The sequence below is a fragment of the Pseudomonas ovata genome (assembly GCF_003131185.1).
In the GTDB taxonomy this organism is placed as follows: Bacteria; Pseudomonadota; Gammaproteobacteria; order Pseudomonadales; family Pseudomonadaceae; genus Aquipseudomonas; species Aquipseudomonas ovata.
On the sequence record NZ_QFFU01000020.1, the window covers coordinates 56230 to 113900 of the forward strand.

The following is a 57671-nucleotide window of genomic DNA, read 5'->3' on the forward strand; positions in this document are numbered from 1 at the left end:
GTCCGGGCCTGAAGCTGACCGATCAGTTCGACCTCACCGCCATTCCGACCGACACGGTAAAAGCCATCAAGGCCGCCGGCCTGGTGGAAAAGACCGAATACCGTCCTTCCCGCGAGCGCGAACTGCTCAGCCGCGCCGAGCCTCTTGATCCTGACGAGCAGCAATGGGTACTGGCCATCAGCGCCGACACGGCCCGGCTGCAGGACGCCGCCTACCAGTCGCTGCCGGCTGCACGCCGCGCCCTGATCCAGGACGCGGCGTATCGCCTGGAGCGCTACCGCGCCAACGGCCAGGCCCGTGACAGCCAGGCCGCGCAGCGCAGCTTTGCCTTGCTGCAATCGATCAACCGCAACCCGCCCCCGGCCTTGCAGATCGAGCAGCCCGGGCTGCCCGAAGAAGGCCACGAGTCGCGCACCTGGCAACTGGGCGTCGGCAGCCGGGACGACAAGGCCTTTGCCGAGTACGGCCTGCGCATGGCCTATCACGACCTGAACGACAACGCCTATGGCTTCCCGCTGGGTGCGCAGATCGAGATCCTGCAACTGAAACTGCGCCAGTACGAAGGCAACGAGTGGCACCTGCAACGCCTGGACCTGGCGACCATCCGCTCGATGACCCCACGCACCGAACTGCTCAAGCCCTGGTCCTGGCAAGTGGCCGGCGGCCTGGAACGGGTACCGGGCAAGCACGGCGACCAGACGCTGGTCAGCCATGTCAATGGTGGCGCCGGTGGCACCTGGCAACTGGACGACAACCTGCTGGGCTTTGCCCTGGGCACGGTGCGCGTCGAGCACAACAATGACTTTGCCGCCTTCGTCGCCCCGGCGGCCGGCTTCGACACCGGCCTGCTGTGGCGCAACCCGCTGGGCAACCTGAGCCTGGAGGCCAAGGGCGATTACTTCACCAACGGTGAAGTGCGCCGCAGCATCAGTCTCAACCAGCAGTGGGAAGTGTCGCGCAACCTGGGCCTGCGCCTGACGGCACAGCGCGACTTCAGCCATCTGGGCGGGCCACAGAATGAGGTCATGTTGCAGGCCCGCTGGTACCACTACTGAACAGCTTTTCGACAAGCCGTTGACAGCGGGTGGACACAGCCTGAACTAGACTTCCCTCATTCATCGAGGAAACCGGTCATGAACAGGCGTATCGCGTTGTTGGGCTTGATCGTCGTGCTCGCGGGGTGCCAGTCGACCCACGAGCAACTGGTCGCAGAAGGCTACCCACCGGCCTTTGCCGATGGTTTCCAGGACGGCTGCGGCAGTGGCCGACAGGCGGCAGGCGCCATCGGCGGGCAATACCGCAAGGACGTCCCCCGCGACCTGAAAGAGCCGCTGTACGCCAAGGGCTGGACCGACGGCTTTCGCCAGTGCCAGGCGATGCAACTCAACCATGACCGCGAAACCAACAGCTGGGGCAACGATCGCGATCGGGAATGGGAGCGGCAGAAAACCCGCGACAAGGCCCGCGCCTATCGTCCTGACTAGGAACGTCCTTGCCCTGCAGTTGCCTAACCTTCACACGCAGGGAGGACATCATGAGTCGCGCTTTCGTAAACGAAGACAATGCCGCATCCCAGGCCAGCCAGCCAGTCGAACGGCAGGTCAGCGAGCAACCCAATTACGTCACCGCCCACGGGCTGGTGCTGTTGCAGAATCAGGTCAGCGAACTGCAGGCCTTGCACCGGCAACAACTGGAGCTGGGCGACAGCGCCGATAAACAGCGCCTGGTTGATCTGGAACGTGACCTGCGCTACTTCACCCAGCGCCTGCAAAGCGCCATGGTCGTAACAGCCGCACTGTCCACCGACAAGGTGCAGATCGGCAGCAAGGTGACTTATGCCGATGAACACGACCAGCGTCAGCAAGTGCAACTGGTCGGCGAGGATCAGGCCGACGCCAGCCACGGTCTGATCAACTGGGGCTCACCCTTGGGCCGTGCCCTGCTGGGCGCGCATGCGGGCGACGAGGTGCTGTGGAAACGCCCGGCCGGGGACCAGATGATCGAAATACTGGAAATCGAAGCCGACCCCGGCAGCCCTTGACGCCACCCATTGCGCCCGGCACTGGCTACCGTACGCCTGATAACGCTGTAGGAGCGCGCTTGCCCGCGACCGAGTGCGTAGCAGTCGTAAAATTTCAGCGTTTCGCAGATTTTGAATGCGTTCACATTCAGAAATTTGTGGCGTTTCATCAAATTTACGACTGCTGCGCAGCCGGTCGCGGGCAAGCGCGCTCCTACCGGGCAGTGCGGATCAGACCACGCCTTGCGCCAGCATGGCGTCGGCGACTTTGACGAAGCCGGCGATGTTGGCGCCCTTGACGTAATTGACGCTGCCGTCCGCTTCGGTGCCGTAGTGCACGCAGGCATGATGGATCGACTGCATGATGCCGTGCAGCTTGCTGTCCACCTCCCCTGCCGTCCACAACAGGCGCATGGCGTTCTGCGACATTTCCAGACCGCTGACGGCCACGCCGCCAGCGTTCGACGCCTTGCCCGGCGCGAACAGGGTGCCGGCCTCGATAAACAGGTCCACCGCCTCCAGCGTGGTCGGCATGTTGGCGCCTTCGGCCACGCAGATGCAGCCGTTGCGCAGCAGGGTACGGGCGTCTTCAGTGTCGAGTTCGTTCTGCGTGGCACATGGCAGGGCGATGTCACAGGCCAGGCTCCACGGCGTCTGGCCCTGGCGGAATTCCAGGCCCAGGGGCCCGGCCAGCTCGCTGAGACGGCCGCGCTTGATGTTCTTCAATTGCAGCACCGCATCCCACTGCGCATCGTTGAGGCCCGCCTCGATGTACAGCGTGCCTTCGGAGTCGGACAGCGAAATCACCTTGCCACCCAGGTCCATGACCTTGCGGGCGGCGTACTGGGCCACGTTGCCGGAACCGGAAATCGCCACGCGACGGCCATCGATGGCCTTGCCCTGGCGCTTGAGCATCTCTTCGGCGAAGTACACGCAGCCGTAACCGGTGGCTTCCGGGCGGATCAGGCTGCCGCCGTAGGTGATGCCCTTGCCGGTCAGCACCGACGTGAACTGGTTGGCCAGGCGCTTGTACTGGCCGAACATGAAGCCGATCTCGCGACCGCCCACGCCGATATCACCGGCGGGCACATCAAGGTCGGCGCCGATGTGGCGGTACAGCTCGCTCATGAAGGCCTGGCAAAAGCGCATGACTTCCGCATCGCTCTTGCCCTTGGGATCGAAGTCCGAGCCGCCTTTGCCGCCGCCCATGGGCAGCGAGGTCAGCGAGTTCTTGAGCACCTGTTCGAAGGCCAGGAACTTGAGCACGCTCAGGTTCACCGATGGGTGGAAACGCAGACCGCCCTTGTACGGGCCGATGGCGCTGCTCATCTGGATACGGTAACCGCGGTTGACCTGCACCTTGCCCTGATCGTCGACCCACGACACACGAAACAGCACGGCCCGCTCCGGTTCGACCATGCGCTCCAGAATGCCGGCCTGCAAGTAATGCGGGTTGGCTTCCAGGAACGGCCAGAGGCTGCGCAATACTTCTTCCACGGCCTGGTGAAACTCAGGCTGCGCCGGGTCACGAAGCTTGAGGCGGGCGAGGAAATGGTCGACAGATTCGGTCATGGGGAACGTCTCGGAGAAGGATGACTTGTAGGAATTTTTCCGGGACTCTACCAAGGCATAACGCACTTAAAAAGAGCGAAATGTCGTTTTAATGAAATTTTATGGTGCAAATATATAAATTAATGAGCGCTATTCGCGGCTGAAGCCGCTCCTGCGGTCATTTTCAAGGCACAAAAATGGGGCCCTTTAGGCCCCATTCTTGTGCAACGAAAACCGGCGGGTTATGCCAGCTTCTTGTGCCTTACGCGGTGCGGCTGGGCAGCAGCGTCGCCCAGGCGTTTCTTGCGGTCGGCTTCATACTCGGTGTAGTTGCCTTCGAAGAACACCGCCTGCGAATCGTCTTCGTAGGCCAGGATGTGGGTGGCCACACGGTCCAGGAACCACCGATCGTGGGAAATCACGATCGCGGCGCCCGGGAAGTCCAGCAGGGCCTCTTCCAGCGAACGCAGGGTTTCGACGTCAAGGTCGTTGGACGGTTCGTCGAGCAGCAGGACGTTGCCACCCTCCTTGAGGGTCAGCGCCAGGTGCAGGCGACCACGCTCACCGCCAGACAGGTCCTTGACGAACTTCTGCTGGTCACCGCCCTTGAAGTTGAAACGGCCGACGTAGGTACGCGACGGAATCTCGTAGTTGCCGATACGGATCTGGTCGGAACCATCGGAGATTTGCTGGAACACGGTCTTGCTGCCGTCCAGGTCGTCACGGGCCTGGTCAACGCACGCCAGTTGCACGGTTTCACCGATTTCGATGCTGCCCGAATCAGGCTGCTCCTTGCCCATCAGCATGCGGAACAGGGTCGACTTACCGGCACCGTTACCGCCGATCACGCCGACAATGGCGCCCTTGGGCATGGCGAACGACAGGTTGTCGATCAGCACGCGATCGCCATAGCCTTTGCTGACATTCTTGAACTCGATGACCTTGTCGCCCAGGCGCGGACCGGCCGGGATGTAGATCTCGTTGGTCTCGCTGCGCTTCTGGAATTCCTGCGACTGCATTTCTTCAAAGCGTTGCAGACGGGCCTTGGACTTGGACTGGCGGGCCTTGGCGCCTTTGCGCACCCACTCCAGCTCTTCCTTCATGGCCTTTTCATGGGCCGACTGTTGCTTGGATTCCTGGGCCAGACGATCGGACTTGGCTTCCAGCCAGCCTGAATAGTTGCCTTCGTATGGAATACCGGCGCCGCGGTCGAGCTCCAGGATCCAGCCGGCGACGTTGTCGAGGAAGTAACGGTCGTGCGTGATCGCGACCACGGTGCCAGGGAAGCCGTGCAGGAACTGCTCCAGCCAGGCGACCGAATCGGCGTCCAGGTGGTTGGTCGGTTCGTCGAGCAGCAGCATGTCGGGGGCCGACAGCAGCAGGCGGCACAGGGCCACGCGGCGCTTCTCACCACCGGACAGCACCGCGACCTTGGCGTCCCAGGCCGGCAGGCGCAGGGCGTCGGCGGCCACTTCCAGCTGGCGCTCCAGGTTGTGACCATCGCTGGCCTGCAGAATGGCTTCGAGCTTGGCCTGTTCGGCGGCCAGCTTGTCGAAGTCGGCGTCCGGGTCGGCATAGGCGGCATAGACCTCGTCCAGGCGCGCCTGGGCGTCCTTGATGACGCTGACGGCTTCCTCGACCACTTCGCGAACGGTCTTTTCCGGGTCCAGCTGCGGCTCTTGCGGCAGGTAGCCGACGTTCAGCTCAGGCATCGGACGGGCTTCACCGTCGAACTCCTTGTCGACACCGGCCATGATCTTGAGCAGCGTGGACTTGCCCGAACCGTTCAGGCCCAGCACGCCGATCTTGGCGCCCGGGAAGAACGACAGGGAGATGTTCTTGAGAATTTCGCGCTTCGGCGGCACTACTTTGCTCAGCCGATGCATGGTGTAGACATATTGAGCCAAAACGTTGACCTCGCTTGAAGACACAAATGAAAAACCCTGCCACGCAGGCAAGGCTACAAGAATGGCCACTCGTCGGACGTTGAGCGCCGCGAGTGGGTGCAGGCCGTGCCCGGCAGGGGCCGGCCGCAGTGGAAGCGACAGCGGCGCGGGCCAGTATCGGGTAAAAACGGCCGCGCTCAGGGTCGGCAAGCTTAACCCAACTCGGCGGTGGCTGGCAGGGGGACAAACGGTCGCCGGCCATGAGGGCCGGCATGACGGGCGCGCTTGAACGGGTTAGAGCTTGCCCAGACGACTGGCAAGGTGCTGTCTGAACAGGTCATGCCCACTGACCACGACGATGCCCGCCATGACCAGCAGCGCCCCGGTCACGAAGGCCGGTTCCAGGGTTTCATCCAGTAGCCAGACGCCGAAAATCACACCGAACAACGGAGTCAGGAACGACAGCACGCCCAGGCGCGAAGCCAGGTAATGGCGCAACAGCCAGAACCACGCCAGGTAACTCATGAAGGCAATCAGCAGGGTCTGGAAAGCCAGGCTCAGCACCGTGGTGCGCGACAGCTGGAAGTCTGTCTGGCCACTGGCCCAGGCGACGATCAGCAACAGGCCGAACGCACCCAGCAGTTGATACAGCAGGGTCTGGCTGGCCGGGGCCGCTGCCAGCCGGGTGGCGCGCACGGTCACGGTGGTCGCCGCCCAGGCAATGGCGCCCAACAGGCCGAACGCATCGCCCAGGCGTTGATCGGCGCTGGCCGGCGCATTGCCGGCCGGGCCGTAGAACGCCACCACCACACCGACGAAGGCGGTCAGGATTCCGCCCCATTGCAACAGGCTCAAACGCTCACCCGGTACGCACAGGTGCAGGCCGATGGCGGTGAAGATTGGCGCACAATAAAGAAAGATCACCATCCGTGAAGCACTGGTGTAGCGCAGCCCCTCGCCCACGAACAGAAACTCCACGGCAAACAGCAAGCCGACCACGACGCCCGGCCCCAGCGTGGCACGATCAAAACCGCGTGCTTCGCCGCGCCAGAGGATCAAGCCCCAGACCAGGATCGCCGCCAGTCCCGAGCGGATCGACAACTGCAACAGCGGTGCCATGTCGGGCGCTGCCACCTTGATCGCCACTTGCTGCAGGCCCCACAAGGCGCACAGACCGCACATCAGCGCGGCGGCGCGGGCATCGACAGGTTGGCGTGTGTTCATGATCGGTACTCGGACGAAAAGTCCCCAAAGTGTGGACGCGACCGATCAGCCACATATAGCGCCAAACCGACAACCCATAGCGCATAATCGCCACTCGCCCACCCCCTGCGGGAAACCTGCCCATGACCCAGAGCGCCCGACACCTGCACTTGCCCCCCTTTACCGACGCCATTCCTGCGCCGATCTACTTTCGCAGTGCCTGGGTCCCGGCCTCGAGCACCTATCCGGTGCACAGCCATCCCTGGGGCGAGTTCGTCTATTCATACAGTGGCGTGATGGACATCAAGATGCGCGACCAGCATTTTCTGGCGCCGCCGCACTATGGCGTGTGGCTGCCGCCCGAGGCCGAACACGTGGGGCGCAATCGCTACGAAGCGTGCCACTGCTCGCTGTATATCGCCCGCTCATTGTGCACCGACCTGCCGCAACAGGCCTGCGCGTTGACCATCACCCCGTTGATCCGCGCCCTGCTCGACGACCTGCACGCAGCGCCCCCCGGCCTGCCGCAAAGCCCCGAGGAACAACGGCTGCTGCAGGTGCTGCTCGACAAGCTCAGGCAGACCTCACGGGCCGGCAGCTACCTGCCGGGCTCCGATGACCCGATTCTGGCGCCCGTCTTGCAGTGGCTTGAGCGCAACCCTGGCGAAACCCCCTCGTTGCAGGCGCTGGCGACAATGGCCAACACCACCGAACGCACCTTGCTGCGTCGTTGCCAGCGCGACCTGGGCATGTCGCTGGCGCAATGGAAGCAGCGGCTGACCGTGGTGCGCGCCCTGGAACGCCTGGAAACGCCGATGACTGTCGAAGCCATCGCCCTGGATATGGGCTATAGCAGCTCATCGGCGTTCATCGGCATGTTTCGCAAGCTGATGGGCGTGACCCCGGATGAATTTCGCAAGGCCAGGCCCCATGCCGGTGCGCAGGACGGACAGGCATGATCGGTTCTTTTAACGCCCGGTAATGCGCATTAGCCAGCTACGCTCATGACTGGAGTGGCCGGCAGCCCCAACAAACGCTAGCACTTGGCCATATCTCAAGGCATGCTAGCCGCCCTTTGGGCGTCCGGCTTATAGTGCACCGCGCATTCGCTGCTTCAGTCCAGTAGTCAGGAACAACGACTTGCCTTTACCGACCTTTTCTCCAGCGCCGCACAGGAGCGCCAAAAGCACCGGGCATGTGCCTTTGCGCAGCTCGTTGAAAGGTGTGTTGGCGGCATTGGTGCTGCTGATGCTCGCCTTGCTGTTGTGGCAGTCGTTCGAGCAATTCCGGCAGAACCAGGATCGCCAGCGCCAGCGCAGCCTCGACTACAGCACTCAGCTTGCCGACCGCCTGAGCCTGAACATGGCCCTCAGCGCACAGGTCAGCACCAGCCTGCTGGACGAAGCCAAGTCCACAGGCCTGTCCCTTGACCAACCCTCGACACTTGCGCCACTGCGCCAGGCACTGCCGGCCCTGCACAGCGTGGTCTGGCTCAATCCGGTCGGTGCGGTGATCAAGGACAGCGCCGGCAGCACCTTTGACGCCGCCTTTCTCAAGCAACAGCTGGCCCTGGCACAAGGCCGGCCTTTTTATTACACCCACGCCGAAGACGGCACCCGGATTTATCTGCTGCTGCGCCAGGCCGGTGCTTTCAGCGGCGACTACTGGGTATTGCGGCTGGGCACCGAGGTCCTGAACAACCTGACCCAGCAGTACAACCATGACTTCATCCACCTGTGGCGCCTGGAAAGCCGCGAAGGCCAGCGGACCCTGGCCCGCGACAACCACAGGCACACCGGCAGCGCCGAGACGGTGCTGTTGCAACCGATCAGCAACAGCGACTGGCAACTGCGCGGCCTGTTCGATGCCTACCGCGAGCGCCAGGCCTTGCTGGCACCGCTGATCGTCAAGTGCGCCTTTGCCTTGCTGTTCTCGATCCTGCCGTTGATTGCGCTGATCAGCCTGAGACGCCGTCAGGGGCAACTGCTGGAAAGCCGGCGCCGCTACCAGGGTATTTTCGAAGGCACCGGTGTGGCCCTCTGCGTACTGGACATGTCCGGCCTGCCGGCGCTGCTTGAGGCCCTGCAGGTCACAACCCGGGATGACCTGCACAAGCTGCTCGACAACCAGCCCGGCCAGCGCAGGCGCCTGCTGCAGCAGTTGCACGTCACCGAAGTCAATCAGGTCGCCCTTGACCTGCTGGCCATCGAGAGCAATGAGCAGGCCTGGCAGCAGTTGATTGCCGGCTCGCCGCACTCGCGTATCGGGATCGGCCTGCAGATCATCGAGGCGGTGCTCGACGGCCAGCAGCGCCTGGAGCTGGAAATCCGCCTGACCCAGGACGGCGGCCAGGATCAGCACCTGTGGCTGGTGATGCGCCTGCCACAGGCACAGGCCGACTTTGACGCCGTTATCCTCAGCATCGGTGATATCACCAGCCGCAAGCAGATCGAACTGTCGCTGCAGGATCGCGAGAGCTTCTGGTCGGATGTGGTGCGCACCGTGCCCGATCATCTCTATGTGCAGGACGTGCTCAGCCAGCGCATGATCTACAGCAACCATCACCTGGGCCAGACGCTGGGCTATAGCAAGGCCGAGCTGCATGCGATGGGCGAGTTTTTCTGGGAAATCCTCCTGCACCCGGACGATGCCCGTGCCTACCGCGACATGCGCCTGCGCCAGCGTCACCACGCGCACAACGAGTTGCTGCAATGCGTGCTGCGCTTTCGCGACCACCGGCAGAACTGGCGCTGCTTTGACATCCGCGAACAGGCCATGGCCTGGGACAAGGATGACCAGGTCACGCGCATCATCGGCATTGCCAAGGACATCACCGAGCAAATGGCAGCCAGCCAGTCGCTGCGCGACAGCGAACAGCGCTACCGCATGCTCGCCGAAAGCATCAGCGATGTGATTTTCTCCACCGACAACCGCCTGGCACTCAACTATGTCAGCCCCTCGGTGCAGAACGTACTGGGCTACAGCGCCGACTGGATTCTGCACAACGGCTGGAGCGCGGCCCTCGCCAACCCGCAGCAACTGGTGCCCATTCATGCCTTGATCGCGCGTATCCGCAAAGTGCTGAACAAACCCGCCGAACTGGACACGCTGCGCAATGAACTGCCCACCCACCTGTTCCTGTTCGACAGCCTGCGCGCCGACGGGCGCAAGATCCCCATCGAGTTGCGGCTGGTGCTGGTCTGGGACGAGCACGGCAGCTTCGAGGGCATTCTGGGCGTAGCCCGCGATGTCAGCCAGCAGCGCCGCGCCGAGAAAGACCTGCGCATGGCGGCCACGGTCTTCGAGCACTCGACCTCGGCCATCCTGATCACCGACCCGGCCGGCTACATCGTCCAGGCCAACGAGGCGTTTACCCGGGTCAGCGGTTACGAAGTGGCCCAGGTGCTTGATCAGTTGCCAAACATGCTCACCGTCGAACACGAGCAGGAAAAGCACCTGCACCCTATTCTCAGGCAGCTCCACCAACGCGGCAGTTGGGAAGGCGAAGTGCAGCTCAAGCGTCGCAATGGCGAGCAGTATCCGGCGTGGGCAGGCATCACGGCAGTGCTCGACGATGAGGGCGACCTGGCCAGCTATGTGTGCTTCTTCAGCGACATCAGCGAGCGCAAGGCCAGCGAACAGCATATTCATCGCCTGGCCTATTACGACGCCCTCACCCACTTGCCCAACCGCACGCTGTTCCAGGACCGCCTGCACTCGGCCTTGCAGCACGCCGAACGCCAGAGCGCCTGGGTGGTGCTGATGTTTCTCGACCTGGACCGCTTCAAGCCGATCAACGACTCGCTGGGCCACGCGGCCGGCGATCGCATGCTCAAGGAAATGGCCAGCCGCCTGCTGGCCTGCGTCACTGACGACGACACCGTGGCACGCATGGGGGGCGATGAGTTCACCTTGCTGCTGGAGCCGGGCGCCACCCGGGACATCGCGCTGAACCGCGCCATTCATGTGGCCGAGCAGATCCTGACCAGCCTGGTGACGCCGTTTGTGCTCGAAGGCCGTGAGTTCTTCGTGACGGCCAGTATCGGCATTGCGCTCAGCCCGCAGGACGGCAGCGAGTTGAGCCAGTTGATGAAGAATGCCGACACGGCGATGTACCACGCCAAGGAGCGCGGCAAGAACAACTTCCAGTTCTACCAGGCCGACATGAATGCCACCGCGCTGGAACGCCTGGAGCTGGAAAGCGACCTGCGCCATGCGCTGGAGCAACAGGAGTTCGTGCTGTATTACCAGCCACAGTTCAGCGGCGACGGCAAGCGCCTGACCGGCGCCGAAGCCCTGTTGCGCTGGCGTCATCCACGCCGCGGCCTGGTGCCACCGAACGACTTCATTCCGGTGCTGGAAGAACTCGGCCTGGTGGTGGAAGTCGGCGACTGGGTGCTGGCTGAAGCCTGCCGTCAGCTCAAGGCCTGGCACCAGGCCAAGGTGCGGGTGCCCAAGATCTCGGTGAATATCTCGGCGCGGCAGTTTTCCGATGGCCAACTGGGCAAGCGGATTGCCGAGATCCTGCGTGAAAGCGGCGTGCCGCCGGCCTGTCTGGAGCTGGAACTGACCGAAAGCATCCTGATGCGCGAAGTCAGCGAAGCCATGCAGATCCTCGACAGCCTGAAGAACCTGGGCCTGAGCATTGCCGTCGACGACTTCGGCACGGGCTACTCCTCACTGAACTACCTCAAGCAGTTCCCGATCGACGTCTTGAAGATCGACCGCACCTTCGTCGACGGTCTGCCCTCGGGCGAACAGGACGCGCAAATCGCCCGGGCAATCATTGCCATGGCCCACAGCCTGAACCTGGCGGTGATCGCCGAAGGCGTGGAAACCCATGAGCAACTGGAGTTTCTGCGCGAGCACGGTTGCGACGAAGTCCAGGGCTACCTGTTCGGCCGCCCGATGTCGGCCGGACACTTCGAAGCGCAGTTCAGCAATGACGCCCTCTTCATGCTCGATTAAACGGCCCTGTAGGAGCGCGCTCTGCCCGCGACCGAGTGCGTAGCGCTCGCAAAATTGATGAAACGCTGAAGATCTACAGATGTGAACACATTCAAAATCTGCGAAACGCTACAAATTTACGACTGCTAACGCAGCCGGTCGCGGGCAAGCGCGCTCCTACCACTGTCCTGTGGCCCATTCATCCAGCACATGACTGCCTTTCATATGCCAGATAAAAGCCGATGGGGTAGAATGCCTCCCTTTTCCGCTCCGACCTCCCGAGGACAGCCATGTTCAGCCGTGATTTGACTATCGCCAAGTTCGACCCCGATCTCTTCAACGCCATGGAGCAGGAAGCTGTGCGCCAGGAAGAGCACATCGAGTTGATCGCTTCGGAAAACTACACCAGCCCCGCCGTCATGGAAGCTCAGGGTTCGGCCCTGACCAACAAGTACGCCGAAGGCTATCCGGGCAAGCGCTACTACGGTGGCTGTGAATTCGTCGATGTGGTCGAGCAACTGGCGATTGATCGTGCCAAAGAACTGTTCGGTGCCGACTACGCCAACGTCCAGCCGCACGCCGGTTCGCAAGCCAACGCAGCGGTCTACCTGGCCCTGCTGCAGGCCGGCGACACCATTCTGGGCATGAGCCTGGCCCATGGCGGTCACCTGACCCACGGTGCCAGCGTGTCGTCCTCGGGCAAGCTGTACAACGCCATCCAGTACGGCATCGACGGCAACGGCCTGATCGACTACGACGAAGTCGAGCGCCTGGCAGTCGAGCACAAGCCGAAAATGATCGTGGCCGGTTTCTCGGCCTACTCGCAGGTGCTGGACTTCCCGCGCTTCCGCGAAATCGCCGACAAGGTCGGTGCCTACCTGTTTGTCGACATGGCCCACGTGGCCGGTCTGGTCGCCGCAGGCGTCTACCCGAACCCGGTGCCATTCGCCGATGTGGTCACCACCACCACGCACAAGACCCTGCGCGGTCCTCGTGGCGGCCTGATCCTGGCACGCGCCAACGCCGACATCGAGAAAAAGCTCAACTCCGCCGTGTTCCCGGGCGCCCAGGGCGGCCCGCTGGAGCACGTCATCGCCGCCAAGGCCGTGTGCTTCAAGGAAGCGCTGCAGCCTGAGTTCAAGGCCTACCAGCAGCAAGTGGTCAAGAACGCCAAGGCCATGGCCGGCGTGTTCATCGAGCGCGGTTTCGACGTGGTCTCCGGCGGCACCGAGAACCATCTGTTCCTGCTCTCGCTGATCAAGCAGGACATCTCCGGCAAGGACGCAGACGCAGCCCTGGGCCGCGCCTACATCACCGTCAACAAGAACTCGGTGCCTAACGACCCGCGTTCGCCGTTCGTGACTTCGGGCCTGCGTTTCGGCACCCCGGCTGTCACCACCCGCGGTTTCAACGAGACCGACTGCAAGGAACTGGCCGGCTGGATCTGCGACATCCTCGCCGACCTGAACAACGAAGCCGTGATCGACGCCGTACGTGAAAAGGTCAAGGCCATCTGCGCCCGCCTGCCGGTCTACGGCGCCTGATAGCGCTGTTTGCCGCACCCTGAAAAAGCCCGGCCTCTGCGCCGGGCTTTTTCTTGCACGCGAGCCTGAACATCACACGCAGCCATCTCCTGCACAATCCGCAGAAACGCCCTACATCAAGCACTCGGCCACCCGCGTCAGGATGCACACCCCGTCCCCACGAGGTTGCCCCCATGATTCCCGTGTCGCGCCTGACCGACCTGCACGCCTGCCCGATCCCGCTGCATGGCATCACCCCATTGGTGTCTGCCTCCCCTACCGTCTGTGTCAACGACCTGCCCGTGGCCCGCATTGGCGACCGGGCCGCCTGCGGTGCGGTGATCGTCAGTGGTTTCGTCAATATCCTGGTCGATGGCCGGCCCATGGCACACATGGGCAGCCTGACCAGCCACGGTGGCGGCCTCATCACCGGCAGCCAGGACACCCGGGGCGGGGCGGTCAACTTCGTCACGCCCCGGCTGGCGGTGGATTTCGCCAGGCTCGGCGCCATTGATGAGTCGGGCAATGTCGACGATCAGAAATTACAGGCGCTGCTGGCTGATCCGCAGCTGGAACAACGAGCCCTGGCGGCTGGCGCATGGGTGGAGTCCCATGATGCACCTGCGGTTGCCAGCAGCGTCTTTACCCGGTCGTTCCAGGTCACCGACAGCGAAACCGGCAAGCCGCTGGCTGATCGCCCCTTCATTGCCGTGGTGGATGGCGAGGAAATCACCGGCCTTACCGACACCACCGGGCTGGCGCATGTCGAAGCGCCCTCGGCCGATTCGCTGATCTCGATGCACGTGATGTTCAAGGCCCCGGCACGGGTGCTGGACGAGCTGTCGAAAACCGACCCGCACTTTACGATCACAGCCAATGCCCAGGCACTGAACAAGGGTCAACCGCTGGTGCCCCTGCCGATCACCATCAATGACCGTGCAGCAACGCGTGAGGCGCTGATTCGCAAGGTCCGGGCGCTGGGGCATGAGTTTGTGGAGCGGTCACAATGGCATGCCAAACCGCCGAAGAACCTACTGGAGCCGGACTGGGACTACAGCATGATTGCACTGCATCATGCCGGCCGGAGTTATTCGTGTGGGAGGGGGGCGGAGCAGATGCTTGAGACTCAAAAGACTCACCAGTCCAAAGACTTCGATGACATCAGCTACCACTATGGCATTGATTGCTCAGGGGTCCTCTATGAAGGCCGGGATATTCGATTCAAAGCATCCAGTGTTTCCAGCTACAATACGGGCGTGATCGGCATTATATTACTGAATAACCTGACGACGCCTGAGGAAGGAAAAGACTGGGTTACTTTTGCACGAAAAAACCTACATTCACTAGGCGTTGGCACCACACACTCCATCCCTGCGACTCAAGCAGATGCCACAATCACTCTAATTAACGCCTTAAAAGATATATTCTTCATTACTCGCTTTGGTGGCCACAAAGAATACCCAAACCAGACCCTTGAAGGAAAAATCTGCCCCGGCAATATCGGCATGGAACTGGTTCAGCTCATCCGAACAAAAACCCAACTGCTGACACCACCCACCTCATGAAAAAGACGATCGCTTTTTTGATAGCCCCACTCTTGGCTGTCCTGTGTGTTGGCTACTACAACTCAATTGAAGATGCTGAAATCCACACTCACTTTTTCCATCAAAAAGAAACCTACACTGCAACTAAAATTTTTTAATATGTTCGCCCATGATGCCGACAGCAAAAAGCTTCATCAACTGACAAATCAAGAGCGCAATCGAGTCATTGATTACTGCGCTTATCGGCTGGGCATTGAAACAGCGCTAAACACTCAGCTTGAGCTAGAAGCTTGCAAAAAAAGATAACGTCCAAAAAACCGGATCTCACCGTGAAAAAAATCATTACACTGATGGCGGCTATCTTTATAATCATATCCTTTGTTGGTTACTATGAGCACTTCGGAGAAAACAGCGTACACCCCGTGATTTTTATCAAAAAAAAACCAACCTTACAAATTATATTCCACCGCGTATTCCACCCCAATTTTGAAACCGGTCTGCACGAGCTGACCGACACACAAAGGCAGCAAATGATCGATTACTGCATCTATCGACTGGGCCTAGAAACCCAGCTAAAGACAGAGAAAGAATTTCGCGCCTGCAAAGAGCAGTAGCACTTACCCACCTTTCAAAAAGCAGTCCTTTTAGCCTGCAAGCAGGACACCTCTATAAACCATGAAAAAAATACTGTCCATCATCGCACTCATTACAGCCGCCCACCTTTACATCGGTTATTACGTATCATTGGACATTGAAGACCCGCGATACATGGTGTTTATAAAAAAACACCCCACCCTGAAGCTCAGATTTGAAAACATCTATACCAGCGACAGGGACAGTAGGTCTCTGGACGAGCTCAGTGAGGTTGAATTGAAGACCGTCCAGGACTACTGCAAATACCGGCTGGGCATTGTCACCCGCCTGGACACCCAGGCAGAACTGGAGGCGTGCAAGGAACGCTGATTTTGCCGTCAAGGCACTGCGTGTGGTCGCGAATACAGCGCCGTCGCGCAGCAAACACTGGCCCCCGGTAGGAGCGCGCTCTGCCCGCGACCGGCTGCGTAGCAGTCGTAAAATTGCAGCGTTTCACAGATTTCTGCGAGCGCTTCGCACTCGGTCGCGGGCTTCGATCCGTTTCACCCCGCCATCTCCGCAAAGCCTGCGCGGATTTTCTCTTCCGGCAGTTCATCGGCAATGAACACGATCACGCTTTCACGCGGTTCGTCTTCGGCCCACTCGGTGTCCCAGTCGAAGCCGTACAACTTGAGCACGCCCTGGAATACCAGGCGGCGTGGCTCGCCCTTGATGTTGAGCACGCCCTTATAACGCAGCAGTTGCTTGCCGTGGTCTTCGAGCAGTTCATTCATGAACGTACTCAAATTGTCGATATCCAGCGGCTGGTCGGTGCGCAGCACCAGGCTGGTAATGCGGTCGCCACTGTTGCCCACCGGTGCCAGCGGGCGCAGGGTCATGCCGCCGCCCAGGTCGGCATTGAGGTTGAAGCCACGCACGTCGAGCAGTTCGGCCAGGTCGATACGGCCATGATCGACGATGCGGATTGGCGCACGGCGGTTGATGCGGGTCAGGCGCGCACTGAGGGCCTCGAAGGCGGCGTCGTCGACCAGGTCGCGCTTGCTCACCAGCAGGCGGTCGGCAAAGCCGATCTGCGCCTGGGCGATGGTCTGCGTCAGGTGCACCTCGGCATGGGCCGCGTCGACCAGGGTAATGATGCCGTCGAGGATATAGCGCTCGCGCAGGTCTTCGTCGATGAAGAAGGTCTGTGCCACCGGCGCGGGATCCGCCAGGCCTGTGCACTCGATCACCAGCCGGTCAAAGGCGATTTCGCCGCTGTCACGGCGTTCGAGCAGCAGGTACAGCGCCTTGGTCAGGTCGGTGTGGATGGTGCAGCACACGCAACCGTTGGACAGGGTCATGACCTGCACCGGCTCGTCGCCGAGCAACTGGCTGTCGATGCCGGCGTCGCTGAATTCGTTTTCGATCACCGCGATCTTCAGGCCATGCTCGGCCTTGAGCAGGTGACGCAGCAAGGTGGTCTTGCCGGCGCCCAGAAAACCGGTCAGTACGGTGACGGGAATGGGTTGCAACTCGCTCATTGGGGCTCCTTGGCAGGATGCTTGGGGCAAAAATCAAAACGCGCCACAGGCAGGGCCTGTGGCGCGTCGGTCAAACAGTCACACAGATCAGCGGTTCAGCAACACTTCGGCCCACCCTTGCCGCCGTAACGGGCTTCCTGGCGTTCCCGAAAGAACTCCTCGTAGCTCATCATCGGCTTGTCCGGGTGCTTGCCCTGCATGTGCTCGACATAGTTGTCGTAGTCAGGCATGCCCACCATCAGGCGGGCCGCCTGGCCCAGGTATTTGCCGAGACGGCCAAGGTCATTGAACACGGGCTGATCCTCTGTGAATGGTCATCAGACTTGCGAACCTTCGGGCATGGCCTGGTAAGGCGCTTCCTTGTCGGTACGTTCGGTCTTGCTCCAGGCTGCACGCCCGACTTTCACGGCGTAGAACAGGATGCTGAAGACCACGAACAGGAACAGGATCGTCAGGCCGGCATTGGTGTAGGCGTTGAAGATCACGTGCTGCATCTGGTCGACGTTCTTGGCCGGGGCCAGGATCTGACCGGCATCGGCCGCCGTGCTGTACTTCTTGGCCAGGGCCAGGAAACCGACAGCCGGGTTAGGGTCGAACAGCTTGATGAAGCCTGCGGTCACGGTGCAGATCAGCAGCCAGGTGGCCGGCAGCATGGTCACCCACACATAGCGCTGGCGCTTCATCTTGATCAGCACGACGGTGGCGAGCATCAGGGCGATACCGGCCAGCATCTGGTTGGAGATGCCAAACAGCGGCCAGAGGGTATTGATGCCACCCAATGGGTCGATCACGCCCTGGTACAGCAGGTAACCCCAGAGCGCCACGCAGCCACCGGTGCCGATGATGTTGGCGGTCCAGGACTCGGTGCGCTTGAGGGCGGGCACGAAACTGCCCAGCAGGTCCTGGAGCATGAAGCGACCGGCACGGGTGCCGGCATCGACCGCGGTCAGGATGAACAGCGCCTCGAACAGGATCGCGAAGTGGTACCAGAAGGCCATGGTGTTTTCACCCGGCAAGGCCTGGTGCAGGATCTGCGCGATACCGACCGCCAGCGTCGGTGCACCGCCGGCACGGGCCAGGATGGTGTTTTCGCCAATGTCCTTGGCCACGGCGGTCAGTTGCTCCGGCGTGATCAGAAAGCCCCACTCGCTGACCTTGGCGGCCACCGAGACCACGTCGCTGCCGACCACGGCAGCCGGGCTGTTCATGGCGAAGTACACGCCCGGCTCGATCACCGAGGCGGCGACCATGGCCATGATGGCCACGAACGACTCCATCAGCATGCCGCCGTAACCGATGTAGCGGGCGTTGACTTCGTTGTCCAGCAGCTTGGGCGTGGTACCCGAGGAGATCAGGGCATGGAAGCCCGAGACCGCGCCGCAGGCAATGGTGATGAACAGGAACGGGAACAGCGCGCCTTTCCAGACGGGACCGGTGCCGTCGGTGAACTGGGTCAGGGCCGGCATTTTCAGCTCTGGCGCCAGGATCAGGATACCGATGGCCAGGGCCAGGATGGTGCCGATCTTGAGGAAGGTCGACAGGTAGTCACGCGGTGCCAGCAGCAGCCAGACCGGCAGCATGGCGGCAACAAAACCGTAGCCCACCAGCATCCAGGTGATCTGTATGCCGGTGAAGGTGAAGCGCGGGCCCCAGACCGGATCGGCCGCCACCAGGCCACCAAGCCAGATCGAGCCGAGCAACAGCACCACGCCGATGATCGAGATTTCGCCGATGCGCCCCGGACGGATGTAGCGCATGTAGATGCCCATGAACATCGCCGTCGGAATGGTCGCCATGACGGTGAACATGCCCCACGGACTCTCGGCCAGGGCCTTGACCACGATCAGCGCCAGCACCGCCAGGATGATGATCATGATCAGGAAGCAGCCGAACAGGGCAATGGTGCCGGGAATACGGCCCATTTCCTCACGGACCATGTCGCCCAGCGACCGGCCGTTACGGCGTGTGGAGAGGAACAGGATCATGAAGTCCTGCACCGCGCCGGCCAGCACCACGCCGGCGATCAGCCAGAGCGTGCCGGGCAGGTAGCCCATTTGCGCGGCGAGCACAGGACCGACCAGGGGGCCGGCGCCGGCGATGGCGGCAAAGTGGTGACCGAACAGGATGTGCTTGTTGGTCGGGACGTAATCCAGGCCATCGTTGTTGACCACCGCCGGCGTTGCGCGGCGCGGGTCCAGTTGCATGACGTTGTTGGCAATGAACAGACTGTAGTAACGAAAGGCCACCAGATAGATGGCGACGGCTGCCACCACGATCCACAAGGCATTGATTGCTTCGCCGCGACGCAGCGCGACGACCCCCAGGGCACAAGCCCCAATGATGGCCAACAGTACCCAGGGTACATGGCGCATCAGACTGTTATTATTTTTCATTTTCTTATTCCAGCAGAAATGACTAGAAGTTCTGGATCATGCAGTTGTGTGGTCGCTTGTGGCGACGCGGCAGCATAACCCGACGATGCGAGTGTAGTCTTGTCAGAGCGAAAGGCCACCCCCCTACGATGGTCTGGGTGAAAATTAATCGGGTCGCGCTACAACCCTTGTCCCAGAGCCTGCGCAAGCAGGCTGCCAGGCAAGACAGAAACTACTCGAACAACGCATCCAGCGCCTGCTCCAGGCGCGTCACGGCAATCACTTGCAACCCTTCATAGGCGTCCTTGGGCGCGTTGCCCTTGGGCACGATGGCGCGCTTGAAGCCGTGCTTGGCGGCTTCCTTGAGACGCTCCTGGCCACTGGGCACCGGACGCACCTCGCCCGACAGCCCGACCTCGCCGAACACCAGCAGGTCATGGGGCAAGGGCCGGTTACGCAGGCTGGACATGACGGCAGCCATCAAGGCCAGGTCGGAGGCGGTTTCGAGCACCTTGACCCCGCCCACCACGTTGAGGAACACGTCCTGGTCGTGGGTCGGGATGCCGCCGTGGCGATGCAGCACCGCCAGCAGCATGGCCAGCCGGTTCTGGTCCAGGCCCAGGGTGACCCGGCGCGGATTGGACATGTGGCTGTCATCGACCAGGGCCTGCACCTCGACCAGCATCGGCCGGGTGCCTTCCCAGGTGGCCATGACCACGCTGCCCGACACCTCTTCCTGGGCCCGGCTCAGGAAGATCGCCGAGGGGTTGGACACCTCCTTGAGGCCACGGTCGGTCATGCCGAACACGCCCAGTTCATTCACTGCGCCAAAGCGATTCTTCACCGCGCGCAGCAGGCGCAGGCGGCCGTCGGCCTCGCCTTCGAAATACAGCACGGTGTCGACCATGTGCTCCAGCACGCGCGGGCCGGCCAGGGCGCCCTCCTTGGTCACGTGTCCGACCAGAAAGATCGCCGTGCCGCTCTGCTTGGCATAGCGCACCAGCAACGCCGCACTTTCGCGCACCTGGGCCACGCCGCCCGGTGCCGACTGCAGTTGCTCGGTAAAGATGGTCTGGATCGAGTCGATGACCATGACCTTGGGCTGCTCGCTGCGCGCCGTGGCGATGATCGACTCGATGCAGGTCTCGGTCATGACCCGCAGCTTGTCCTGCGGCAGGCCCAGGCGCCTTGCGCGCATGGCCACTTGTTGCTGGGACTCTTCACCGGTGACGTACAGCGCCGGCATGCTCTCGGCCAGGTGGCACAGGGTCTGCAGCAGGATGGTGGACTTGCCGATGCCGGGGTCGCCGCCGATCAGGATCACCGACCCGTCCACCATGCCGCCGCCCAGCACACGGTCCAGTTCGGTGGAGCGGGTCGAAAAACGCGGGATCTCCTCGACGCTGACCTCGGCCAGGGTCTTGATCTGCGCCTGCGCCCCGGTCCAGCCGGCCCGCCCGCTGGGGGGCGCGGCGGCACCGCTTTCAAGCATGGTTTCGACCAGGGTGTTCCAGGCGCCGCATTCGCCGCACTGCCCGGCCCATTTGGGAAAGGTTGCACCGCATTCGGTGCAACCGTACAAGCGCTTGGCCTTGGCCATGAATAAATCCGCCCGCAAAAGCCGCCATGATAACGCAGGTGGCCGGCCCCTTACGTCCCCCGACCCTTGGCGTTATTGCACAATCGAATAAAACTTACCGTTTCACGTCCGGTCGATTGAACCGGTACCAAACAGCGGCATCCTGCACGCCGCTCGATTACACTGCAGCGGATCCACTCATCTGTAACAAGGAATGACCATGAGCATTATCAACGAATTCAAGGCATTCGCCGTCAAGGGCAATGTGGTCGACATGGCCGTGGGTATCATCATCGGCGCCGCCTTCGGCAAGATCGTTTCGTCGTTCGTGGGCGATGTGATCATGCCGCCTCTGGGCCTGTTGATCGGCGGTGTTGATTTCAGCGACCTGGCCATTACCCTGCGTCCCGCCGAAGGCGCAGCCCCTGCGGTGGTCATGGCCTATGGCAAGTTCATCCAGACGGTAGTCGACTTCATCATCGTGGCGTTTGCCATCTTCATGGGCGTTAAGGCCATCAACCGCCTCAAGCGCGAAGAAGCCAAGGCCCCGAGCCTGCCGGCGGCGCCTTCCAAGCAGGAAGTGCTGCTGGGTGAAATCCGTGACCTGCTCAAGGAGCAGCACAAGCCGGCCGAGCCGGTGGTGATCGACCCGAAAAAGCCGTTGCTGTAATCGCCGGCACCGGCCGGGCCGTTACCAGTAGGTCTCGACCGCCACCTGCCCCGGCCGGCGGCTCAGGCTCAGTTGCAGGTTGCGCTGCTTGAGCAACTGACGCGTCTCGTCGACCATTTCCGGGTTGCCACACAGCATGACCCGTGAATGTTCAGGACTCAGCTCCAGGCTGGCCGCCGCCTCCAGGTCACCGTCCTCGATCAGTCGCGTGATGCGGCTGTTCAGGGCGCCGGGATAAGCTTCGCGGGTGACCACCGGCAGGTACAGGAACTTGTGCGCGTATTCGGCCAGGTAGTCGCGCTGTGTGAGCGCTTCGATCAGCGGCTGGTACGCCAGCTCCGCCGCTTCGCGCACGCTGTACACCAGAATGATGCGCTCGAATTTCTCCCACACCTCGAAATCCTGCAGCAGCGACAGGAACGGCGCAACGCCAGTACCGGTCGCCAGCAGCCACAGGTCGCGGCCATCGACGAAGCGGTCCAGGGTCAGGTAGCCGAACGCCTGTTTCTCGACCAGCAGTTCATCGCCTTCACGCAGGCGGCTCAGCTCGCTGGTGAACTCGCCGTCCGGCACCACGATGGAAAAGAATTCGAGAAACTCGTCATAAGGCGAAGACACCATCGAGTAGGCACGCCACACGGTGCTGCCGTCGGCCTTGGTCACGCCCAGGCGGGCGAACTGTCCGGCACGGAAACGAAAGCCGGCATCGCGGGTGGCACGCAGGGTGAACAGATTGGGGGTCAAGGGGGTCACGCGCTGCAGCGTTTGCCGGGTGAACTTGTCGTCGCTGACGGTCATGGTGTGCTTGCAACTCCTGAACATGAATGGCAGGCCTGCAGTGTCCCGCAAAAGGCCATCGAGAAACACCGTCTGTTTGTATTGACATCCCGTTGTCGCGTCATCGATGGGTCTTATTTAGACTATTTGGTTCTTTTCTACCTGTTTCAAAGAAGCCCCGAGACAGGGTCAAAAAGCGTTACCCCATGACAAACAATGGTTTCAGGGCGATGACACTTCTTTGAATCCAAAAATGCCATCACCCCACCCGTCTGGATAGTTTTTGCCGGCAAAAGATCCGCTGCGCTTTTTCCTAAACTGACAGAACCCTCATCGAAGGGTCTCGCCAGACCGGCATGGAGGCGATCATGGAATCAGCCAGACTCGTGTCACCCCAACCGTCACAAAGCAGCGCCTTGACGAAAAGAGAAATCGAAATACTCAAGTGGTCCGCCAAAGGCAAGACAGCCAGCGACATCGCAATCATCTTGCGCCTCAAGGAGCGAACCATTCATTTTCATATTGCCAGCGCCATCCAGAAGCTGGGGGTTTGCAACAAGACCGCAGCGGCTGTGCAAGCCGCCTTGAGCGGCGTATTCGGAACCCTTTGATACATGGACCACAATGGCAGGTCCCAAAGGGCAAAAAGCACGTAGAATCACGCACCTTATGCCCGCCCGGTACGTGCCGGACGTGCGTGATGCCCGTCGTTTGCCCAGAGTTTCCTGCCATGCCCCTGCTTTCCAGCGCCTTTGCCCAACTCGACCTGATTCGTCAGCCGGAACAACCGAACGAACCCTTGCAGGCGTTCGATGCCGCTGACGAGTACCTGCTCAATCACGTTGCCGAACAGGGCTTGAACCTGCACACCCGCGTACTGGTGCTCAACGACAGTTTCGGCGGCCTGGCCGCGAGCCTGGCGGCGCACGCGACGGTGTCCAGCAGCGGTGATTCCTTTCTGGCCAGCAGCGCCCTTGAAATCAACCTGGCCCGCAATGGCATGGCCACCGATGCCGTGACGGTGATGCCTGCCAGTGAGCCGTTGAGCGGGCCGTTCGACTGGGTGCTGATCCGCATCCCCAAGACCCTGGCGCTGCTGGAAGAGCAATTGATCCGTCTGCAAGGCCAACTGGCGCCAGGCGCCCAAGTGGTGGCGGCGGCGATGATCAAGCACCTGCCACGCTCGGCCGGTGAGCTGCTGGAAGAATACGTAGGCCCGGTGCAGGCGTCTCTGGCGGTGAAAAAAGCCCGCCTGCTGTTTGCCACACCGGTGCCCAAGGAAGTGCAGCCCTCGCCGTTCCCGACCCGCTATCGCCTTGAGCAACCGGCGCTGGAGCTGGTCAACCACGCCAATGTGTTCTGCCGCGACGGGCTGGACATCGGCACCCGGGCCTTTCTGCCCTGGCTACCCAAGGGCCTGGGCAAGGCGCGTGTCGCGGATCTGGGCTGCGGTAACGGCGTGCTGGCCATTGCCAGCGCCCTGGACAACCCCGAGGCCGAGTACACGCTGGTCGACGAGTCGTACATGGCCGTGCAGTCGGCGGCGCAGAACTGGCACGCCGCACTGGGCGAGCGCCCGGTGACGATCCGGGCGGCCGACGGGCTGGCCACTCAGCCTGACGATTCGCTGGATGTGGTGCTGTGCAACCCGCCGTTTCACCAGCAGCAGGTGGTCGGTGATTTTCTGGCCTGGCGCATGTTCCTCCAGGCCCGGGCCGCGCTGGTGCAAGGCGGCGCGCTGTACATCGTCGGCAATCGCCACCTGGGCTACCACGCCAAGCTGGCACGGCTGTTCCGCGACGTCGAGCAGGTGGCCGCCACGCCCAAGTTCGTGATTCTCAAGGCGCGCAAGTAACCAGAAAAAACCCTCCTTCACAGCCCGTTCAGGAGGGTACAAAAAGCCGTGTCCACGAAACACGGGATGGGATATTGGCGCGAGCCTCAATGAGTGGTCAGGCCCGCCGCACTCATGAACATGCGCATCAGGCTGGCGACGATGAACAGGGCCAGTACGCTGCCGGCCCAGATGCCGCCCAGCCAGGCCAGACGCTGCCACAACGGCTTGTTCATCGCCGGGTCGTCGTCATGCCGGGGATTGTTGCTACTCATCACGTGTTCCTCCAGTCATCAAGCACTCAGTGATAGCCGTCTTCGGTGGTCACCTTGCCGCGGAACACGTAGTAGCTCCAGAAGGTGTACCCCAGGATGAACGGGATGATGAACAGCGTGCCCACCAGCATGAAACCCTGGCTCTGCGGCGGCGAAGCGGCCTCCCAGATGCTGATCGACGGCGGCACGATATTGGGCCAGAGGCTGATGCCCAGCCCGCTGTAGCCCAGGAAGATCAGCAGCAGGGTCAGCAAAAACGGCGTGTAGTGCGCATTGCGGGCCACGGCCTTGAACAGCCCGTACAGGGTCACCAGCACCAGGATCGGCACCGGCATGAACCACAACAGGTTGGGCATGCTGAACCAGCGCTCGGCAATGGCCGGGTGCGACAGGGGCGTCCACAGGCTGACGATGCCCATCACCACCAGCACCGCGATGGCCAGGGGGCGCGCCAGGTCATGCATGGCCTTCTGCAGCGAGCCTTCGGTCTTCATGATCAGCCAGGTGCAGCCCAGCAGCGCATACGCCACGATCAGGGCCAGGCCGCAGAACAGCGGAAACGGTGACAGCCAGTCCAGCGAGCCGCCGGCGTACTGGCGGTCGACCACCGGCATGCCCTCGATAAACGCCCCCAGCGCCACGCCCTGGAAAAAGGTCGCCGTCAGCGAGCCACCAATGAACGCCTTGTCCCACCAATGCTGGCTGGCCTCGGACGACTTGAAGCGGAACTCGAACGCCACACCGCGAAAGATCAGCCCCACCAGCATGAAAATCAGCGGCAGGTACAGCGCTGACAACACCACCGAGTAGGCCAGCGGGAAAGCACCAAACAGACCGGCACCGCCCAGCACCAGCCAGGTCTCGTTGCCGTCCCAGACCGGCGCGACGGTGTTCATCATCACGTCGCGGTCGTGGCTCTGCTTCATGAACGGAAACAGGATGCCGATGCCCAGGTCGAAGCCGTCCATGACCACGTACATCATGATCCCGAAGATGATGATCACGGCCCATATCAGCGAAAGATCAATGCCCATGGCTCAGTTCCCCTTGCCCAGTCGATCGAGATTGTCGCCGTCCTGCGTGCCTTCGACGGCGGCGGAAAGAGGACGGGCCGGCGTGCGGGTCTGGCCCGGGCCGCCACGCGGCGTGTGTTCGACATGCGGCTGAGGCCCCTTGCGCACCAGGCGCATCATGTAGACGAAGCCGGCACCGAACAGCACGAAGTACACCACCACGAACATCACCAGGGTGATGCTCATCTGCACCACGCTGTGGTTGGACACGCCGTCGGCGGTGCGCATCAGGCCGTAGACCACCCACGGCTGTCGCCCGATCTCGGTGGTGAACCAGCCGGCCAGGATCGCGATCAGGCCCGAGGGTCCCATCAACAGCACCAGGCGCAGGAACGGCCGCGACTGGTAGATACGGTCACGCTTGCGCAGCCACAGGCTCCACAGCCCGGTCAGGATCATCAGCATGCCAAGACCGACCATGATGCGGAACGACCAGAACACCACGGTCGAGTTGGGCCGGTCCTCAGGCTTGAACTCCTTGAGCGCCGGCACCTGCTTGTCCAGGCTGTGGGTCAGGATCAGGCTGCCCATGTAGGGAATCTCGACGGCGTACAGGGTTTTCTCCTGCTTCATGTCCGGCCAGCCGAACAGGATCAGCGGGGTCGGTTCGTCGCCGACGTTTTCCCAGTGCCCCTCGATCGCGGCGATCTTGGCCGGCTGGTGCTTGAGGGTGTTCAGGCCGTGGAAGTCGCCGACCACTGCCTGGATCGGCGCCACCAGCAGGGCCATCCACATGGCCATCGACAGCATCTTGCGCACCGCCGGCGTGTTGCGACCGCGCAGCAGGTGCCAGGCCGCCGACGAGCCGACAAAGAATGCCGTGGCCACGAAGGCGGCAATCGCCATGTGGGTCAGGCGGTACGGGAACGAGGGGTTGAAGACCACGGCAAACCAGTCAGTCGGAATGACCCGGCCGTCGATGATCTCGAAACCTTGCGGGGTCTGCATCCAGCTGTTGGACGACAGGATCCAGAATGTGGAGATCAGCGTGCCGATCGCTACCATGATCGTGGCGAAAAAGTGCAGGCCACGGCCCACGCGGTTCCAGCCGAACAGCATCACCCCCAGGAAACCGGCCTCGAGGAAAAACGCGGTGAGCACCTCGTAGGTCAGCAAGGGACCGGTGACGGCGCCGGCAAAGTCGGAGAACCGGCTCCAGTTGGTGCCGAACTGGTAAGCCATCACCAGGCCCGAGACCACGCCCATGCCAAAGTTGACGGCAAAAATCTTCAGCCAGTAGTGATACAGGTCGCGGTACACATCGTTGCGGGTTTTCAGCCACAAGCCTTCGAGCACAGCCAGGTAGCTGGCCAGACCGATGGTGATGGCCGGGAACAGGATGTGGAACGAAATCGTGAACGCGAACTGGATGCGGGCGAGATCGAGCGACTCCAAACCGAACATAAGGCGATTCCTCAGATGCTGCGGCTGCAGGCTTGCGCCGGCAGCGGTGGCCCACGGTCAGGGCGGTTACAGAGTGCCTGGGGGCTTCTGACGAGTCCTCGGCACACCATTGCGATGCAATGGGCATCAGCTGTATGACGGCTGACGCATAGTTGCGTTCGATCGTTTTGATACAGGTCAACCGACGCTGAAAGATTAGCTGCATTTACCTGCGACGCCTGCGTGGTACGTTGTCGCGTGACCGGATGCCTCACCCTGCTGCATAGTGAATGTCGATCGTCAGGGAAGGCGCCCGGCAGCGGCAACGGCCCTTCCCCGAATAATGGCCTTATGCTATTGAATACCTCTGACGTGATCAGTCGTCACGGTGCCGCCACCTCATCAAGAGTCACAGGACGTGCATGCCCCTAACCCATAGCCTTTCCGACCTCTTCGTGCAGTTCATCGAGCAGGCCAGCAACAGCGTGGTGGTCAGCGACGCCAGCAATTGTGTCGTGCTGTTCAATCGCGCCGCCGAACAGCTCTGGGGCCTGAATCGCCGGGACGTGATCGGCCAGGACGCCAGGCGCCTGATGCCATTGCCGGTCCAGGCTTACTACCAACAGCTGCAAGACCGTGACGGCGAGTTGCCGGACATTCGTATCCAGCACCGTGACGGCAGCCAGCACTGGTGCACCGCCTCGATTGCACGGGTGGTCAGTGGCGACCAGGTGTTCTATTCCACCAGCCTCAAGATCGTCACCCGCCAGCATGAAGAAAGCGAACGCCTGCGCCTGTTGTCGCTGGTCACCGACCACACCGACAATGCCATTATCATCATCAACGAACAGTGGCGTATCGTTTACGTCAATGCCGGCTTCCAGCGCATGTTCGGCTACCGCCTCGACCAGGTCTGCGGTCAATACCCCACGGCCCTGCTGGCCCCGCACATGGCAGAACTGGCGGTGCTGGAAAGACGCCAGATGCTGACGCGCGGCGAGTCGATCAAGACCGAATCGCTGGCGTATATCCAGAACGGCGAGCGCCTGTGGTGCAGCGTGGTGGTCAACCCGGTGCTCGATGCCCAGGGCCAGTTGATCAATGCGGTGGGCATCCTGACCGATATCACCAGCACCAAGATGCATGAGGTGCTGCAACAGAGCATGCTCAACGCCATGGTCCGGGAAGACCCGCTCGAAGACTTGATGCTGCTGGCCTGCCGGGAGATCGAACGCATCGCCCCGGAAGTGACCACCTCGATGCTGCTGGTGGATGAACATAACGTGCTGCATCCGCTGGCCACCGCCAGCCTGCCCGCCAGCTATTGCCAGCTCATGGAGGGCATGAAAATCGGTGAAGGCGTCGGCACCTGCGGCACGGCCGCCTTTCGTCGCCAGCCGGTGATTTCCCGCGACATTGCCAACGACCCGTTGTGGGATGCCTACCGCGACCTTGAGCTGCCGCCGGAGCTCAAGAGTTGCTGGTCGACCCCGATCATGGGGGCCGACCAGCGTACCATCGCCACGCTGGCCTTTTACTTCAAGGATGTGCGCGGACCCTCGACGTTTCACCAGCGCCTGGTAGACGTCATCGTGCCGCTCTGCGCACTGGCGATCGAGCGCGAAAAAAGCCGGGCGCACATCAGCCAGCTGGCGTTCTACGACAGCCTGACCGAACTGCCCAACCGCAGCCTGTTGCTGGCCAACGCCGAACAGGCCATTCATGCGGCGCTGCGCAACAAGACTCACCTGGCGGTGCTGTTTATCGACGTCGACCGCTTCAAGCAGGTCAATGACGCGTTCGGCCACCCGGCCGGCGACGACCTGCTGCAAGTGATCGCCCGCCGCCTGCTCGATAACCGCAACCCCAAAGACATTGTCGGGCGCCTGTCGGGTGACGAGTTCGTGGTGGTGCTGCCCGAGTGCGACACCGCTCACGTCACCGAACTGGTCGAGCACATGAAGCTGACCATTGGCCAGCCGTGCCAGATCGGCGGCAGCCGGGTGTGCCCGTCGGTGAGCATCGGGGTCAGCATGTTTCCCGAAGACGGCCACGACATGGGCACCCTGATCCACCGCGCCGACATGGCCATGTACCAGGCCAAGCATGCCGGGCGCGGACGCTTCAGCTTCTTCTGTCATGAGCTGAACCAGCGCGCCCAGGAACGCCAGGCCATGGAAACCGCCTTGCAGCAGGCCCTGCAGGACAATGCCCTGGAGCTGCATTACCAGCCGCAGATCAATATGGCCGATGGCAGCGTCTACGGGGTCGAGGCCCTGGCGCGCTGGAACCATCCGCATTGGGGGCAAGTGTCGCCGGTGCGTTTCATTCCGCTGGCCGAAGAGTGCGGGCTGATTGTCGAACTGGGCGTGTGGGGCCTGCGCGAGGCCTGTCGACAACTGGCCCAGTGGCGGCGTAACGGCGCGCAGCTGCCGTCGGTTTCAGTCAACCTGTCACCGACCAACTTCCACGACCTGGAACTGCCCGGCATGCTCATGGCCCTGCTGGACGAGCATCAATTGAGCCCCGGCGACCTGACTCTGGAGCTGACCGAAAGCATTCTCATGGACACCAACCCCAGCACCCTCAAGGTGCTCAACGACGTGCATGCCTTGGGCATCCGCCTGGCGATGGATGACTTCGGCACCGGCTATTCGAGCCTGAGCTACCTGCGCCGCCTGCCGATCCAGGAACTCAAGCTCGACCGCAGCTTCGTCATGGATCTGGAGAACGACGCCACCAGCCGCACCCTGAGCGATGCGGTGATCCACATTGGCAACAGCCTGAACCTGACCGTGGTCGCCGAAGGCATCGAGACCGAAGGCCAGTACGAGATCCTCAAGCAACAGGGCTATCACGTGGCCCAGGGGTATCTGTTCGCCAAGCCGATGAACGCCACGGATCTCGAACACTGGTTGCTGCCCCGGTAGGAGCGCGCTTGCCCGCGACCGAGTGCGTAGCGCTCGCAGAAATCTCGGAAACGCCGCTATTTTTACGACTGCTGCGCAGCCGGTCGCGGGCAAGCGCGCTCCTACCGGGGTGAATTTAATATCCAGTAAAGTCAGTACGTTATTTTTTGATGAGAGCCCTCCCGCTGCCTTGGCGCAGCAAACACTGGACCCGGCACCGATCAAGCGTGCAGCCATCTGCGCGGCCTGCTGCTATCATGCGCGGCTTTTCCGAGCCACCGCAGCGGAGTTCGACATGCTGGAAAGGCTGTTCCACCTCAAGGCCCACAACACCAACGTACGCACCGAGATCCTCGCGGGCGTGACCACCTTCCTGGCCATGGCCTACATCCTGTTCGTCAACCCGAGCATTCTCGGCGAGACCGGCATGGACAAGGGCGCCCTGTTCGTCGCCACCTGCCTGGCTGCGGCCATCGGTTCGGCGGTGATGGGCCTGATCGCCAACTACCCGATCGCCCTGGCGCCGGGCATGGGCCTGAATGCGTTCTTCACCTACACCGTGGTCCTGCACATGGGCCATACCTGGCAAGTGGCGCTGGGGGCAGTATTCCTGTCGGCAGTGATGTTTTTCATCCTGTCGATCTTTCGCATCCGCGAATGGATCATCAACAGCATCCCCCTGGCGTTGCGCTCGGCGATTGCCGCCGGCATCGGCCTGTTCCTGGCCTTGATCGCCCTGCAGAACGCCAGGATCGTGATCGGCAACCCCAGCACCCTGCTGAGCCTGGGTGACCTCAGGCAGCCGGCGCCAATCCTGGCCACGCTGGGCTTTTTCCTGATCATCGCCCTGGAAACCCTCAAGGTCCGTGGCGCCGTGCTGATCGGCATTCTGGCCGTGACGCTGGTGTCGATCGTGCTCGGCTTCAGTCCCTTCGCCGGGGTGATGTCAATGCCCCCGTCGCTGGCGCCGACCTTCCTGCAACTGGACATCATGGGCGCCCTGGACGTGGGCCTGGTGAGCATCATCTTCGCCTTTCTGTTCGTCGACATCTTCGACAACTCCGGCACCCTGATCGGCGTCGCCAAGCGCGCCGGCCTGATGGGCAAGGACGGCCACATGCCGAACATGGGCCGGGCGCTGCTCGCCGACAGCACCGCCGCCATGGCCGGCTCGCTGCTGGGCACCTCGACCACCACCAGCTACATCGAGTCGGCCGCCGGCGTCAGTGCCGGCGGGCGCACAGGCCTGACAGCCATCGTGGTCGCCGTGCTGTTTCTGCTGGCGTTGTTCTTTGCGCCGCTGGCAGCCAGCGTACCGATCTACGCCACGGCACCGGCGCTGCTGTTCGTCGCGGTGCTGATGGCCTCGGGCCTGGCCGAAATCGAATGGGACGACATCACTGTCGCCGCGCCCGTGGTCATTACCGCGCTGGCCATGCCGTTCACCTACTCCATCGCCAACGGCATTGCCTTTGGCTTCATTTCCTGGACGGCGATCAAGCTGTTGTCGGGACGCTGGCGCGAGCTCAACCCTGCGCTGGTGATCCTCTCGATCCTGTTCGTCATCAAGCTGGGCTGGTTCAACGCATGAGTGTTTCCTTCGACCCCGCGAGCTACGACCGTCTGCTCGCCGAAAAAGCCACCCGCCTGCACGACCTGCTGGCGCCGTTCGATGCACCGGCCGCACAGGTGTTCGACTCGCCGCTGGAGCACTTTCGCCTGCGTGCCGAATTTCGCCTGTGGCGTGAAGACCAGCAGCGCCACTATGCGATGTTCGCCCCTGGCGACAAGCACACCCCGATCCTGCTCGACGGCCTGCCCATCGCCAGCCGGCGCATCAATGAACTGATGCCGCTGCTGCGCGCGCGCTGGCAGGCCAGCCAGGCCCTCAGCCACAAGCTGTTCCAGGTGGATTTCCTGACCACCCTGGCGGGCGATGCGATGATCACCCTGTGCTACCACCGCCCGCTGGATGACGCCTGGCAGGCCGAGGCCGAGGGGCTGGCCGCCGACCTGCAGGTCAGTGTGATCGGTCGCTCGCGTGGCCAGCGCCTGGTAATCGGCCGCGACTATGTCACTGAAGAACTGGACGTGGCGGGCCGCACCTGGCGCTACCGCCAGCCCGAAGGCGCCTTTACCCAGCCCAACGGCACGGTCAACCAGAAAATGCTCAACTGGGCCTTCGAGGCCATGGGCGAGCGCCAGGATGATTTGCTGGAGCTGTACTGCGGCAACGGCAACTTCACCCTGCCGCTGGCGACTCGTGCACGCAAGGTGCTGGCCACCGAGATCAGCAAGACCTCGGTCAACGCCGCCCTGGCCAACCTGGAAGACAACGCGGTGGACAACGTCACGCTGGTGCGCCTGTCGGCCGAAGAGCTGACCCTGGCGCTCAACGACGTGCGGCCGTTCCGCCGCCTGCAGGGCGTGGACCTGAAAAGCTACGATTTCGGCACCGTGTTCGTCGACCCGCCACGCGCCGGCATGGACGAGGACACCTGCGAGCTGACCCGTCGCTTCGAGCGCATCCTGTACATCTCGTGCAACCCGGAAACCCTGGCCGCCAACATCGCTCAACTGCACGACACCCACCGGGTCGAGCGCTGCGCCCTGTTCGACCAGTTCCCGTATACCCACCATATGGAATCGGGGGTGTTGCTGGTACGCCGCTGACCTGGGGGCTGTAGGAGCGCGCTTGCCCGCGACCGGCTGCGTTAGCAGTCGTAAATTTGCAGCGTTTCGCAGATTTTGAATGTATTTACAGCCATGAATTTGCAGCGTTTCCGAGATTTCTGCGAGCGCTACGCACTCGGTCGCGGGCAGAGCGCGCTCCTACAGGCATGTTCATGGCGCCTTGGTGGCGCCGGGACATTGCCATGCATGGCATTCAATAGGCAGCTACCTATCATTTGCGGTATAACGCGCACTCGCTCATCTGTGTGTCACGGGTACCTGCCTTGAGTTCTGAACCTTCCGCTTCGGCTTCCACTTCGTCGGGCCTGATGCGCCAGCCCGGTTTCGTTGCGTTTCTGGCTGCGCGTCTGCTGGCGATGTTTGCCATGCAGATCCAGGCGGTAGTCGTTGCCTGGCAGGTCTACGACATGACTCGCGATCCCATGGCCCTGGCCTATGCAGGCCTGGCGCAGTTCATCCCCATGCTGTTGCTGCTGATGCCGGCCGGCGATCTGATCGACCGTTACGACCGCAAGCTGATCCTGACCCTGAGCTGGCTGGTGCAGGCGCTGTGTGGGGTGATCCTGTTGCTGTTCTCGTTCTACGACCTGCATGACGTGCGGCTGGTATATGCCGCCCTGCTGCTTTATGGCGCTGCCCGTGCCTTTACCGGTCCCGGACTGCAAAGCCTGCTGCCGCAGATCGTGCCGCGCGAACGCCTGGCCTCGGCGATTGCCACCAACAGCGTGATCATGCGCAGCTCCACCGTGGCCGGGCCTCTGGTCGGCGGTGGACTGTACGCATTGGGCGGTGCGGAACTCACCTACGCCACTTGCGTGGCGGCGTTCATCCTCGGCACGTTGCTATTGGCCCAGGTACCCGTGAGGTACGCCATGCCCAGGCTCAACCTCGAAGACGGCGCCTGGCAGCGCTTTACAGCCGGTATCGCGTTCATTCGCTCGCGACCGATCATTCTGGGCACCATTTCGCTGGACCTGTTTGCCGTGTTGCTGGGCGGCGTCATTGCGCTGCTGCCGATCTACGCCCATGAAGTCCTGAACCTGGGTCCGCAAGGGCTGGGCGTGTTGCGCAGCGCCATGAGCCTGGGCGAACTGGTTACCGGTATCTACCTGAGCGTGCGCCCGCTGGATCGCCATGTCGGCCTGACCATGTTCGTCGCCGTGGGCATCTTCGGCCTGGCCAACCTGGTGTTTGCCTTGTCGACGCTGTTCTGGGTGTCGTGCATTGCGCTGCTGATTGCCGGGGCTGCGGACATGGTCAGCGTGTACATCCGCTCGGCGCTGGTGCAATTCTCGACGCCTGACAACATGCGTGGGCGTGTCAATGCAGTGAACATGTTGTTCATCGGGTCGTCCAACGAGCTGGGCGAGTTTCGCGCCGGCACCAGCGCCTCGCTGATCGGTGCCATTCCGGCGGCGATTGCCGGCAGCCTGTGCACGCTCGGCGTGGTCGGGGCCTGGATGGTCGGCTTCAAGAGCCTGCGCCAGGTCAACCGTTTCGCCGATGCAGCACCGGCCGCAAAAAGCGTCAATTAAATGACCGGCGGACTGGCGCCTCCCGGTTACACCAGCAACACTCTTTTATTGTGTGTGTCGAGGGCAGTCCAATGCTGTGGAAAAAAGGCCGACGTAGCGACAACGTAGTCGATGAGCGCGGACAAGGCGGTGGCGGTGGCCGGCGCATGGGCGGCAAGGGCCTGACGCTGGGCGGTGTGGCGCTGATCGTGGTGTTCGGCCTGATCACCGGACAAGACCCGATGCAGATCCTCGGCCAGTTGACCGGGCAGATGCAGGCTCCGCAGACCCAGCCGGCCAGTCCGACGCAGCGCCCGGCCGGCAACGACCCACAGGCCGAGTTCGTGCGGTCGGTGCTGGGTGACACCGAAGATCACTGGAAAGCCGCCTTGCCTGGCTACCAGGACCCGCAACTGATCCTGTTCAACGGTCAGGTCAGTTCAGCCTGCGGCTATGCCACCTCGGCCACCGGCCCGTTCTACTGCCCGGCCGACCGCAAGATCTACCTCGACCTGGACTTCTTCCGGGAAATGTCGCAGCGCTTTTCGGCCGCCGGCGACTTCGCCCAGGCCTACGTGATTGCCCATGAAGTGGGCCACCATGTACAGACCCTGCAAGGCATCTCGGCCAAGGTCCAGCAGGCGCGTCAGCGCGGCGAGAAAATGGAAGGTGCCAACGGCCTGCTGGTACGCCAGGAGCTCCAGGCTGACTGCTACGCCGGAGTCTGGGCCAACAGTGCACAAAAGCGTTTGAACTGGCTGGAGCCGGGTGATATTGAAGAGGCATTGAATGCGGCCAACGCCATTGGCGATGATCGCCTGCAACGCCAGGGACGCGGCCATGTGGTGCCCGACTCCTTTACCCACGGGACATCCGCACAACGGGTGCGCTGGTTCAAGACCGGCTTTGCCCAGGGCAATATCAACCAGTGCGACACGTTCGCCGCCAAGAGCCTGTAATCGATGACCAAACCGTTGTGGCTGGCCGTGATGTTGAGCACCGCCCTCGCCAGCCTGAATGCCCATGCCGAAGGCTCGCCCGTCAACTCCATCAGCCCTGACCGCCTGGGCATCCACGGCAGCCAGGCGACGCTGGGGCTGAGCCAGGAATGGGTGCGGCCCAAGCCACAGATCCAGCGTGTGGTGATTGTGCTGCATGGTCGCCAGCGCAATGCCCAGACCTATCTGCGCACCATGGAGCGCGCCGCCAACCAGTCGCATGAACGTAACCGGACGCTGCTGATCGCACCGCAGTTCCTGGATGAGCGCGACATCGCCGCCCACCACCTGGCCGACTCGATCCTGCGCTGGCATGAAGATGCCTGGATCAATGGCAGCCCCTCCGTCGGCCCGCAGGCGGTCAGTTCGTTCACCGTGCTGGACCACATTCTCAAGCGCCTGAGCGATGACAAGCTGTTTCCCAATCTCAAGGAGATTGTCATCGCCGGCCACTCCGGCGGCGCGCAGATGGCCCAGCGCTACGCCGTGCTGGGCGGCAAGCAGGAAGCCCTTTTGCACAAGCAGGGCATTCGCCTGCGCTATGTGATCGCTACACCATCGTCGTATGCCTGGTTCGACGCGCAACGCCCACAAACTGTCTCGGAGAAATCCTGCCCAGGCTTCAATGACTGGAAATACGGCCTGAACAAATTGCCGGCCTATGCCGCCAGGGCCGAGCATGGCGAGCTGGAAAAGGATTACGTGCAGCGCGATGTCACCTACCTGCTGGGCCTGCTCGACAACGACCCCAACCAGTCATCGCTGGACAAGACCTGCGCCGCCGAAGCGCAGGGCGCCAACCGCCTGGTGCGCGGTCACAACTACTATGACTACCTGCTCAAGCGCCACCCTACCGGCCTGAACCAGCGCGTGGTCGACGTGCCGGGCGTTGGCCATAACGGCGACGGTATCTTCACCGCCCCGCTGAGCGAGGCGGTGCTGTTCAAGCCGCTGTAGGAGCGGCTTCAACCGCGAAGAGGGCGGTAGGTTCGCTACAGGTGCAGCGACTTTACTGCCATTTCGCGACTAAAGTCGCTCCAGAAGCAATAGGCACCTAAATGAACAGTATTGGCTTTAGCTGCGCAAAGGACGCGAACGTTCAGGATTTTTGTAACTCTGGCGGCTCACGGCCCGGTCAGGCCTACAGGTTCATACCAGCAGTTCACGCAACGCATTGCAGTCGCGCACGTGCCAGTCGGTCGAGTCCGGCCAGGGGTTTTCCGGCAGGTTGACCAGCACCGTGCGGGCACCGGCGGCGCGGCCGCAGCTGAGGTCGTGCAGGTGGTCGCCGATCATCACCATTTTGGCCGGTGCTACCTCCCAGGCCCCGGCCAGTTGCAGCAGGCCGGCCGGATCAGGCTTGGGCGTGGCATTCTCGCGGCCCAGCACATGCTCGGCGGCAAAGCAGTCGGCCAGGCCGATGGCTTGCAGCGTGATATGCGCCAGTTCCTGTGCATTGCGGGTCAGGATACCCAGGCGATAGCCGCGCCCGGCCAACTCGCGTACCAGCTCCACAGCACCGGTTGCCGCCACCGAGCCCAGCGCCAGCTCACGTTCGTGCTCCAGCAGCCAGGCGTGCTTGGCGGCTGACTCGTCCGCCGGCAGGCTGGCCAGGTGTCCGAGGATGTCCGCCTGTTGCGGAATGTCCAGCGCGCGCTTGATGGCCGCAAAGTCGTGCACCGGCACCGTCAGGGTGCCGTCCATGTCGAACACCCAGTGGCGGATCCGCTCGAGGTTCATCATGCCCAATCCTTGCGATGGCGAATCAGGCCTTCCTGGCTGACCGAGGCCACCAGTTGGCCGGCACGGTTGTACACGCTGCCACGCGAAAAACCGCGCGAATTGCCGGCCCAAGGACTGTCCATCGCGTACAGCAACCATTCATCGGCGCGCAGGTTGCTGTGGAACCACAGCGAGTGGTCCAGGCTGGCGACCTGCATGTCGCGCTGCCAGACGGTCTTGGCATGCGGCAGCAACGAGGTGGTCAGCAGGTTGAAGTCCGAGGCATAGGCCAGCAGGTACTTGTGCAGTGCCGGAATGTCCTTGAGCGCGCCGTCGGCCCGGAACCAGACGTACTTGACCGGTTCGCCGGGCTTGGGGTTGTAAGGGTCTTCGGCGGTGACCGGGCGAAACTCGATGGGCTTGGGGCACAGGAATTTCTCGCGCATCGCCTCGGGAATCAGGTGGGCATTGCGCGTCAGCAGCTCAAGCTCGCACGGCAGGTCGTCGGGACCGACCACATCGGGCATCGCGGCCTGGTGCGCAAAGCCTTCTTCGTCGTACTGGAACGAGGCGCTGCAGGTAAAGATCGGCTTGCCCTTCTGGATCGCGGTCACGCGCCGGGTGCTGAAACTGCCGCCATCGCGCACCCGGTCGACGTGATAGACCACCGGCAACTGGGCATCGCCGGGGCGCAGAAAGTAGCCGTGCATCGAGTGCACGTGGCGGTCATCCTCGACCGTCTGGCTGGCCGCCGAGATCGACTGGCCCAGCACCTGGCCACCAAACAGCTGGCGGAAGCCCAGGTCCTGGCTGCGACCGCGAAACAGGTTTTCTTCAATGGATTCCAGGGTCAACAGGTCAACCAGGTCTTCAAGCACGCGGCTCATTCATGACTCCTTGCAGCTAAACGGATCCGCGCGCCGAGGGCGGCGGGTAACAAACAGGGATGATACAGAATCGCTCAGCCTTGCAGGGTCGAGAGCCATTGCTCGCGATTGATGCGGTATAGCACATGGGGCTTGAGTGGATGCCCGTCCGGCAACGCGGGGTGGTCGAAATCCCCCAGCGGGTCGGGTTGCATGCCGATGGCCTGCATGACCTTTTGCGAAGGCAGGTTGCTGTGGGCGGTGAACGACACGATTTCATCCAGCCCCAGCCGGTCAAAGCCACACCCCAGCGCCGTCCACGCCGCTTCGCTGGCAAAGCCCAGGCCCCAGTGCTCGCGCGCCAGGCGCCAGCCAATCTCCACGGCGGGCGCGAACGGCGCCTCGAAGCCCACCACCGTAAGGCCGGTGAAACCGATAAATGCCCCAGTGTCCTTGCGCTCCAGCGCCCACAGACCAAAGCCCAGCTCGGCAAAATGCCCGCGCAGGCGACCGATCATCGCGGCAGCTTGCAGGCGGCTCAACGGCTCGGGGAAGTAACGCATCACCTGCGGGTCGGCGCACAGGGCGGCAAAGGCCGGCAGGTCGTCATCGTGCCATTGGCGCATCGATAATCGCGCACTGTCGAGCGTAAGTATGGGTTCCATCCATCATTCCTCGGAGCGATTCTGATTCTGGCGGTGATCATGCGACACGGCTGTGCGCCTGATGGCATTACTGGCACTATCGCGCTTGGACCCTCAAGCGCACGAAAAATGTCCCTGCCGCTCATCTACCACGACGATTACAGCCCGCCCTTTCCGGACGATCACCGCTTTCCGATGGACAAGTTCCGCCTGTTGCGCGATCACCTGGTCGACAGTGGCATCACCGACGATGCGCAACTGCTGCGCCCGCCGCTGTGCCCACCGGATATTCTGGCCCTGGCCCACGATCGCGCCTATATCGAGCGCTTCATGAGTGGCACGCTGTCACGCGAAGACCAGCGTCGCCTGGGCCTGCCCTGGAGTGAAGCGCTGGCCCGGCGCACCGTGCGTGCCGTGGGCGGCTCGTTGCTGACGGCCGAGCACGCCCTGCAGCATGGCCTGGCCTGTCATCTGGCCGGCGGCACCCACCATGCCCACTACGACTACCCGGCCGGTTTCTGCATTTTCAACGACCTGGCGATCATCAGCCAGTACCTGCTGGGCAGCGGCCGGGTCGGCAAGGTGCTGATCTTCGACTGCGACGTGCACCAGGGCGACGGCACCGCCCGCCTGCTGGCCGACACCGAGGACGCCATCACCGTATCGCTGCACTGCGAAAAGAACTTCCCGGCGCGCAAGGCACAGAGCGACTGGGACATCCCGCTGCCCATGGGCATGGGCGATGCCGAGTACCTGCAGGTGGTGGACGAGACCCTCAACTACCTGTTGCCGTTCTACAAACCGGACATCGTGCTGTACGACGCCGGCGTCGACGTGCACAAGGATGATGCGCTGGGCTACCTGAACCTCACCGACCAGGGCCTGGCCGCCCGCGACGAAGCGGTGCTGAACCATTGCCTGGGGCGAGATATCCCGGTGATGGGCGTGATCGGCGGCGGCTACAGCAAGGACCGCCAGGCCCTGGCACGCCGGCACGGGATCCTGCACCACAGTGCGCAGAAGGTGTGGGTCAAGAGGGGGCTGAGCACGATGTGAGGGTGCTTTTACCAATCGGAAGGTGGCGACCTTCGCGTATGGAAAAGACGCAAGATCTGTAGGCGACCTTCGTGGACGCGATAGGGCATCAGATAGGGATAATCAGGGATGGTCCATTCGCGAGTGCCCGCCACTCGCCCCTGGCGACCCATTTCGGGAAACAGTGCAAGCTGCCCCGCGCTTTGCTGTACAGCCTTCACAAAATTCATGGCGACCTGGCGATTGTGACGGGCGATCCAGGCAGCCTCATCGTCAAGATTTTCGAGGGCGGTCTTCAGCCATTCAACGCGCATCGCCCGCCCACTTGGCCATTACGGCCCCCACCTCTTCATCGCTGGCAAAATCACCGGCATCGGCCTCTTGCACGGCCCGCTGTATCTCGGCTGATTGCCAGATTTCACGGTCCAGGTAGTGTTTGAGTGCTTCTGTCGCCAGCCAGGACGTGGTTCGACCCGTCGCCTTGGCCAGATTCGAAAGCGTGGCAGCCATTTCATCGGAAATTTGTATCGTCATGCCGGGCATTATGGCCTCCGAAAAAAGTGCACAGGACATAAACATATAGTGCCACGCAGACCGTATCCACATGCCCAACACCCGATCTCAGGTAGAATGCCCACCCCTTTCGTACCACGGCCCTCGGTTTGCCCATGACTTCATCGACCTCCCCTGCCCCTGCATCTGTCGCCATCATCGGGGGTGGGCCGGCCGGGTTGATGGCGGCCGAGGTGCTGAGCCAGGCGGGTGTGCGGGTCGATCTGTATGACGCCATGCCGTCGGTGGGCCGCAAGTTCCTGCTGGCCGGGGTCGGCGGCATGAACATCACCCATTCCGAGCCCTATCCGGCGTTCGTTGCGCGCTATGCCGAGCGAGCGCAGGCCATCGAGCCGTTGCTGCAGGGCTTTGATGCCCCGGCGCTGCGGCAGTGGATTCACGAGTTGGGCATCGACACCTTTGTCGGCAGTTCCGGGCGGGTGTTTCCCACCGACATGAAGGCGGCGCCCTTGCTGCGCGCCTGGCTCAAGCGTCTGCGCGAGGGCGGCGTGGTGCTGCACAACCGCCATCGCTGGCTGGGCTGGAACCGCGACGGCAGCCTGCGCGTGACCAACCCCGAAGGCGAACTGGCCCTGCGCCCGGCGGCAGTGCTGCTGGCGCTGGGCGGGGGCAGTTGGGCGCGGCTGGGCTCTGATGGCGCCTGGCTGCCGTGGCTGCAGGCCAAGGGCGTCGAGACCGCGCCCTTGCAGGCCAGCAACTGCGGCTTTGAGGTCAGCGCCTGGAGCGAGGTGCTGCGCAGCAAATTTGCCGGCGCGCCGCTGAAGAACATTGCCATGACAGTGGATAACCTGCCGCCACGCCCGGGCGAATACGTGCTCACCGAGCGTGGCGTCGAAGGCAGCCTGGTGTATGCGTTGTCGGCGCCGATTCGCGAACAGATCAACCGCCACGGCCAGGCCACGGTGCTGGTCGACCTGCTGCCGAACAAGCCGCTGGAGGCGGTGCACAAGGCGCTGGGCAAACCGCGCGGGTCGCGCTCGATGAGCAAGCACTTGAGTGGTCAGTTGGGACTGGAAGGCGTCAAGGCCGCCCTGTTGCGCGAGCTGGCGCCCGGCGGGCATTTCAACGATATGGCGTTGCTGGCCCAGGCGATCAAGGCCCTGCCGCTGACGCTGGTCAAGGCCCGGCCGCTGGACGAGGCGATCAGCACCGCCGGTGGCGTGTGCTTCGAGGCACTGGATGAGCAACTGATGCTCAAGGCCGTGCCGGGGGTGTTCTGCGCCGGCGAGATGCTCGACTGGGAAGCCCCGACCGGCGGCTACCTGCTGACCGCCTGCTTTGCCAGCGGGCGAACCGCCGCGCAGGGCGTGCTGCGCTGGCTATCGCGCTGACCGCCCCGTTACACCCCCGCCCCTGCAACCGTCTTCAAGGCTTGCGCTTGCGCGGGCCGGTGTTGAAGACCGGGACCTTGCGCACCGGTTTGGCCGTCGGGGCGGTGGGTTCGATATCGCCGCTGTCGACCCACTTGCCCAGGTTGCCCTTGCCGCTGGCCTTGGGTTTCTTGGGCTTTTTCGGCTTCTTGAGGATCTGCCCGCTGGCGTCGGTGACCGGCACCCGGTGATCAGGGATGAAGTCCGGTTCGTCGTTGCGCACCAGGGTCTGGCGGATCAGCACTTCGATGGCCGCCAGCTGCTCGACTTCATCGGCGCACACCAGCGAGATCGCCTCGCCGGTCTGCCCGGCGCGACCGGTGCGGCCGATGCGGTGCACGTAGTCCTCGGCCACGATCGGCAGGTCGAGGTTGACCACGGTCGGCAGATCGTCGATGTCCAGGCCACGGGCGGCGACATCGGTGGCCACCAGAATCTGGATTTCACGCGTCTTGAAGCTGTCCAGCGCGCGCTGGCGGGTAGCCTGCGGGCGGTCGCCGTGAATGCCGTCGGCCTTGATGCCCAGCCCTTGCAGGCGCTCGGTCAATTGGTCGACACCGACCTTGGTCCTGGCAAACACCAGCACCTGGCCCCAGCGCTGTTGCTTGAGCAGGTGGATGAACAGCTCGGTCTTGCGTTTCTTGTCGACCGTCACCACCCACTGCTTGACCGTGTTGGCAGCAGCATTGCGCGGGCTGACTTCGATGCTCAGCGGGTTGTCGAGCATCTGCCCGGCCATCAGGCGGATCGGGTCGGAAAAGGTGGCGGAGAACAGCAGGGTCTGGCGCTTTTTCGGCAGCACGTTGTAGATGCCGCGCAGCTCTTCGGAGAAGCCCAGGTCGAGCATGCGGTCGGCTTCGTCCAGCACCAGGACCTGTACCTGATTGAACTTGACCGCGTTCTGCCGGTGCAGGTCCAGCAGGCGGCCTGGCGTCGCCACCAGTACGTCCACGCCACGGCGCAGGCGCATCATCTGCGGGTTGATACTGACGCCGCCGTACACCGCATAGGTGCTCAACGGTACGTGCTCGGCGTACTGACTGAAGCTGGCGTGCACCTGCTCGGCCAGTTCACGGGTGGGCGCCAGCACCAGCGCCCGCACCGAGTTGGCCGCCACCTTGGGGCCTTCCAGGGTCAGGCGTTGCAGCAGCGGCAGGGCAAAGCCTGCGGTCTTGCCGGTGCCGGTCTGGGCGGCGGCCATCAGGTCGCGGCCTTCGAGCACGGCGGGAATCGCCTTGGCCTGGACAGGCGTCGGGGTCTGGTAGCCCAGCGCCTCAAGCGCACGCAGCAAGGGTTCGATCAGGCCAAGAGAAGCGAATGTCATGGAAATACCGTAGGGAAAATTCAGCGCAAGGCGCGCAGTTTACCCTGTCGCCGGTCTGTCCGTCAGGTCGACGCCTGAGTGAGCACCGGCCGGCGCCACTGCGGCAGGCCGATCAGGATCACCGCGCTGATGATCACCAGCATCGCCAGCGCCTCCTCGGGGCCGACGTGCTCGCCAGCGAACAACATGCCCAGCACCACCGCGACCACCGGGTTGACATAGGCATAGCTGGTGGCGGCGGCCGGGCGTACGTTCTTGAGCAGGTACATGTAGGCGCTGAAGGCCACGATCGAGCCGAACACCACCAGGTACGCCAGCGCACCCCAGCCGGCGGCCGTGGGCATCTGTTCCAGGCGCTCGCCGCTCAGCTGGCTGGCGACCATCAGCATGGCGCCGGCCGTCAGCATCTCGGCAGCGCTGGCCATCGGCCCATTGGGCAGCGGCAGGTGCTTGCTCAGCACCGAGCCCAGCGCCCAGGCCGCGGCAGCAAAGATCAACAAGGCGGCGCCATAGGGGCTGGCCTGCAGGTTGGAGCCCAGGTTGAGCAGGCCGATGCCGATCAGGCCCAGCGCAATGCCGGCCCACTCCAGGCGCGTGGTGCGGTTGCCCCAGAACAGCCCGAACAGCAGGGTGAACAGCGGCATGGTCGCCACCGCCAGCGCCGCCACGCCCGAAGACACGTCGGCATGCTCGGCCAGGGTCACTCCGCCGTTGCCGCAGCCCAGCAACAGCAAGCCGATGATCGCGGCCGCCTTCCACTGGGCGCCGGTCGGTGCCGGCACCCCGCGCCAGCGCAGGTAGCCGTACAACAGGGCACCGGCAATCAGAAAGCGTATCCCGGCCATCATCAACGGCGGCCAGGAGGCCACGCCAATGCGGATCATCAGGTAAGTGGAACCCCAGATCAGGTACAGGGCCAGGAAGGCGCCAATGAGTAACAGGGGAAAGCGGCGGGCAGTCGGCATGGCAGGCTCGGAATCCATTCTTATGGTGAGCCCATTTTAAGAAGGCGCCAAAGGAATCTTAAGCCGACAAACCTGTTTAAACTGCGTGAATAATTTCGAATCAACGGTACTGCGAGGCTTTGGCCTTTGATTCGATACCTGGCACTTTTGTTTGCAGGAGACGCCTTGTGGAACTGGATAAATACGATCGCATGCTGATCGATGCGCTGCTGGAAAACGGCCGGGCGTCATTCGCGCAACTCGCACGACGGGTCAATCTGTCGGCGCCGGCGGTGGCTGAGCGCATTGCCAAGCTGGAAAGCCAGGGGGTGATCACCGGTTACCAGGCCACGATCAACCTGGCCAAGGTCGGCCTGCCGATCCAGTGCATGATCGAGCTGCGCCTGGGCAGCCATGGCAACCAGCAGGCGTATCAGGAGTTGTACAAGTTTCCCGAGCTGATCCAGTGCCATCGCGTCACGGGTGACCCGTGCGTGATCATGCGCGCCGCCGTTGACTCGATGGAGCACCTGGAGCAGTTACTGGATCGCGTGGCGCGCTTTGGTTTCAGCAAGACCTCGATCGTGCTGTCGACGCCGGTCGAGCGGCCATTGCCGGCCGGCCATCTGGGCAGCGGCGCAGCGCCTGCGCTTAAAGCCCGCGCTGACGCCTGAGGGTTTCCAGGATCCTTGCCGCCGGAACCTTCTGCAGGCTGCACAGCATCTGGTGAGAAATGTGGGTCAGGCCGTGCTGGTTGCGCAACTGGCCGGTCATGTAGCCCATCAGGTTGGCAGCCATCTCGGCATCGGCCATGGCCCGGTGCGCCTGGCCGGTATTGGGCAGGCGCGCGTAACGGGTCAGGGTGCCGAGCTTGTGGTTGGGCGCCCCCGGAATCAGCCGCCTGGCCAACAGCATCGAACAGGCAAAGCTCTGTTCGCGCTTGCGCTGGATGCGCGCCAGCTCGAAGTCCCAGAACTTCTGGTCGAACGAGGCATTGTGCGCCACCAGCGGCGTACCGCCGACAAAGTCGGCGACCTCGCCCATGACCTGATCGGCGGCCGGCGCGGTACGGATCATGGCGTTGCTGATGCCGGTCAGGGCCTCGATGAATTCGGGAATGCGCACCCCGGCGTTCATCAGGCTCTGATAGCGGTCGACGATGCGCCCCTCTTCCATGATCACCACCGCCACTTCGGTGGCACGGCAGTCTGGGCCGGGCGAGATGCCCGTGGTTTCAAAGTCGATGACGGCAATACGTTCCACGGTCGGTACCCTTTTTCCTTGCAGTATCAGGTGTTCAATTCTTGAGCAGCAGTGCGCCTTCGACAGGCACATAGCGGGTGGCGGCGCGGATCAGCGAGTTGGCGGTCAGCCCCGGCACGCCATAGGCCACGGCCTCGACCTTGTAGCGGTCGATGATGCGTTCGAGCAACAGGTCGAAGTCGCCATCGCCGGAAGCCAGCACCACTTCGTCGACCTCGGCGGCATGCTCCATCACATCCAGGGTGATGCCCACGTCCCAGTCCCCCTTGGCCGAGCCGTCGCTGCGCTGGATGTAGGGCTTGAGCCTGACGGTGAAACCCAGGTTGCGCAGAATCTGCTGAAACTGCTGCTGTTTGCTGTCGCCCCGGTCGATGGCGTAGGCATACGCCTTGACGATCTGCCCATGCTGGCTGACGTCGGCCCAGAACGCGGCGTAGTTGAAGTGGCAGCCGTGCGCCTGGCGCACCGTGTAGTAGAGGTTCTGCACATCGGCAAACACCGCGATCTTTTTCACTGTCACTTCCCTGAATGCAAACAGCACGCAGTATGCCAGTTATGCGCTGTCGATGTGCGCGTGTGCAGAAACCCGAAGCAGTGCTCAATCAGACAAAGCTGTCATCGTCATCGAATGCAGCGCTGTCATCGCCGGCCAGATAATCCTGATCACGGTTCGACCAATCATCCTGTGGATAACCCGGTGACGGTGAATTCTGGATCACTTCGACGATCTCCTGCGGCGCACTGTGGTGACCGAACAGGCTGCTGATACCCTGCGCCAGCATCACGCCCCCCGCGACCCCGGCCGCCGTTTGCAGGGCGCTGCCAAGAAAACCGCTGCCCTTGGCCGGCACCGCTGCCGGGGCGGCAGGCGGTGCGCTGCCAGGCTCGTTCCAACCGCCGGGCGCCGGGCGCGGTGCGGGGTCGCGTGCCGCCTGGCCACCGCCGAACAGCCCGGACAGAAAGCCCCCGCCGCCACTGGCCGGTGCACTGCGCGCCTGCTGCACCTGGGCTTGTAGCTGGCGGATCTGCTCGTCACGCTCGCGCACCTGCTGGTTGAGCTGATTGACCGCCGCTTCCTGTACCACGATGGCCTGGGCCATGTAATAAGGCGCAGCCGGCTGGCGGCGCAGGTGCTCATTGATGTGCGCCTCGACGCTCGCATCACGGGAGCCGGCGCTGGCCTCGGCATTTTTCAGCTTCGAGAACAGCTCATCGATCAGGGTTTGCTCTTGGTTGTTCATACGCACCTCGCAAGGATCGTAAAAGGCCACAGGCAGCCTGGTACAAGTAATGGGGCTGCCCTGAGGCGCTTCAAGCACATGACAAAAAAGTTAAGAAGCCCGCTGCAGGCGGGCGTGCTTGGATCGTCGCCGACCAATGGGCTACAGTGTTCGCCGCCCTTTTCCCACGACCGACCTCCATGAATCCGCTGAACATCCTCCAGGACTCGCTGTACTTCTTTCGCCACAACCTGATCAGCATCATGGTGCTGTGCCTGCCGCTGGTGGTGCTTGAGTCGCTGGCCAAGCAAGCCGTCGGCAATGCCGTGACCAACAATGCCTCGCACGCCTACGAACTGCTGGTGGGGCTGTTCTTCTACCCGCTGTACAGCGGCGCACTGATCCTGCTGCTCGACGCCCGCACCCGCGGCGAACAGCCACGCACGGTCGACATCTGGGCCATGACCCTGCGCCTGTGGCCCAGTTTTGCGGTGTTGTCGGCGGTCAGCACCCTGCTGATCATGTTCGGCCTGTCGCTGTTCGTGCTGCCAGGCCTGTGGGTGATGATCAAGCTGGCGTTCAGCGAATACCTGCTGGTGCTGCGCCAGCGCACGCCGATGATGGCGATGCGCGAGAGCATGCACATGACCACCGGGCATTTCCTGCGCATCCTGGTGTGCCTGTTGTGCATCTATATTCCGCTGTCGATGATCGAAGGCGTCGGCCTGTACCTGCTGCCCGAGCCACAAGGGCCTGGCGTGTCGCTGCTGCTCGACAGCCTGACCAGCTTTCTGCAACTGTTCATGGGCGTGGTGATGTTCCGTCTGTTCATGCTGGTTGAAGGCGACACACCCAAGGCCTGAGCCGTTGTTGTCGACTATGCTCAACCCCAGTCCATCAGGAGGCCCATCCGCGCGATGACCCGAATCCTTTTGCGTCTGAGTGTGTTGACCCTGCTGCTGATCGCCGGGTTGTGGCTGGCAATCAGTCACCTGACCTGGCGCCCGTTGCCCCGTGAGCCGGTCAAGGCAACCTGCAGCCCCCCCCGGGCACCGCTGCTCGTGCCTGGCCAGGCCTTGAAGGTCATGACCTGGAACATTCAGTACCTGGCCGGCAAGCGCTATGTGTTCTGGTACGAACCGGCCGCCGGCAGCAACCCGGACGAGCGCCCCACCGCCGAAGACCTGGCGTTCAACCTCGATGAAGTGGCACGGGTAATCCGTGACGAACAGCCCGACCTGGTGCTGCTGCAGGAAGTCAGCGACGGCGCCAAGAATACCGATTACCAGAACCAGGTAGCCCTGCTACAGGAACGACTGGTCGACCTCTACCCTTGCAGTACCCAAGCGTGGCAATGGCAGGCCGAGTTCGTGCCGCATCCACGTCTCTGGGGCAGCGTCGGCCTGAAAATGGCCACCTTCAGCCGTTATCGCATTGACAGCGCCGAGCGCTTGCAATTGCCGGTACAGCCGGCCAATATTGTGCAGCGTCAGTTCCAGCCCAAACCTGCGCTGCTGGTCAGTTACCTGCCACTGAGCGATGGCAGCCGGCTGGCGGCGATCAACACCCAGTTGTATGCACCCCGGCCGGGCGACGACACCTTGCACCAGCAGGTCGAAGCCACCGCCCGGTTGCTCGATCAACTGACCGGCCATGGCACTCCGTGGTTGATCGGCGGCGACTTCAACCTGCTGCCCCTGGGCCAATATGCGCGTCTGAGCGCTGGACACCGCCAGCCCTACCCGCCCGACAGCCCGCTGCACCGGTTGTGGGACACCTACCCGATGATCCCCGACAACAGCGAAGCCAGCGGCATCGAACGTCGCCGCTGGCTGACCCACTGGCCCAACGACCCGCGCCTCGACGGCCCGGACCGCACGCTGGACTACCTGTTTTACAACCCGGCCCTCAAGCGCCTCGACGCCCAGGTACGCCAGGCCGATACACTGGACATCTCCGATCACCTGCCCGTCCTGGCACGCCTGCTGCTACCCAAACTCCCGTAGGCGCGCGCTTGCCCGCGACCGAGTGCGCAGCGCTCGCAAAATCTGCGAAACGCTGCAAATTTACGACTGCTCCGCAGCCGGTCGTGGTGGTCCGGCAAGCGCGCCCCCATCAAACATAAAATAACTTATTGATTTTATTGAGTTTTAAGTTCACTCCTTGTGGGAGGGGGCTCTGCCCGCGATTGAGCGCAAAGCGCTCACAGAAATCTGCGAAACGCCACAATTTTACGACTGCTAACGCAGCCGGTCGCGGGCAAGAGCGCTCCTACCCCCCCTGCCACCCAGCCTTGCAACGCGCCCGCAGTTTCACCTGGACGAAATATTGTTATGTTGTAACATAACAATTCAAATCCTCAGGATCACTCCGATGCTCGTCCGATTCGCCTTTCCTCTTTCCGCGCTGGCCGGCGCGCTGCTCGCCACCCAGCCTGCCAGTGCCGCGCAAACCGTGACGCTCGATCCGCAGGTCATCACCGCCAACCCATTGCGCAGCGACACCCTGGCGTCGCCGACCAGCGTGGTGGAAGGCGATCAGTTGACCCTGCGCCAGTCCGCACAATTGGGCGAGACCCTGAACACCCTGCCCGGAGTGTCGTCGACCTACTTCGGCCCGGCGGCCAGCCGGCCAGTGATCCGCGGCTTCGATGGCGACCGCATTCGTATCCTGCGCAATGGCGTCGGCGCGCTGGACGCCTCGTCGCTGTCCTATGACCATGCCGTGCCCTACGACGCCGCCAATGCCGAGCGTATCGAAGTCGTGCGCGGGCCGGCGGCCTTGCTGTACGGCGGCAGTGCCGTGGGCGGGGTGGTCAACACCTTCGACAATCGCATCCCCACCGCGCCGGTCGACGGGGTGCACGGCGGCGGCGAGCTGCGCTATGGCGGCGCGGACACCACGCGCAGCAGCGCCGGCAAGCTGGAAGCGGGCGACGGCAACTTTGCCTTGCACCTGGACGCCAACTCGCGCCAGTTCAACGACCTGCGCATCCCCGGTTACGCCCATTCGCGTGATCAACGCGCCCTCGACGGTGACGACAGCAAACACCGCGTGGCCAATAGCGACGGGCGTCAGGACGGCGGTGCCATCGGTGGTGCCTACCATTGGGATCATGGCTTTGTGGGTCTGTCCTACGACGAATACGACAGCAATTACGGCTCGCCGGCCGAAGACGCGGTGCGCATCGACATGGAACAGCGCCACTACGCGCTGGCCTCGGAAATCCGCGACCTTGAAGGCCCGTTCAGTTCGGTGAAGCTGGACGTTGGCCACACCACCTACGAGCACCGCGAGATCGAAGACGGTGCAACCGGCACGGTGTTCAAGAACGATGGCTACGAGGCTCGTATCGAGGCCCGGCATAAACCCATCGGCCCGCTGGAAGGTGTGATCGGCGCACAGATCGCCAGCAGCCAGTTCCAGGCCCTGGGCGCCGAAGCCTTCGTGCCGCGCACCGACACCGACAGTGCAGCGCTGTTTGTGCTGGAGAACTGGCAAGCCAGCGAGCGCCTCGACCTGACCCTGGGCGGCCGCCTGGAACACACCCGCCTGCGCCCGGAGGCCGACGGCAACGAACGCTTCGAAGGCAGCGACACCAGCCACAGCTTCAGCGCCGGCAGCCTGTCGTTCGGCGCGGTCTATAAACTGACCGATATCTGGTCGCTGGCCAGCACCCTGAGCTACACCGAACGCGCGCCGACCTTCTACGAGCTGTACGCCAACGGCCCGCACGAAGCCACTGGCACCTATGAAGTGGGCGATGCCAATGCCGCAAAGGAAAAATCCTGGTCCACCGACCTGGCCCTGCGCTTTGATAACGGCACCCACAAAGGCAGCGTCGGGGTTTTCTACAGCCGCTTCTCCAACTACATAGGCCTGCTGGGCAGCGGTCGCTCCCTGAACGACGACGGTGAAGAAGTCGCCGCCAGCGACGATGACGCCCTGCCCGAATACCTGTACAGCGGCGTCAAGGCCGACTTCTGGGGCCTTGAAGCCCAGGACCTGTGGCGCCTGGCGCAAACCCCATACGGTAACTTCGCGCTGCAAAGCTCGGCCGACTACACCCGCGCCAATAACCGCGACACCGGAGAGGCCCTATCCCGCATTGCACCGCTGCGTCTGAACACTGCGCTGCTGTGGGACTACAACCAGTGGCAGGCCAGCCTTGGCGCCGAGCACGCCAGCGCCCAGCACCGCGTGCCGCGCGCCGAACGTGACAGCGACGGCTACACCACGCTCAATGCCAGCCTCGGCTACCGCTTCGAGGTGGGCCAGAGCGAGTGGCTGGCGTTTGTGAAGGGCGACAACCTCAATAACCAGACGGTGCGCTACGCCAGCTCGATTCTGCGCGATGAAGTGCCGGCGGCCGGGCGCAGTGTGCAAGCGGGGGTGAAGATGAGCTTTTGAGTGTCGGCCGACTCAACTGTAATCGAACGAAAACAGCACCAGCCCTTCGATGGGCTCGTACAGCATCACGATCAGGTCAGCCCCGGCGCTGCGGTAGTTCCAGCCGTGAGCGCTGGCCACGTGATAAAAGCGGTTGCCGGCCGGGCTCAGGGGATAGACCAGGTAGTCGCCGTTGTCGGGATCGACTTCGATGATCTCCTTGGGAAACTCGATGGTCTCGACCCAGTTGCCCAGCCCCGCCTCGCCGCCCAGTTGCTCGACGAACGTGACCGGTTCGTCGTGATCACAGTCCGGGCGCACCAGGATGCCACGGGCCTTGTACACCTCGGCGGCCTTCGCGTAGGCCTGGTGCTGCTCGGCGTAATGGCGCTCAAGGTCGGCCCGGGCGCCTGGGTGCGGGTCCGGCAGGCCGGCATTGTCCTTGTGCAAGAAGAAATAGCGCGGGTCGCCGCACAGGCGGTAACGCCCGTCTTCGAGCTTGAAGCCGATCCAGTTGGTCTTGAGCAGGTCGCCGTGATAGCCGTCCCATTCGGTGAGTTCACCGACCAGGCTTTCATAGGGCTCCAGCGGGCTGAGCATGTGCAGCACACCCGACCACTCGGGATTGACCGTGCTGATGTCGAGGCTGAACAAGGGGTGCAAGTGGATGGCCAGCTCCTGCTGGTCGGGCACGAACACCGACTCTGGCGCCGGAAACGGCTGCATGCCGGCAGGCACCCGGGTGTAGTCCACGGTTTCATCCTGGGTCATCGATCAACTCCTGTCATTGAATAAGCCCTATGCAGACAACGGTTTGACGCTGAGGATTCATAACGCTCTGCCATAACGCTTGAATTGGTCATTTCTGGCGTGCAGACCCTGCCGAGACCTTTACCTGACCTTTACAGACTCTGTACCTGGATTTACAAAAAACCGGTGTCTTATGGATACATGGCCAATACACAGGCCACATGAGGAGACACACCATGTTTTCGAAGATCACCAGAATTCTGTTGCTGTCCGCCAGCCTGCTGGTGGCCGGTACTGCCGGCGCCGCCGATCGCCACCTGGATGCGCCCGTGTTTGCCGGCGCGTCGGTCGATGCGGCCCCGGCCACCCTGCTCGCGCGCAACGACCGCTACGATGACCGTCATCACTATCGTCGCCCGGCGCCGCGTGAATACCGTAACCACTACTATGCGCCGCCCCGTTCGCACTATCAGCACCGCCGCTATGCACCGCCACCGCGTCATCACTACCGTGAGCATAACCGCCACGATCGTCGCTACTACTATGATCGCCGCCGCGGGTAAGCGCTGAGAGACCGCTGCCGCACGCTCATCAACACAAAATAACTTATTGATTTTATTGAATATTAATTCACTACCGTAGGAGCCCGCTTGCCGGCGACCGGCTGCGCAGCAGTCGTAAAAACAGTGGTGTTTCATCAATTTTTTGCGAGCACTACGCACTCGATCGTCCGAGTACGGCCCAGGCCAAGCGCGCTTTACCTGGCCACATGCTTGCTGCGCGAAAGCGCGCCGCCTTGGCGCGCCGCCTTGGCGCTGTGTCAGTAACACAGGGTGGGCTCCTGCAAGCAGTGAGTTTAATATCCAGCATCTGCCTGATGAGCGCTCGCCCCCAGCCCCTCAACCCTTGCGGGGCTTGATCCGTGCAGTGGCCTCGGCCACCAGCGGGTCATCCGGCCAGTAATGCTTGGGGTAGCGTCCTTTCAAATCCTTCTTGACCTCGCTGTAGGTCGTGCGCCAGAAGCTGGCCAGGTCTTGTGTCACCTGCACCGGGCGGCGCGCCGGGGACAACAGGTGCAGCTTGACGGCCTGGCGGCCGTTGGCGATGCGCGGTGTGTCGGACAGCCCGAACAGCTCCTGCAGGCGCACGGCCAGGATCGGCGGGTGTTCGCTGTAGTCCAGGCGCACCGACGAGCCGGAAGGCACCTGTACGTGCGAGGGTGCCAGTTCATCCAGGCGTTGCGGCAGCGGCCAGGGCAGCAGGTTGCGCAGCATCGACGACAGGTCGAGCGCGCCGAAGTGGCTGAGCCGGGTGACCTTGCCCAGGTACGGCAGCAACCAGTGTTCCAGGCTGGCGAGCAACGCGCTGTCGCTGACATCTGGCCAGTCGCTGGCAGGCTGCTGTTGCCTATCCAGCGTGCGCAGCAAGCTGACCCGCGCCTGCCACTGGCGCAGCTCGGGCGTCCAGGCCAGCAATTCCAGGCCCTTGCGCCTTACCAGCCCCAGCAAGGCCTGCCCGCGCGCAGCCTCATCCAGGCCCGGCAGCGGCTCGCTGCCGAGCACCAGTTCGCCGACCTTGCGCTGGCGCTCGGCGCGCAGCACGCCTTCGCGCTCGTCCCAGTCCAGTTGATCGACGTTGCGCACCTGCTCGGCCAGCACCGTATCAAACAGCGCAGGCTCCAGATCGGTGGCCAGGTAAATGCGCTCTTCGCGCTGGCCCTGGCGGCTGCCCAGGTCGGCGACCACCAGCCATTCGTGCTTCATCAGGGCATCGCTGTCGCCAAACAACGCGGCGCGACCGTTGGCCAGGCGGTACTCGGCGCCACCGGGGCGTCGCTGGCGCGCCACCCGGTCCGGGTAGGCCAGCGCCAGCAAGGCGCCCAGCCAGCGCGGATGCTCGGGATCGCTGACGGCCTGGGCCGGCTTGCCGCGCAAGTGACTGCGGTACTGGCGAGCCAGTTGCCGGGCACGCTGCACACCGCCCTGGGCGTTGCGCTGGGCCTTCTGTTCGCCCGACAGCAACACAAGGCGGCTGTGCAGGTCGGCACCGGCGCCGCGAAGGATATCGCGCTCGCCCAGCAAGGCGGCGACGTCACAGGCCATGTCGGCCAGCCCCAATGACTGACCGCGCAACAGCAGATGGGCGATGCGCGGGTGCGCCGGCATTTCGGCCATCGCCTGGCCATGACCGGTCAGGCGCCCGTCCGCTTGCAGCGCGCCGAGGCGCTGCAACAGGTCGCGGGCCTGGCCAAAGGCGGCCATGGGCGGCAGGTCGAGCCACTTCAACTGGTTCGGTTCCACCCCCCAGCGGGCCAGTTGCAAGGCCAGGCCCGCCAGGTCGGCCTGGAGGATTTCGGCACTACCATAAGCGGCCAGTTGCTCGTGCTGGGCCTCGGACCACAGCCGGTAACACACGCCCGGCTCCAGGCGCCCGGCCCGGCCGGCGCGCTGGGTGGCGCTGGCGCGGGAAACACGCTGGGTGTCCAGGCGGGTCATGCCGCTGCCCGGATCGAAGCGCGGCACCCGCGCCAGCCCGGCATCGATCACCACGCGCACGCCATTGATGGTCAGGCTGGTCTCGGCAATATTGGTGGCCAGCACCACCTTGCGCGCACCGGACGGGGCCGGGTCGATGGCGGCGCGCTGGGCGTTGAGGTCCAGCTCACCATGCAACGGGCACAGCAGAATGTCGCTTCGTTCACCCAGGGCGTCGGCCAGTTGCTGATGCACCCGGCGAATCTCGGCCTGCCCCGGCAGGAACACCAGCAGGCTGCCGGTCTCGCTGCCCAGCGCATCGAGCACGGTCTGCACCACGCGCGGCTCGACGAACTCGCCCGTCTGGAACGGCCGCCCCCACTGGATCGTCACCGGGAACATGCGCCCTTCACTGCGCACCACCGGCGCGTCGTCTAGCAGGGCCGACAAGCGCTCACCTTCCAGCGTGGCGGACATCAACAGGACCTTGAGCGGCGGTTCGTCGCGCAGCAGTTCACGGCCGTTGAGGCTCAGGGCCAGTGCCAGATCGGCGTCCAGGCTGCGCTCATGGACTTCGTCGAAGATCACCAGCCCCACGCCCTCCAGCGCCGGATCGTCCTGCAATCGGCGGGTGAGGATGCCTTCGGTGACCACCTCAATGCGGGTCCCGGGCCCGACCTTGCTGTCCAGGCGAATGCGGTAACCCACGGTTTCACCGACCTTCTCGCCCAGTTCGCTGGCCAGCCGTTCGGCCGCGGCGCGCGCGGCCAGCCGGCGCGGTTCGAGCATCAGGATGGTCTGCCCGGCCAGCCACGGCGCCTCAAGCAGCGCCAGCGGCACGCGGGTGGTCTTGCCGGCGCCGGGCGGGGCTTCGAGCACCACCTCGTGGCGCTCGTTGAGGGCTTGGCGCAGGGCCGGCAATACAGCGTCGATGGGCAAGGCAATCATGGGCTACTCCCGAACTGGGCGGGCAGTATACCGAGCAGGCGCCGGGGCAACAGCGCCAGCGCTGCAACCCAGGGGCTACAACGCCTGCAACAGCCCCTCGACCTGTTGCAGTTCCCAGGCGCTGAGAAATGCCACCGGGTCGGTGCCAGCCCGGTGCCAGTCCTGCATCGAGCCGAGCCGGCCATCCGGGGCGCGGCAGAACTGACACAGGGCCAGGCCCTGTTCATCAAACGACAGTGCCAGCAACCAGTCATCGACAGTGACCAGCAGCGGCTCGTCGCCGGTTTCGTTGTCCAGTTGTTCATCGATCTTGCACAAAGTGCGTTGGCCCAATGCCAGTTCCTTGAGCACCTGGTAGACCTCACGGGCGTCCAGCGGGTCGAACTGCTTCAACCAGTCATTGGTTTCCTCCAGGTCGAACAGGGCGGGATCGAACTCATTGCCGAATGCCTCTTTGATTTCCGTGTGCTCGGGATGTGCAGGATCCGCCAGTGCCTCCAGCATGAATTCATAGCCCGGCACGCCTCCGATATCCTCCGGGGGACAGGCATTGGCGCCCTCGAGGCAATAAGCCGCCTGGGGGAACGTGCTGGACGACAGACCGCGCTTTTCGACCGTGACCTTGTGGTACCAGTCATCGCCAAAATCATAGAGATAGACGAAGCTCTTTTTTCTGCCCAGCGCCTCGCTCAGGGTATACAGGGACTCAGGCTCGGCAGGACTGCGCCACGGGTCATCCTCGAGCGACTCATCGGGCGGACCATAGACCTTGTCGCCCATACGGAAGGAGTGCAGGTGCTCATTGTCCCAGCCCATCACGCCCTGCAAGACCTCGTGCAACTTCTCCAGATCGATATCGGACGGTACGACGAACCGGCGCCAGACAGAAGGTACACAGTCCTGCAACTCGATGTGCAGTAACCAGAAGTCCGCTCTGGACCGGGGAGTGGAAGCTGCCTTGACCATAAATCGTGATCGCCCTGCAAGATTGAAAAGAATCGAACCCGCCAGACTATAACGCGCTTTTCATGCCCTCTTAAACCTGCAGAAAATTTCTGCACCCGAACCTGCGCCGGGCGCAATAGTCTTAGCCCCGCAGTCTTTGCCTTGTATAGTTGCCCTCTTCACTACAGGAGTTTTTCCCATGCGCCTTGCTTCGCGTTTGATCGGTGGTGTTCTGGCCGCCACGCTGCTGACCCAGTTGTCCGCCTGCGGCAGCATTTTCTATCCCGACCGTCGCGGCCAGATCGATGGCAAGGTCGACCCGGCGATTGTCGTGCTCGATGCCTTGGGCCTGCTGTTCTACGTGATTCCGGGCGTGATTGCTTTGGGCGTGGACTTTGCTACCGGTGCGATCTACTACGCGCCCAACGAGCAGGCACAGGTCGATCCGGTCAGGCTCAAGCCGGCGGTCAAGGCCGATGGCAGCGTCGACACGCAGAAGCTGCAGGTCATTCTGGAACAGGAACTGGGCCGCACGTTCCCGCTGGACGATCCGCGCCTGATCCAGCACAAGGGCAGCCTTGAGCAACTGGCCAGCCTGGGCCTGCGCCCGGCGGCCTGAACCTGAAGACCTGCACCTGAAGGACACGCATGCACGCCAACGCTGAACACACCCGCCTGCTGCGCCTGGCCACCCGGGCCTCGCTGACGGTGGCGATCATCCTGATCATCACCAAAGGCGTGGCCTGGTGGATGAGCGGCTCGCTGAGCCTGCTGGCCGGGCTGACCGACTCGCTGCTCGATGGCGCCGCCTCGTTGCTCAACCTGCTGGCGGTGCATTACGCCCTGCGCCCGGCCGACGACGACCACCGCTACGGGCATGGCAAGGCCGAGGCCTTGTCGGGCATGGCCCAGGCGCTGTTCATCACGGTCAGCGGCGTGCTGATCGGCATTCAGGCCATCGAACGCATCCAGAACCCCGAACCGCTCAGCACAGCCTTGCCGGGCATTGTCGTGACCTTGCTGGCGCTGGGGTTGACCCTGGCGCTGCTGGGCTTTCAGCGCAAGGTGATCCGCATCACCGGTTCCAGTGCGATCAAGGCCGATGCCTTGCACTACCGTTCAGACCTGTTGCTCAACGTCAGCATCCTGCTGGCGCTGAGCCTGACCTGGCTGGGCTGGCAGCAGGCCGATGCCTGGTTCGGCCTGGCGATTGCCGGGTATATCGTCTGGAGTGCGGTGCAGATCGCCCGGGAAACCTTCTCGGTGTTGATGGACCAGGAGCTGCCACCCGAGGTCAGCGCCCACATGCTGGAACTGGCGCGCGGGGTGCCCGGCGTGCTGGGCGCACATGACCTGCGCACGCGCATCTCCGGGCAGATCTGGTTTGTGCAGCTACACCTTGAGTTGCCCGGCTCGCTGACGCTGTCGGTCGCGCATGAATTGTGCGACCGCGCCGCTGCCGCCATTCATGCCCAGTACCCGCAAGCCGAAGTGCTGGTACATGCCGACCCGCAGGAAGTGGTCGGGCAGAAGCTGGCCTGATCGTCTAGGCTATTGCACGCTGTAGCCACGCTCGTACAGACACGCCCCCATCGCCTGGCGATAGGTGTCTATGACTTCCTCGGCTGGCGCATAGGTGACACTGGCGGGGTCGAAGCCACTGCGGTCGACAGCCCAGCGGTAGCATTGGTAGCGATCGTACTCGACACGCTCCGGCGTCTGCCCGGCGATGGGCGAGAACGACGGGTCGTACTGACTGGCAGAAGGCGGCGCCCCCTGGCTGTCTACCTGAGCCTGCGGCGGGTTGACCACCACATAGTCCTGGCTGTCAGGCTGCCAGGCGTAGTAACTGCCGGCCGCCAGAAACAGCAGCGAACCCCCCACCCAGAGTTCTTGTGAATAGGCCGGCAGACTGCTCACCCGCACGCCTTGGGGCGGCGTCACCACCACATAGCGCTCGCCTTGCGGGCGATACCAGTAGCCGTCGGCATAGTAGTAATCCTGGCCGCGCCACGGAATACGGGAATAGCCGCGTGGCACCTGGTTGAGGCTGTTGCCCGGGCGGTAGCGTGGACCTGTGCCCCAGCCATCGCCGCGTCCGTCTGGACGCCCGGCCCACTGCTGGCGTGGACGCTGGTCGCGCGGCAGGTCCTGATAATTGCCCTGGCGGGGTGGCTGGGTCTGCCACGACTCGCGCGGTGCACTTTGCAGCGGAAGATTGTCCTGGCGTTGCTGCAACTGCTGGCGCTCATCCTGACGCTGTTGAGTCTGGATCTGGCGCTGCTGCTCGCGCTGTTGCTGCTGTTGCTGGTACTGCTGCTGTTGTTGCTGGCGTTCG

General features: G+C 63.0%; 52 protein-coding genes (2 of these 52 only partly in view). 27 read left to right on the forward strand and 25 right to left on the reverse strand.

From position 1 onward, the window contains the following. The 3 genes from DGA31_RS21845 to DGA31_RS21855 all read left to right on the forward strand — a co-directional run. Positions 1-1055, forward strand: partial view of an Lnb N-terminal periplasmic domain-containing protein gene (locus DGA31_RS21845; RefSeq protein WP_109513945.1) — the 3' portion only. 823 nt of this gene lie to the left of the window's left edge; the window shows 1055 of its 1878 coding nt (coding positions 824-1878); the start codon falls outside the window, past its left edge; it ends in the stop codon at positions 1053-1055. 78 nt (positions 1056-1133) lie between these two features. Further along, positions 1134-1484, forward strand: a complete 351-nt coding sequence (locus DGA31_RS21850) for a hypothetical protein (RefSeq protein ID WP_056841935.1) — start codon at positions 1134-1136, stop codon at positions 1482-1484. 50 nt (positions 1485-1534) lie between these two features. Beyond that, positions 1535-2041 carry a GreA/GreB family elongation factor gene (locus DGA31_RS21855; RefSeq protein ID WP_056841934.1) on the forward strand — a complete coding sequence of 169 codons (507 nt, stop codon included), beginning with the start codon at positions 1535-1537 and terminating at the stop codon, positions 2039-2041. Positions 2042-2251: 210 nt separating this feature from the next. Here DGA31_RS21855 and gdhA read toward each other — a convergent pair whose 3' ends face one another. From gdhA to DGA31_RS21870, 3 genes are all read right to left on the reverse strand, one after another. Continuing rightward, entirely contained in the window at positions 2252-3592 is a 1341-nt protein-coding gene (gdhA, locus tag DGA31_RS21860) for an NADP-specific glutamate dehydrogenase (protein WP_109513946.1), read from the reverse strand. A gap of 221 nt (positions 3593-3813) precedes the next feature. Continuing rightward, entirely contained in the window at positions 3814-5478 is a 1665-nt protein-coding gene (ettA, locus tag DGA31_RS21865; protein WP_056841932.1) for an energy-dependent translational throttle protein EttA, read from the reverse strand. A gap of 273 nt (positions 5479-5751) precedes the next feature. Further along, complete coding sequence (locus tag DGA31_RS21870) at positions 5752-6681, reverse strand: DMT family transporter (protein ID WP_109513947.1); 930 nt, start codon at positions 6679-6681, stop codon at positions 5752-5754. A gap of 122 nt (positions 6682-6803) precedes the next feature. Between DGA31_RS21870 and DGA31_RS21875 the strand changes: the two genes are divergently transcribed. The 6 genes from DGA31_RS21875 (at position 6804) to DGA31_RS21905 (ending at position 15637) form a co-directional block, all read left to right on the forward strand. Further along, complete coding sequence (locus DGA31_RS21875) at positions 6804-7619, forward strand: AraC family transcriptional regulator (RefSeq protein WP_109513948.1); 816 nt, start codon at positions 6804-6806, stop codon at positions 7617-7619. A 181-nt stretch (positions 7620-7800) separates the two neighbouring features. Beyond that, positions 7801-11628, forward strand: a complete 3828-nt coding sequence (locus DGA31_RS21880; protein WP_479681230.1) for a sensor domain-containing protein — start codon at positions 7801-7803, stop codon at positions 11626-11628. Between the two features lie 269 nt (positions 11629-11897). Further along, positions 11898-13151: a serine hydroxymethyltransferase gene (glyA, locus tag DGA31_RS21885; RefSeq protein ID WP_056841929.1), complete on the forward strand. Its 1254-nt coding sequence runs from the start codon at positions 11898-11900 to the stop codon at positions 13149-13151. 173 nt (positions 13152-13324) lie between these two features. Then, on the forward strand, positions 13325-14695 hold the full coding sequence (locus DGA31_RS21890) for a PAAR domain-containing protein (RefSeq protein ID WP_109513949.1): 1371 nt from the start codon (positions 13325-13327) through the stop codon (positions 14693-14695). 308 nt (positions 14696-15003) lie between these two features. Beyond that, on the forward strand, positions 15004-15288 hold the full coding sequence (locus tag DGA31_RS21900) for a hypothetical protein (RefSeq protein WP_082481875.1): 285 nt from the start codon (positions 15004-15006) through the stop codon (positions 15286-15288). Between the two features lie 61 nt (positions 15289-15349). Further along, a complete protein-coding gene (locus tag DGA31_RS21905; RefSeq protein ID WP_109513950.1) occupies positions 15350-15637 on the forward strand; it encodes a hypothetical protein in 288 nt (95 codons plus the stop codon). 173 nt (positions 15638-15810) lie between these two features. On the opposite strand, the gene yjiA is transcribed toward DGA31_RS21905, so the two are convergent. The 4 genes from yjiA to radA all read right to left on the reverse strand — a co-directional run bounded on the left by yjiA (position 15811) and on the right by radA (position 20760). Next, on the reverse strand, positions 15811-16788 hold the full coding sequence (gene yjiA / locus DGA31_RS21910) for a GTPase (RefSeq protein WP_109513951.1): 978 nt from the start codon (positions 16786-16788) through the stop codon (positions 15811-15813). 95 nt (positions 16789-16883) lie between these two features. Further along, entirely contained in the window at positions 16884-17081 is a 198-nt protein-coding gene (locus DGA31_RS21915; RefSeq protein WP_056841925.1) for a YbdD/YjiX family protein, read from the reverse strand. A gap of 24 nt (positions 17082-17105) precedes the next feature. Continuing rightward, on the reverse strand, positions 17106-19181 hold the full coding sequence (locus tag DGA31_RS21920) for a carbon starvation CstA family protein (RefSeq protein WP_109513952.1): 2076 nt from the start codon (positions 19179-19181) through the stop codon (positions 17106-17108). A gap of 211 nt (positions 19182-19392) precedes the next feature. Further along, positions 19393-20760 carry a DNA repair protein RadA gene (gene radA, locus DGA31_RS21925; protein WP_056841923.1) on the reverse strand — a complete coding sequence of 456 codons (1368 nt, stop codon included), beginning with the start codon at positions 20758-20760 and terminating at the stop codon, positions 19393-19395. A gap of 199 nt (positions 20761-20959) precedes the next feature. On the opposite strand from radA, the gene mscL reads away from it, so the two are divergent. Then, entirely contained in the window at positions 20960-21409 is a 450-nt protein-coding gene (mscL, locus tag DGA31_RS21930; RefSeq protein WP_109513953.1) for a large-conductance mechanosensitive channel protein MscL, read from the forward strand. A gap of 21 nt (positions 21410-21430) precedes the next feature. Here mscL and DGA31_RS21935 read toward each other — a convergent pair whose 3' ends face one another. Further along, positions 21431-22207, reverse strand: coding sequence for a ferredoxin--NADP reductase (locus DGA31_RS21935; RefSeq protein ID WP_056841921.1), 777 nt, complete (start codon positions 22205-22207; stop codon positions 21431-21433). Positions 22208-22554: 347 nt separating this feature from the next. Here DGA31_RS21935 and DGA31_RS21940 point away from each other — a divergent pair, with 347 nt between their 5' ends. Both DGA31_RS21940 and DGA31_RS21945 read left to right on the forward strand, forming a co-directional pair. Further along, positions 22555-22797 carry a response regulator transcription factor gene (locus DGA31_RS21940; protein ID WP_109513954.1) on the forward strand — a complete coding sequence of 81 codons (243 nt, stop codon included), beginning with the start codon at positions 22555-22557 and terminating at the stop codon, positions 22795-22797. A gap of 119 nt (positions 22798-22916) precedes the next feature. Continuing rightward, a complete protein-coding gene (locus tag DGA31_RS21945) occupies positions 22917-24041 on the forward strand; it encodes a methyltransferase (RefSeq protein ID WP_109513955.1) in 1125 nt (374 codons plus the stop codon). Between the two features lie 86 nt (positions 24042-24127). Here DGA31_RS21945 and DGA31_RS21950 read toward each other — a convergent pair whose 3' ends face one another. From DGA31_RS21950 to DGA31_RS21960, 3 genes are read right to left on the reverse strand one after another with little or no spacing between them, the layout of a single operon-like run. Continuing rightward, positions 24128-24295 carry a DUF2474 domain-containing protein gene (locus DGA31_RS21950; protein ID WP_082481871.1) on the reverse strand — a complete coding sequence of 56 codons (168 nt, stop codon included), beginning with the start codon at positions 24293-24295 and terminating at the stop codon, positions 24128-24130. Positions 24296-24321: 26 nt separating this feature from the next. Further along, entirely contained in the window at positions 24322-25329 is a 1008-nt protein-coding gene (cydB, locus tag DGA31_RS21955) for a cytochrome d ubiquinol oxidase subunit II (protein WP_056841919.1), read from the reverse strand. 3 nt (positions 25330-25332) lie between these two features. After that, entirely contained in the window at positions 25333-26772 is a 1440-nt protein-coding gene (locus DGA31_RS21960; RefSeq protein ID WP_109513956.1) for a cytochrome ubiquinol oxidase subunit I, read from the reverse strand. Positions 26773-27173: 401 nt separating this feature from the next. Here DGA31_RS21960 and DGA31_RS21965 point away from each other — a divergent pair, with 401 nt between their 5' ends. The 6 genes from DGA31_RS21965 (at position 27174) to DGA31_RS21990 (ending at position 35823) form a co-directional block, all read left to right on the forward strand. After that, on the forward strand, positions 27174-29681 hold the full coding sequence (locus DGA31_RS21965) for an EAL domain-containing protein (RefSeq protein WP_109513957.1): 2508 nt from the start codon (positions 27174-27176) through the stop codon (positions 29679-29681). 274 nt (positions 29682-29955) lie between these two features. Further along, positions 29956-31251, forward strand: a complete 1296-nt coding sequence (locus tag DGA31_RS21970; RefSeq protein WP_109513983.1) for an NCS2 family permease — start codon at positions 29956-29958, stop codon at positions 31249-31251. After that, a complete protein-coding gene (gene trmA / locus DGA31_RS21975) occupies positions 31248-32333 on the forward strand; it encodes a tRNA (uridine(54)-C5)-methyltransferase TrmA (protein WP_109513958.1) in 1086 nt (361 codons plus the stop codon). Before DGA31_RS21970 ends, trmA begins: the two co-directional genes overlap by 4 nt. Positions 32334-32617: 284 nt before the next feature. After that, entirely contained in the window at positions 32618-33889 is a 1272-nt protein-coding gene (locus DGA31_RS21980) for an MFS transporter (protein WP_421957999.1), read from the forward strand. Between the two features lie 71 nt (positions 33890-33960). Then, positions 33961-34827, forward strand: a complete 867-nt coding sequence (gene ypfJ, locus DGA31_RS21985; RefSeq protein WP_056841914.1) for a KPN_02809 family neutral zinc metallopeptidase — start codon at positions 33961-33963, stop codon at positions 34825-34827. Positions 34828-34830: 3 nt separating this feature from the next. After that, positions 34831-35823 (forward strand): hypothetical protein, encoded by a 993-nt coding sequence (locus DGA31_RS21990; RefSeq protein ID WP_109513960.1) that lies wholly within the window; start codon positions 34831-34833, stop codon positions 35821-35823. Positions 35824-36015: 192 nt separating this feature from the next. Here the strand turns inward: DGA31_RS21990 and DGA31_RS21995 are convergent, their stop codons facing one another. From DGA31_RS21995 to DGA31_RS22005, 3 genes are all read right to left on the reverse strand, one after another. Then, positions 36016-36606 (reverse strand): HAD family hydrolase, encoded by a 591-nt coding sequence (locus DGA31_RS21995; RefSeq protein ID WP_109513961.1) that lies wholly within the window; start codon positions 36604-36606, stop codon positions 36016-36018. Then, on the reverse strand, positions 36606-37475 hold the full coding sequence (tesB, locus tag DGA31_RS22000) for an acyl-CoA thioesterase II (RefSeq protein ID WP_056841911.1): 870 nt from the start codon (positions 37473-37475) through the stop codon (positions 36606-36608). Before tesB ends, DGA31_RS21995 begins: the two co-directional genes overlap by 1 nt. Before the next feature lie 74 nt (positions 37476-37549). Further along, positions 37550-38119: a GNAT family N-acetyltransferase gene (locus DGA31_RS22005; RefSeq protein ID WP_109513962.1), complete on the reverse strand. Its 570-nt coding sequence runs from the start codon at positions 38117-38119 to the stop codon at positions 37550-37552. Positions 38120-38227: 108 nt separating this feature from the next. Here DGA31_RS22005 and DGA31_RS22010 point away from each other — a divergent pair, with 108 nt between their 5' ends. Next, positions 38228-39154 carry a histone deacetylase family protein gene (locus tag DGA31_RS22010; RefSeq protein ID WP_109513963.1) on the forward strand — a complete coding sequence of 309 codons (927 nt, stop codon included), beginning with the start codon at positions 38228-38230 and terminating at the stop codon, positions 39152-39154. Between the two features lie 8 nt (positions 39155-39162). Here DGA31_RS22010 and DGA31_RS22015 read toward each other — a convergent pair whose 3' ends face one another. Continuing rightward, positions 39163-39447, reverse strand: coding sequence for a type II toxin-antitoxin system RelE/ParE family toxin (locus DGA31_RS22015; RefSeq protein WP_109513964.1), 285 nt, complete (start codon positions 39445-39447; stop codon positions 39163-39165). After that, positions 39437-39676: a CopG family ribbon-helix-helix protein gene (locus DGA31_RS22020; protein WP_056842014.1), complete on the reverse strand. Its 240-nt coding sequence runs from the start codon at positions 39674-39676 to the stop codon at positions 39437-39439. Before DGA31_RS22020 ends, DGA31_RS22015 begins: the two co-directional genes overlap by 11 nt. A 125-nt stretch (positions 39677-39801) precedes the next feature. On the opposite strand from DGA31_RS22020, the gene DGA31_RS22025 reads away from it, so the two are divergent. Then, positions 39802-41037, forward strand: coding sequence for a TIGR03862 family flavoprotein (locus tag DGA31_RS22025; RefSeq protein ID WP_109513965.1), 1236 nt, complete (start codon positions 39802-39804; stop codon positions 41035-41037). Positions 41038-41071: 34 nt separating this feature from the next. Here DGA31_RS22025 and DGA31_RS22030 read toward each other — a convergent pair whose 3' ends face one another. Then, a complete protein-coding gene (locus DGA31_RS22030) occupies positions 41072-42400 on the reverse strand; it encodes an RNA helicase RhlE1 (protein ID WP_056841906.1) in 1329 nt (442 codons plus the stop codon). 62 nt (positions 42401-42462) lie between these two features. Next, positions 42463-43365, reverse strand: a complete 903-nt coding sequence (yedA, locus tag DGA31_RS22035; RefSeq protein ID WP_109513966.1) for a drug/metabolite exporter YedA — start codon at positions 43363-43365, stop codon at positions 42463-42465. A 167-nt stretch (positions 43366-43532) separates the two neighbouring features. On the opposite strand from yedA, the gene DGA31_RS22040 reads away from it, so the two are divergent. Beyond that, complete coding sequence (locus DGA31_RS22040; protein WP_056841904.1) at positions 43533-44018, forward strand: Lrp/AsnC family transcriptional regulator; 486 nt, start codon at positions 43533-43535, stop codon at positions 44016-44018. Here DGA31_RS22040 and DGA31_RS22045 read toward each other — a convergent pair. The 3 genes from DGA31_RS22045 to DGA31_RS22055 all read right to left on the reverse strand — a co-directional run bounded on the left by DGA31_RS22045 (position 43996) and on the right by DGA31_RS22055 (position 45848). Next, entirely contained in the window at positions 43996-44607 is a 612-nt protein-coding gene (locus tag DGA31_RS22045) for a 3'-5' exonuclease (RefSeq protein ID WP_161959214.1), read from the reverse strand. The genes DGA31_RS22040 and DGA31_RS22045 overlap by 23 nt on opposite strands. Before the next feature lie 34 nt (positions 44608-44641). Continuing rightward, the gene (locus tag DGA31_RS22050) at positions 44642-45121 is read right to left on the reverse strand and encodes a LabA-like NYN domain-containing protein (RefSeq protein ID WP_056842013.1); all 480 of its coding nucleotides are present in this window, start codon (positions 45119-45121) and stop codon (positions 44642-44644) included. An 88-nt stretch (positions 45122-45209) separates the two neighbouring features. Further along, positions 45210-45848 carry a DUF2076 domain-containing protein gene (locus tag DGA31_RS22055; protein ID WP_109513968.1) on the reverse strand — a complete coding sequence of 213 codons (639 nt, stop codon included), beginning with the start codon at positions 45846-45848 and terminating at the stop codon, positions 45210-45212. A gap of 179 nt (positions 45849-46027) precedes the next feature. Between DGA31_RS22055 and DGA31_RS22060 the strand changes: the two genes are divergently transcribed. The 3 genes from DGA31_RS22060 (at position 46028) to DGA31_RS22070 (ending at position 50237) form a co-directional block, all read left to right on the forward strand. After that, complete coding sequence (locus tag DGA31_RS22060) at positions 46028-46690, forward strand: YciC family protein (RefSeq protein WP_109513969.1); 663 nt, start codon at positions 46028-46030, stop codon at positions 46688-46690. 54 nt (positions 46691-46744) lie between these two features. Then, positions 46745-47833 carry an endonuclease/exonuclease/phosphatase family protein gene (locus DGA31_RS22065; RefSeq protein ID WP_109513970.1) on the forward strand — a complete coding sequence of 363 codons (1089 nt, stop codon included), beginning with the start codon at positions 46745-46747 and terminating at the stop codon, positions 47831-47833. A 367-nt stretch (positions 47834-48200) separates the two neighbouring features. Beyond that, a complete protein-coding gene (locus tag DGA31_RS22070) occupies positions 48201-50237 on the forward strand; it encodes a TonB-dependent receptor (RefSeq protein WP_109513971.1) in 2037 nt (678 codons plus the stop codon). Positions 50238-50249: 12 nt separating this feature from the next. On the opposite strand, the gene DGA31_RS22075 is transcribed toward DGA31_RS22070, so the two are convergent. Further along, positions 50250-50987 (reverse strand): hypothetical protein, encoded by a 738-nt coding sequence (locus DGA31_RS22075; RefSeq protein WP_056841898.1) that lies wholly within the window; start codon positions 50985-50987, stop codon positions 50250-50252. 215 nt (positions 50988-51202) lie between these two features. On the opposite strand from DGA31_RS22075, the gene DGA31_RS22080 reads away from it, so the two are divergent. After that, positions 51203-51529 (forward strand): hypothetical protein, encoded by a 327-nt coding sequence (locus tag DGA31_RS22080; protein WP_109513972.1) that lies wholly within the window; start codon positions 51203-51205, stop codon positions 51527-51529. A gap of 336 nt (positions 51530-51865) precedes the next feature. Here DGA31_RS22080 and hrpB read toward each other — a convergent pair whose 3' ends face one another. Together hrpB and DGA31_RS22090 are read right to left on the reverse strand one after the other, a co-directional pair. Further along, positions 51866-54388: an ATP-dependent helicase HrpB gene (hrpB, locus tag DGA31_RS22085; RefSeq protein ID WP_109513973.1), complete on the reverse strand. Its 2523-nt coding sequence runs from the start codon at positions 54386-54388 to the stop codon at positions 51866-51868. A gap of 75 nt (positions 54389-54463) precedes the next feature. Continuing rightward, entirely contained in the window at positions 54464-55354 is an 891-nt protein-coding gene (locus tag DGA31_RS22090) for a plasmid pRiA4b ORF-3 family protein (protein WP_082481869.1), read from the reverse strand. A 178-nt stretch (positions 55355-55532) separates the two neighbouring features. Between DGA31_RS22090 and DGA31_RS22095 the strand changes: the two genes are divergently transcribed. Both DGA31_RS22095 and DGA31_RS22100 read left to right on the forward strand, forming a co-directional pair. Continuing rightward, positions 55533-55952 carry a polyribonucleotide nucleotidyltransferase gene (locus DGA31_RS22095; RefSeq protein WP_109513974.1) on the forward strand — a complete coding sequence of 140 codons (420 nt, stop codon included), beginning with the start codon at positions 55533-55535 and terminating at the stop codon, positions 55950-55952. Between the two features lie 29 nt (positions 55953-55981). Continuing rightward, a complete protein-coding gene (locus DGA31_RS22100) occupies positions 55982-56875 on the forward strand; it encodes a cation diffusion facilitator family transporter (protein ID WP_109513975.1) in 894 nt (297 codons plus the stop codon). Positions 56876-56884: 9 nt separating this feature from the next. On the opposite strand, the gene DGA31_RS30575 is transcribed toward DGA31_RS22100, so the two are convergent. Next, on the reverse strand, positions 56885-57671 hold the 3' portion of the coding sequence (locus tag DGA31_RS30575; RefSeq protein ID WP_109513976.1) for a DUF6515 family protein. 332 nt of this gene lie beyond the right edge of the window; the window shows 787 of its 1119 coding nt (coding positions 333-1119); its start codon lies beyond the right edge, outside the window; the stop codon is at positions 56885-56887.

What these genes read in the sequence shown, in the direction of transcription:
- tesB (WP_056841911.1), bottom strand. Translation starts at nt 37,475, where the DNA reads ATGAGCCGCGTGCTTGAAGACCTGGTTGACCTGTTGACCCTGGAATCC.
- DGA31_RS22020 (WP_056842014.1), bottom strand. Translation starts at nt 39,676, where the DNA reads ATGCCCGGCATGACGATACAAATTTCCGATGAAATGGCTGCCACGCTT.
- DGA31_RS21850 (WP_056841935.1), top strand. Translation starts at nt 1,134, where the DNA reads ATGAACAGGCGTATCGCGTTGTTGGGCTTGATCGTCGTGCTCGCGGGG.
- DGA31_RS22030 (WP_056841906.1), bottom strand. Translation starts at nt 42,400, where the DNA reads ATGACATTCGCTTCTCTTGGCCTGATCGAACCCTTGCTGCGTGCGCTT.
- cydB (WP_056841919.1), bottom strand. Translation starts at nt 25,329, where the DNA reads ATGGGCATTGATCTTTCGCTGATATGGGCCGTGATCATCATCTTCGGG.
- DGA31_RS22100 (WP_109513975.1), top strand. Translation starts at nt 55,982, where the DNA reads ATGCACGCCAACGCTGAACACACCCGCCTGCTGCGCCTGGCCACCCGG.
- DGA31_RS22025 (WP_109513965.1), top strand. Translation starts at nt 39,802, where the DNA reads ATGACTTCATCGACCTCCCCTGCCCCTGCATCTGTCGCCATCATCGGG.
- yjiA (WP_109513951.1), bottom strand. Translation starts at nt 16,788, where the DNA reads ATGAGCGAGTTGCAACCCATTCCCGTCACCGTACTGACCGGTTTTCTG.
- trmA (WP_109513958.1), top strand. Translation starts at nt 31,248, where the DNA reads ATGAGTGTTTCCTTCGACCCCGCGAGCTACGACCGTCTGCTCGCCGAA.
- DGA31_RS22095 (WP_109513974.1), top strand. Translation starts at nt 55,533, where the DNA reads ATGCGCCTTGCTTCGCGTTTGATCGGTGGTGTTCTGGCCGCCACGCTG.
- DGA31_RS22005 (WP_109513962.1), bottom strand. Translation starts at nt 38,119, where the DNA reads ATGGAACCCATACTTACGCTCGACAGTGCGCGATTATCGATGCGCCAA.
- gdhA (WP_109513946.1), bottom strand. Translation starts at nt 3,592, where the DNA reads ATGACCGAATCTGTCGACCATTTCCTCGCCCGCCTCAAGCTTCGTGAC.
- DGA31_RS22080 (WP_109513972.1), top strand. Translation starts at nt 51,203, where the DNA reads ATGTTTTCGAAGATCACCAGAATTCTGTTGCTGTCCGCCAGCCTGCTG.
- DGA31_RS22065 (WP_109513970.1), top strand. Translation starts at nt 46,745, where the DNA reads ATGACCCGAATCCTTTTGCGTCTGAGTGTGTTGACCCTGCTGCTGATC.
- DGA31_RS22060 (WP_109513969.1), top strand. Translation starts at nt 46,028, where the DNA reads ATGAATCCGCTGAACATCCTCCAGGACTCGCTGTACTTCTTTCGCCAC.
- radA (WP_056841923.1), bottom strand. Translation starts at nt 20,760, where the DNA reads ATGGCCAAGGCCAAGCGCTTGTACGGTTGCACCGAATGCGGTGCAACC.
- DGA31_RS21940 (WP_109513954.1), top strand. Translation starts at nt 22,555, where the DNA reads ATGGAATCAGCCAGACTCGTGTCACCCCAACCGTCACAAAGCAGCGCC.
- DGA31_RS21920 (WP_109513952.1), bottom strand. Translation starts at nt 19,181, where the DNA reads ATGAAAAATAATAACAGTCTGATGCGCCATGTACCCTGGGTACTGTTG.
- yedA (WP_109513966.1), bottom strand. Translation starts at nt 43,365, where the DNA reads ATGCCGACTGCCCGCCGCTTTCCCCTGTTACTCATTGGCGCCTTCCTG.
- DGA31_RS21965 (WP_109513957.1), top strand. Translation starts at nt 27,174, where the DNA reads ATGCCCCTAACCCATAGCCTTTCCGACCTCTTCGTGCAGTTCATCGAG.
- DGA31_RS21950 (WP_082481871.1), bottom strand. Translation starts at nt 24,295, where the DNA reads ATGAGTAGCAACAATCCCCGGCATGACGACGACCCGGCGATGAACAAG.
- DGA31_RS21855 (WP_056841934.1), top strand. Translation starts at nt 1,535, where the DNA reads ATGAGTCGCGCTTTCGTAAACGAAGACAATGCCGCATCCCAGGCCAGC.
- mscL (WP_109513953.1), top strand. Translation starts at nt 20,960, where the DNA reads ATGAGCATTATCAACGAATTCAAGGCATTCGCCGTCAAGGGCAATGTG.
- DGA31_RS21905 (WP_109513950.1), top strand. Translation starts at nt 15,350, where the DNA reads ATGAAAAAAATACTGTCCATCATCGCACTCATTACAGCCGCCCACCTT.
- DGA31_RS21945 (WP_109513955.1), top strand. Translation starts at nt 22,917, where the DNA reads ATGCCCCTGCTTTCCAGCGCCTTTGCCCAACTCGACCTGATTCGTCAG.
- DGA31_RS21935 (WP_056841921.1), bottom strand. Translation starts at nt 22,207, where the DNA reads ATGACCGTCAGCGACGACAAGTTCACCCGGCAAACGCTGCAGCGCGTG.
- DGA31_RS21870 (WP_109513947.1), bottom strand. Translation starts at nt 6,681, where the DNA reads ATGAACACACGCCAACCTGTCGATGCCCGCGCCGCCGCGCTGATGTGC.
- DGA31_RS21960 (WP_109513956.1), bottom strand. Translation starts at nt 26,772, where the DNA reads ATGTTCGGTTTGGAGTCGCTCGATCTCGCCCGCATCCAGTTCGCGTTC.
- DGA31_RS21990 (WP_109513960.1), top strand. Translation starts at nt 34,831, where the DNA reads ATGACCAAACCGTTGTGGCTGGCCGTGATGTTGAGCACCGCCCTCGCC.
- DGA31_RS22075 (WP_056841898.1), bottom strand. Translation starts at nt 50,987, where the DNA reads ATGACCCAGGATGAAACCGTGGACTACACCCGGGTGCCTGCCGGCATG.
- DGA31_RS21875 (WP_109513948.1), top strand. Translation starts at nt 6,804, where the DNA reads ATGACCCAGAGCGCCCGACACCTGCACTTGCCCCCCTTTACCGACGCC.
- hrpB (WP_109513973.1), bottom strand. Translation starts at nt 54,388, where the DNA reads ATGATTGCCTTGCCCATCGACGCTGTATTGCCGGCCCTGCGCCAAGCC.
- DGA31_RS21890 (WP_109513949.1), top strand. Translation starts at nt 13,325, where the DNA reads ATGATTCCCGTGTCGCGCCTGACCGACCTGCACGCCTGCCCGATCCCG.
- DGA31_RS22010 (WP_109513963.1), top strand. Translation starts at nt 38,228, where the DNA reads ATGTCCCTGCCGCTCATCTACCACGACGATTACAGCCCGCCCTTTCCG.
- DGA31_RS22015 (WP_109513964.1), bottom strand. Translation starts at nt 39,447, where the DNA reads ATGCGCGTTGAATGGCTGAAGACCGCCCTCGAAAATCTTGACGATGAG.
- DGA31_RS21970 (WP_109513983.1), top strand. Translation starts at nt 29,956, where the DNA reads ATGCTGGAAAGGCTGTTCCACCTCAAGGCCCACAACACCAACGTACGC.
- DGA31_RS21995 (WP_109513961.1), bottom strand. Translation starts at nt 36,606, where the DNA reads ATGAACCTCGAGCGGATCCGCCACTGGGTGTTCGACATGGACGGCACC.
- DGA31_RS22055 (WP_109513968.1), bottom strand. Translation starts at nt 45,848, where the DNA reads ATGAACAACCAAGAGCAAACCCTGATCGATGAGCTGTTCTCGAAGCTG.
- ypfJ (WP_056841914.1), top strand. Translation starts at nt 33,961, where the DNA reads ATGCTGTGGAAAAAAGGCCGACGTAGCGACAACGTAGTCGATGAGCGC.
- DGA31_RS22070 (WP_109513971.1), top strand. Translation starts at nt 48,201, where the DNA reads ATGCTCGTCCGATTCGCCTTTCCTCTTTCCGCGCTGGCCGGCGCGCTG.
- glyA (WP_056841929.1), top strand. Translation starts at nt 11,898, where the DNA reads ATGTTCAGCCGTGATTTGACTATCGCCAAGTTCGACCCCGATCTCTTC.
- DGA31_RS22090 (WP_082481869.1), bottom strand. Translation starts at nt 55,354, where the DNA reads ATGGTCAAGGCAGCTTCCACTCCCCGGTCCAGAGCGGACTTCTGGTTA.